Here is a 57,468-nt window from a genome sequence, read left to right as displayed (position 1 = left end):
CCGCTGCGTCTGGCGGTGCCGTGGAAATATGGCTTTAAATCGATCAAATCGATCGTGCGCTTCACCTTCACGGACAAGCGTCCCGTCTCCATGTGGCAGGCGATCCAGCCCAAGGAGTACGGATTCTGGGCCAATGTGAACCCGGAAGTGGCCCATCCGCGCTGGAGCCAGGCGACCGAGCGCGTCCTGGGCACTGACAGGCGGGTACCGACGCAGCTTTACAATGGCTACGGCGCGTTCGTTGCCGAACTCTATAAAGGGGTCGAAGGGGAGGCCCTGTTCAGGTAACCCGGCCGCTGTGAGCGGCCGGAGCCCTATTCGGCCGCCTCGCGGGCATCCTCGCGTTCGGCGATGAATTTCTCCGCCTCGAGCGCCGCCATGCAGCCCATCCCTGCCGCCGTGACCGCCTGGCGATAGATCTTGTCCTTCACGTCGCCGGCCGCGAACACGCCCGGGATGTCGGTCGCCGTGCTGTCGGGCGCTGTTTTGATATATCCGTCGCCATCCATCGCCACCTTGCCGAGGAAAACGTCGGTCGACGGCTTGTGGCCGATGGCGACGAAGACGCCATCCACTTTCAGTTCCCGGACTTCGCCGGTCTTGACGTTTTTCAGGAGGGCGGCCGTGACGCCGGGCGGGTTGTCCTCGCCCGTGATCTCCTCGAGGACCGTATCCCAGATGACGGTGATCTTAGGGTTCTTGAGCAGCCGTTCCTGTAAAATCTTTTCGGCCCGGAAGCTGTCCCGGCGATGGATGACCGTCACTTTCGCGGCGTGATTGGTGAGGTAGAGGGCTTCCTCGACCGCCGTGTTGCCGCCGCCCACCACGAGCACCTCGCGCTCGCGGAAGAAAAATCCGTCGCAGGTGGCGCAGGCCGAGACGCCAAAACCCATGAACCGGTCTTCACCCTTCACCCCCAGCCATTTCGCCTGGGCGCCGGTGGCGATGATGACCGAATCGGCACTGTAGATCCGCCCACTGTCCCCGGTGGCGCGAAACGGGCGCCCGGTGAAATCCACCTCCGTAATCAGGTCGCTTATCATCTCGGTCCCGACATGCTCGGCCTGGGCTTTCATCTGGTCCATCAGCCAGGGGCCCTGTATGACCTCGGCGAAACCGGGATAGTTCTCCACATCGGTGGTGATCGTCATCTGACCGCCCGGCTGCATCCCGGCGACGAGGCGCGGCTTGAGTGCCGCGCGGGCGGTGTAGATGGCCGCCGTATAGCCGGCCGGGCCGCTGCCAATGATCAGGACCTTGGAATGGAGGGGATCGCTCATGGGCTGGTTCTCTCTCGGTGGCGGTTCGCGCACGGGCCTCGAACTGGCCGGGCCCATCGTCACTTTGATAAGCCCTCGATGCCGGCCCGACAAGCCCGCTCCGGGGCGGGTCAGGCGCGGGCCGGCGCCGAGGATTTTTCGGGCGCGGGGGCGCGGGAGACCGGGCAGGTTTCCTCCCGGGTCACCATGTCGTAGACGAAGATCCATTTGGCGACGCCGGTAAGGATGGCGGAGACGAAGCCCAGCTCGACGATCTGCGCGTCGTCGAAATGGGCGCGTAGTTGATTGTAAAGATCGCCTGTCAGCTCGCCCGACATGTTCTGCAGCATCATCTGATCGGCCAACTCGATAATGGCGAGATCCTTGTCGCTGAATATTGCGGGCGACGGGTCCTGGATCGAATCTATCTGTTCTTGTGTGATACCGGCGGCGAGACAATCCACTGTGTTATTGCGGTTGCAGAAGAAACATCCGTGCTGCTTCGACAGCTTGAGGCGCAGGATCTCCTTGGATCGCACATCGACACGTCCCTTGTAGAAGATCCCCTGGTAGAAATCGTCGAAATACCAGTCCAGCAACTCGGGCGCATTGGCAAAGACCTCGATTACGGTGGCCTCGCCCGTGCGTTCCATGCCGACGTCCCAGAGCTTTTGCAGATGGGCGGGCATGGCCTTGCGGGGGACTCGGGGCAGATGCGGGGTCGGCATGGGGCTCTCCTTCCGGGCTGGTGGCGGTTGCGTCTGCGGAGAGTGATTCAGGGCATGCGGGGGCGCCGCGGTCAAAATATTTCCGCGCTTCTTTCCCCGAAGGGCGTCAGAGCCCGGCCATTTCCCGCACCCGCTGCGCCGCTTCGGCCGTATCGTCGAACCGCGGATAGTCCCAGCGCTGGAAGCTGCCGAGGAACGGCCGGGTGGCACCGGCAGCGGCGAGGCTTTGGTGAAACCGCTCGAATTTCGTCGATCCGCCGGGCAAATCGGCCACATAGACCGGCTTGCCGGTCGCGACCGCTTCCGAGGCCATGGAAACCGAATCCGGGGTCACGACGATGACATCGGCCGCCGCGAGAAAGGCAAAATAGGGATTGGGACCGCGCCCGGCCGCGTCGTCGCCTTGCCTGGTGCCATCCCAGAAAATCAGATTGCCAAATCCCGCGAGCGCATCGGCCAGGGCGGCGACATTCAGCGGTCCCGTCCGGCGCGAGGTGGTGACGAGCAGACTGGCCCTCTGGCGGCTGGCGGCATCGCGCAACCGGGTGCCGAGCGCGGCCATGGCGTCGGGCGTCATTTTATGGCGCCGGTTGGGGCCACCCACCAGCACGGCGACGCGCGGCGCCGGCAATTCCGCGAGGCGTTTCCCGGTCTCGCTGAGAGCGAAACCGGCCGCCTCGCGAGCGAGCTTCTCATCGGTGACGCGGGTAAGTGCGCCGCGCGTCCGGATCACATTCCTTCCCTTGAGCCGGTCGTGCGCCGGCGCGATCACAACATCGAAATGGTGCGGCGCCACCGGCGGCGTCTGGATGAAGACGGTAAAGGGTGGCGTGCCGGCCTCTTTGGCCGCCTTTGCCCGAAGCGCCAGGGCGACGGGCGCCATTTTGCGTCCGGCCGCGATGATCAGGTCGGGCCAGGGCGGGCTCAGGGGATCGGACGCGTGTGCGAGCAGCGTCAATGGATTGGGCCAGAGAAAAAGCGGCAGGTGGCGCCAGGGTGCGGCGATGGCGAGACGTTTGACGGTCACGGGGAGGCCCAGGCGTTCAGCCAGGCCGACGCACTGGTTCTCGGTGCCGGCGAGGCCTTCGCTCAAAATCCAGCAGGTTTTCGGCATCGGCTCTTCTCCCCGCGTCACGATAGCGCTTTCCGGCGGGCGTTTTGGGTAATATTATTTCGCGGTGGACGGAAATCACATCGTCCGGAAAGGATCTCATGCCCAAGCCCGAGACGCGCCCTGCGCCTGTCCGCAAATCGCCGGGGAATCCAGACAAAAGCGGCAAAAAGGGCAAGGTGCGCCTTGACCGGATCGACCGTCGGCTGTTGCACGAGTTGCAGGAAAACGGGCGCATCACCAACGTGGATCTGGCCAAGAGAGCCGGAATCTCGCCGCCCCCCTGCCTCCGACGGGTCCGGGCGCTGGCGCGGGAAGGATTCGTCCGCGGGTTTCATGCCGACATTAATCCCGAGCTTTTGGGCTTTGGTGTGACAGTCTTCGCGCTGGTCGGCCTCGACAGCCAGGCGGAGTCCGATCTCGTGGCCTTTGAGGAGATGGTCGGCCAATGGCCCAATGTCCGGGAATGCTACATGCTGGCGGGGGAGATCGATTTCATCCTGAAGGTGGTTGCGGCCGACTGGGATGCCTATCAGCGCTTCATCACTGAAAAGCTCACCCCCGCGAAGAATGTAGCCCATGTCAAATCGGCGCTCACCATTCGCCAGTCGAAGGCCAAGCCGGGTGTTCCCGTCCTGGCGGAAAAGGGCTGACACGCCGCTGGCTTGTCCCGGCGCCGCTAGCGCGTGATCTCGATGGAAACGACTTCGTAGCTCTTGCTGCCGCCGGGCGTGGTGACGTCGGAAATATCACCGACGGATCGCCCGATCAGCGCCTTCGCGATGGGCGAATCGACCGACAGTCGGCCCTGGCCCGCATCGGCCTCGTGCGGTCCGACGATCTGGTAGGTCACCTCCTTGTCCGCGTCCTCGTCGTAAACGACGACAGTCGTGCCGAAGGTCACCGTTTCGCCCGAGAGTTTCGAGACGTCGATGACTTCTGCCCGGCTGATGACGTCTTCGAGCTCCGCCACGCGGCCCTCGACGAAACTCTGGCGTTCTCGGGCGGCATGATATTCAGCGTTTTCGGAAAGGTCGCCGTGCTCGCGCGCCGACGCGATCGCCTTGATGATCTCGTGGCGTTCCGTGTTTTTCAGGTGGTCGAGTTCCCGGCGCAGACGTTCCAGCCCGCCCGGGGTCATGGGTATCTTTTTCATGGCGCGATTTTCCTACAGGCTGCAGCCGGGTGCAAGCCGTCCCGCGATCCCCCGCAGCCGCTTGAGCTTGTGCTGCCATTTGGGCTGGTAATGACCTAGACCGTTTTAGGGGATGGGCCAGCGGAAAAAAAGGACTGCAACGGGGCGACGTCGAGTTGTCCCTTTTTCAGTGCCCGGATTGCCTCGGCCGCGGCAAGGGCGCCCGCCATCGTGGTGTAATAGGGGATCTTGTGGGTCAGGGCCGTGCGGCGGAGCGAGAAGCTGTCGGCGATTGCCTGCGCGCCCTCGGTGGTGTTGAAGACGAGTTGCACATCGCCGCTGATCATGGCGTCCACGATATGCGGCCGGCCCTCCAGCACCTTGTTCACTTCCGTCACGGTAAGACCGGCCGCTTTCAGGACACGGGCGGTGCCGCGTGTCGCAATCAGATTAAAGCCCAGCTCGGCCAGGTTTTGGGCGAGCACGATGCTCGCAGTCTTGTCGTGGTCGCGCACCGAGACAAAGGCCGTGCCGGATTCCGGCAGGCGCACGCCGCTGCCAAGCTGCGATTTGGCGAACGCGCGGGCGAAGTCCGTATCTATTCCCATCACCTCACCCGTCGATTTCATTTCGGGGCCGAGGATGATGTCCACGCCGGGGAACCGGGCAAACGGGAACACGGCTTCCTTGACGGCGATGTGCTTGCCCGGCACGGGTTGAATATCGAATCCGTCAAGGGTTTCGCCGGCCATGACGCGGGCGGCGATCTTGGCGATGGGCTTGCCGGTGGCCTTGGCGACAAAAGGCACGGTCCGGCTCGCCCGCGGGTTCGCCTCGAGGATGAAGATGTCCCCGCCCTTGACCGCAAACTGTACGTTCATCAGCCCCACCACATTGAGGGCCAGGGCAAGCTTGCGGGTTTGCTCCTCAAGCGCCTCGATGATTGCCGGCGGGAGCGAGTGGGGCGGGAGCGAACAGGCCGAGTCGCCCGAATGGATACCCGCCTCCTCGATATGTTCCATAATGCCGGCGACGAAAACCCGCTCGCCGTCGCTGATGGCGTCGACATCCACCTCGATCGCGTCCTGCAGAAAAGTGTCGATCAGAACCGGATCGTCGCCCGAGACCTTGACCGCTTCCGCCATGTAGGTCTTGAGCCCCGCCTCGTCGTGGACGATTTCCATGGCCCGGCCGCCCAGCACGTAAGACGGGCGGATGACGACCGGATATCCCACTTTATCCGCCTTCGCGATGGCGTCCGCTTCGCTGGAGGCGATCGCGTTTCTGGGCTGCTTGAGGCCGATGCGGGTGAGGAGTCCCTGGAACCGCTCGCGATCTTCGGCCAGGTCAATCGCGTCGGGCGAGGTGCCAAGGATGGGGATGTCGGCGTCTTCCAAGGCCTGCGCCAGTTTGAGAGGCGTCTGGCCGCCGAACTGCACGATCACGCCCCGGAGCGTGCCCCGGCTCTGTTCCAGGCGCGCGAGCTCGATCACGTCCTCTTCCGTCAGCGGCTCGAAATAAAGGCGGTCGGACGTATCGTAATCGGTCGAGACTGTTTCCGGATTGCAGTTGACCATGATGGTCTCGAACCCCGCCTCGCGCAGCGCGAAGACCGCGTGCACGCAGCAATAGTCAAACTCGATTCCCTGGCCGATACGGTTGGGGCCACCGCCCAGAATGATGACCTTGTCGCGTTCGGTCGGGGCCGACTCGCATTCGGCCGGGCTGACGTCATCGCCCTCATAGGCGGAATACATGTACGGGGTCAGGGACGGGAACTCGGCCGCGCAGGTGTCGATACGCTTGTAGACAGGCGTGACGCCGGCCGCATGACGGCGACGGACGACCTCGGCGACGGGTATGCCCGAAAGCTCGGCCAGACGGGCATCTCCGAAGCCCATTTTCTTGAGCCGGCGAAGCCCGGCCGCCGTCGCGGGCAGGCCATCCTGGCGAACCGATTTTTCGAGAGCCACGATATCGGCGATCTGGCCAAGGAACCACGGGTCGATCCGGCAGGCGGCGTGCACCTCGTCAATGTCGAGCCCGGCGCGCAGGGCCTGGGCCGCAACCAGAAGCCGGTCCGGTGTGGGCCGGCCGAGGGCGGCGCGGATCGCATCCTTGCCATCATCACCCGCCGCACCGGGGATCTCGATTTCATTCAAGCCGGTCAGCCCGGTTTCGAGTGATCGCAGCGCTTTCTGCAAAGATTCGGCAAAATTGCGCCCGATCGCCATTGCTTCGCCCACCGATTTCATCGAGGTGGTGAGCAAGGGCTTGGCACCACGGAATTTCTCGAAAGCGAACCGCGGGATCTTGGTGACGACGTAATCGATCGATGGCTCGAAGGAGGCGGGGGTGACCCCGGTGATGTCGTTGTCCAGCTCGTCCAGCGTGTAGCCGACCGCCAGCCGGGCCGCCACCTTGGCGATGGGAAAGCCCGTGGCCTTGCTGGCGAGTGCCGAGGAACGCGAGACGCGCGGGTTCATCTCGATCACGACGAGCCGCCCGCTTGCGGGGTCGACGGCAAACTGGACGTTGGAACCACCGGTATCGACGCCGATCTCGCGCAGCACCGCGATCGAGGCGTTGCGCATGATCTGGTATTCCTTGTCCGTCAGGGTCAGCGCCGGCGCCACAGTTATGCTGTCGCCTGTGTGAATGCCCATCGGGTCAACATTCTCGATCGAGCAGACGATGATGCAGTTGTCCGCCTTGTCGCGGACGACTTCCATCTCGAACTCCTTCCAGCCGAGGACCGATTCCTCCACCAGCACCTCGGTGACCGGCGATGCGTCGAGGCCACCTCGGACGATCTCGCGGTATTCGTCCCGGTTATAGGCGATGCCTCCGCCGGTGCCGCCCAACGTGTAGCTGGGCCGGATGATCGCCGGCAGCCCGATCTGATCGAGCGCCGCCATCGCGTCGTCGAGTGAATGCACGACCCTGGCGCGCGGTGACTCCAGTCCGATACGCGTCATGGCCTCGCGAAAGAGCTGGCGATCCTCGGCCATCTCGATCGCGGTCTGATTTGCACCGATAAGTTCGACGCCGTAGCGATCGAGGGTTCCGTCCTGGTAGAGCGAGAGAGCGGTATTGAGCGCCGTCTGCCCGCCCATCGTGGGCAACAGGGCGTCCGGGCGCTCCTTTTCGATGATCCGGGCGACGATCTCGGGTGTGATGGGCTCCACATAGGTCGCGTCCGCCATGTCAGGATCGGTCATGATCGTGGCCGGGTTGGAATTGACCAGGATGATCCGGTAGCCGTCCTCGCGCAGCGCCTTGCAGGCCTGTGTGCCGGAGTAATCGAATTCGCAGGCCTGGCCGATGATGATGGGGCCGGCGCCGATGATCAGGATCGATTGAATGTCGGTCCGCCTGGGCATCAGGACTGATCCATCGCGCGAATGAAATTTTCGAACAGGTATCGGCTGTCCTGCGGGCCGGGCGAGGCTTCGGGATGGTACTGGACGGAAAACACGGGACGGTCCCTGAGCGCGAGGCCGGCGAGCGTGCCGTCGAAAAGCGAGATGTGGGTGGCGTCCACGCCCTCGGGCAGGCTGTCCCTGGCGACGACGAAGCCATGGTTCTGGCTCGTGATTTCGACCCGGCCGGTGGCGAGGTTCTTGATCGGATGATTGGCGCCGCGATGCCCGTGATGCATTTTCTCGGTTGTCGCCCCCAGTGCCAGGGCCAGCATCTGGTGGCCGAGACAGATACCGAAGACGGGCTTGCCGGTATCGAGCAGCTTGCGTATCTCGGGCACGGCATATTGCCCTGTCGCCGCCGGATCGCCCGGTCCGTTCGAGAGAAAGATGCCGTCCGGCGCGAGCGCCATCACATCCTCGGTCGCCGTCGTGGCCGGCACCACGGTGACGCGACAGCCAAGGGAGGCAAGGCAGCGCAGGATATTGCGTTTTACGCCGTAATCGATCGCCACCACATGGTGCCGGGGCGCTTCCTGCCGGCCATAACCCTCGTTCCAGCGCCACTGTGTCTCGCGCCATTCGTAGGTCTGCCGGGTGGTCACGTCGCGGGCCAGGTCCATACCCTTGAGCCCGGGCCAGGCGCGCGCGATGCCGGTGAGCCTGTCGAGATCGAAGTCGCCGTCCGGCGCGTGGCAGACGACGCCATTGGCCGCCCCTTCGTCCCGGAGCCGGCGGGTGAGCCGGCGGGTGTCGATCCCGGCCAGCCCCACGAGCCCGTGAGAGAGCAGCCACGGGTCGAGATGGCGGAGCGCGCGGTAGTTCGACGGCTCGCGCACATCGGCCCGCACCACCAGCCCGCGCGCCCAGGGGGTCGTCGCCTCAATATCCTCGTCATTGGTGCCGACATTGCCGATATGAGGGAAGGTGAAGGTGATGATCTGGGCGGCGTAGGAGGGGTCGCTCAGAATTTCCTGATAGCCGGTCATGGCGGTGTTGAAACAGAGCTCGCCCACCGCCTCGCCCGGCTTGCCGAAGCCGGTGCCCCAAAAGACCGTCCCGTCTTCGAGAACCAATACCCCCGTCGCGCCCTCAGCCGGGCCCTTACCCGGCCGCGTTTCTGCGGGGGAGTGGGGCATGAAATGGTGTTCCTCGATCGCGGGTTGAGGGAGGGCGAATGACCCTCCGTCGGATTTCGGCGTTTCTAAGCAAAACATATGCCGCCGTCAACCCCGATATGGCAAGAAAAACGCTTTTATTCCAATGTTTTACATAACACCAACGCCATTGCCCCAGACCGGGCTTTGGGATAGGGTCCTCCTCCTCGCCAGGGCACGCCTTGGCATTTTTCCCGGGTTTCCTATGTCAGGCTCATGCGCAAAGAATTGAACGAGGCGCTCAAGACCGCGCTCAAATCCAAGGATTCGCGTTCGGTCTCCACGCTCCGCCTGATCCTCGCCGCGATCAAGGACCGCGACATCGCGGTGCGCAGCGACGGCAATGCCGAGGGCATTTCGGACGAGCAGATTCTCGACCTGTTGCAGAAGATGATCAAGCAGCGCCACGAGAGCATCGCCGCCTACGAGAAGGGCGGGCGCGCCGACCTGGTGGCCCAGGAGCAGGGCGAAATCGAGGTCATCCGCCGATTCCTGCCGGCGCAAATGAGCCAGTCCGAAATTCAGGCGGCGGTGGCCGAGGCGGTTACCGAAACCGGCGCCGGCAGCCTCAAGGATATGGGCAAGGTCATGGGCGTCCTGAAGGAACGCTATGCGGGCCGGATGGATATGGGGGCGGCCAGCGGGGCGGCGAAAAAGGCACTGGGGAGCTGACCGGCCGGATTAACGCGGCCGGACCTTCAGGGGCGTCCGGCGGTTTTGGGGAGGCAGTGGCGGCAGGATGGCATTCCCGCCCGAGTTTCTGGAAGAACTCAAGACGCGAACCCGGCTGTCCGATGTAGTCGGCCGGCACGTGGCCCTGACCAAGAAGGGCCGCGAACTGACGGGGCTGTGCCCGTTTCACCAGGAGAAGACACCCTCTTTCTGGGTCAATGACGAGAAAGGCGTGTTCCACTGTTTCGGCTGCGGGGCATCGGGCGACGCGCTCGAATTCGTCATGCGGACCGAGGGGCTGGCCTTTCGCGATGCCCTCGAAAAACTGGCGCAGGCAGCGGGTCTCGAGGTTCCGGCGGGGAGCCGGGAAGATCAGGAGGCCGGGGAAAAGCGCCAGACCCTGCTGGGGGCGCTCGAGATCGCGACCGCCTATTTCAAGGCGCAGCTTCGCGCGCCCGGGGGGACCGCCGCCGTCGCCTATCTGAAGGCGCGCGGCGTCTCGGGCGAGGTGGCAGCCAGGTTTCACCTGGGCTTCGCCCCGGATCGCCGGGGCGCGCTGTACGAGGAACTCAGGAAAGCGAATGTCCCTGAAAACATCATGATCGAGGCCGGGCTCGTCGGCCGCTCAGATCATGACGGGACACTTTACGATCGCTTCCGCGACCGGATCATCTTTCCCATTACCGACGTGCGCGGCCGGGTCATCGGTTTTGGCGGTCGCACGCTCGGCGACGGCAAGCCCAAATATCTCAACTCCCCCGAAACGCCGCTCTTCCACAAGTCGCGCGTGCTCTACGGGCTCGGCCCCGCGCGCAAGGCGGCTTATGACACGGGCGAGATCATCGTCGCCGAAGGCTATATGGATGTGATCGCGCTGAGCCAGGCGGGATTTCGCGCCGCGGTGGCGCCGCTGGGCACGGCCCTGACCGAGGATCACCTGCGGCTTCTCTGGCGGGGCGCGCCCGAACCGGTCCTGTGTTTCGATGGCGATGCGGCCGGCCAGCGCGCGGCGGCCCGCGCGGCGGAGCGCGCGCTGGCGCTGCTTGCGCCCGGGTATTCCCTGCGCTTCGCCTATCTGCCGGCGGGCGAGGACCCGGACAGTCTGATCCAGACGGCGGGGCCGGCGGCCATGCGCGCCCTTATCACCGAGGCCCGGCCGCTGGTCGATCAGCTCTGGGCCATGGAAACGGCCGACCGCCGCTTCGAGACGCCCGAGCGTCGCGCGCGCCTCGATCAGCGCCTCGAGGAGATCACCCGCCAGATCGCCGATCCGGCCGTGCGGCGTCACTATCGGGACGCGTTCTTCCGCCTTTCGCGGCAGTTTTTCGGCGAAAAAACGCGAAAATCGGGTGGTCTGGCCGGGCGCGGCGGCAAAAAATGGCGCCAGGACCGCGATTTCGGGCTGGATTGGGGCCCCAATGCGGGCGAAGGAACCCGGACCCGGCTGGATGCGGCCCGCCTGCGTCAGCGGATCCTCCTGGCTACCCTGGTCAACCATCTCTCGATCATGGACGAGGTGGCCGAGGAGCTGGGAACGCTTGGCTTCGCCGACGGCCAGCTTGACAGGCTTCGCCAGGAGGTCATAAACGTGGCCAGCCTCCATCCGGATATTGATTCTGAAGGGTTGAAGGACCATCTGAGGACCAGAAACCTGGCGGCCCTGGTTGACCAGCTGCTGGCGCCCGACCTCTACCGACACGCCTTTTTCGCCCGGCCTGAAGCCAGTCCCGAGGAGGCCGTTTCCGGCTTCCGGGACACACTGGCGCGGTATCGGCGCGAGATGTCGGCCGAGGAGCGAGCGGCGATGGAGCGCGACCTGGCCGAGGATATGAGTGAGGAAAGCTGGAGCCGCTTTCTCGCTCAAAAAGAGGAGGAACTGGCCCGTGACGGCAACGAGGACGAGGGCGGCGGTGCTTTCTGACCGCGTCCCGCCCGGCCACGGATTTTCGGGCTCTCGGGCGCCGGCCCGCTAACCGGCCAATCAGGCGGGGCCCAGGCCCCGGCAACCCGTTCATGCGGAGTAACGACGAGCCCATGGCGACGAAAACGAAAAAGAAACCGACGGCGAAAAAGGCGGACGATCAGGACGCCCCGCTCATCGAAGAGGCTGATGCCAACGTGAAGAAGCTCCTCACGCTGGGCAAGGAGCGCGGCTACGTCACCTATGACGAGGTGAACAAGGCGCTGCCCCAGGACAAGACCGCTTCGGAGCAGATCGAGGACACGATGGCCGCCCTTTCCGAGATGGGGATTTCCATCGTGGAAAGCGATTCGGATGCCGAGGACGAGGACGCCGACGCCAAGGACAAGGGCGACGGGGCCGATGACGACGAGGACGGGTCCAAGGCCGGCAACCTGAGTGACGACGATGTGGGACGCACGGACGACCCCGTGCGTATGTACCTTCGTGAGATGGGCAGCGTGGAGTTGCTGTCGCGCGAGGGCGAGATCGAGATCGCCAAGCGGATCGAGGCCGGCCGCGAGAAAATGATCGGTGGCATCTGCGAAAGCCCGCTGACCATGCGCGCCATCATCGCCTGGCGCGACGCGCTCCTCAAGGAAGAGATCCTGCTGCGCGATATCATCGACCTGGATGCCACCTATGGCGGCGCCACGCCGGACAACAGCGCCGGCGGGTCCGGGGACCAGGATGACAGCGACGAGGAGGAGGAGACGGAAGCCGGCGCCGCGGATGATGACAGCGAGGACGATGACGACGACGACGGCGAAGAGGCCAACATGTCGCTCGCCGCGATGGAAGCCGCCCTCAAGCCTGCCGTGCTCGAACAGTTCGATCTCATCGCCAAGACCTATAAGAAGCTGAACAAGCTCCAGACCTCCCGCCTGGCAGCCGCCCGTGGCGGCTCGGCCGCGCCGCGCGGGGCCGACAAGCGTTACGAGACGCTCACCCGCCAGCTTGTCGAGATTCTCGACCAGGTGCATCTCAACAATGCGCGGATCGAGCAGCTCATGGACGAGCTCTACGGCCTCAACCGGGCCATGGTCCAGAAAGAGGGCCATATGCTGCGGCTGGCGGCCGCCTGTGGCGTGGACCGCAAGGAATATCTTGACCGTTATTTCGGCGCCGAGATGGACCCGCGCTGGGTCAGCAAGGCCTCGCGCCTCAAGGCGAAGGGCTGGAAGGCGTTCGCCGAGAAACACGGTGAAGAGGTCAAGACGCTGCGCGCCGAGCTGGCTGAGATGGCCAACGAGGTGGGACTCGATCTGGGCGAGTTCCGGCGCATCGTACGCACCGTGCAGGAAGGTGAGCGCGAGGCCGCCCGTGCCAAGAAGGAAATGGTCGAGGCCAATCTCCGCCTCGTCATTTCGATTGCCAAGAAATACACCAATCGCGGGCTTCAGTTCCTCGATCTGATCCAGGAAGGGAATATCGGCCTGATGAAGGCGGTGGACAAGTTCGAGTACCGCCGCGGCTACAAGTTCTCCACCTACGCGACGTGGTGGATCCGTCAGGCCATTACGCGCTCGATTGCCGATCAGGCCCGGACGATCCGGATTCCCGTCCATATGATCGAGACGATCAACAAGCTGGTGCGGACCAGCCGGCAGATGCTGCACGAGATCGGCCGCGAGCCGACCCCGGAGGAGCTGGCCGAACGGCTCGGCATGCCGCTCGAGAAGGTCCGCAAGGTGATGAAGATCGCCAAGGAGCCGATCAGTCTGGAAACGCCGATCGGGGACGAGGAGGACAGCCATCTCGGCGATTTCATCGAGGACAAGAACGCCGTGCAGCCGCTCGATGCGGCGATCAACGCCAATCTGCGCGAAACCACGACCCGCGTACTGGCCAGCCTGACACCGCGCGAGGAGCGGGTGCTGCGCATGCGCTTCGGCATCGGGATGAATACCGACCACACGCTGGAAGAAGTGGGCCAGCAATTCTCGGTCACGCGGGAACGCATCCGCCAGATCGAGGCCAAGGCACTGCGCAAGCTGAAGCATCCGAGCCGGTCGCGAAAACTTCGCAGCTTCCTCGACACCTGAGGGCGTCTCGCCGCCTTTTGCCTTTCAGGCCGGACGCGCCTTGCTATAGTGCGTCCCGCCGCCTGTCGGCTGTCGGGCCCGTAGTTCAGCTGGTTAGAACACGCCGCTCATAACGGTGTTGTCGCAGGTTCGAGTCCTGCCGGGCCCACCAGCCCCTTGCTCTTCACACGTTCAGCCAGGGCGTCGCGCGACGGCGCTTGGGAGTTGCCCCCGTGGTCCTCCGCGACTTTGTCTGTCGCGGAGGACCGGGGCACGTCAGGTCTAGGGGGCTGAGGAGGACCACCTGACAGGGCCCCATGGGGTAACAGTGGGGAATGCGGCCGGGTGGGATGGCCGGACGCCCCGGGCGCCATCATTTCAGATGCAGCGTCCCCTCCGGGTTGAAGGCATGAAACGCGAAGGCGAAGCTGACGTCGTGGACGACATCCTCGAGCCCGTTTGAGGTTTCGCGTTGCACGATGATGTTGCCGACCTCACGCCCGCGGCTGATGTCGCGTGTATCGAGGACGGAGCGCTGGCCCGCCCGCCAGCTGATGATCAGATCGCCATGCCGGATGGGCCCGTGCTCGCGCACACGCTGCATCGGCCAGGCCTCATCACCGATGACGACGACCCGTGCCAGGGGTTCGATCCCCTCCGGCAGGGACCCGTCGTAAAGCGGCGGACGCGACATCTTGTCGTAACCGACATAGGGGTTGCGGCCGTAGGAGCGGAAAATGTCGTGGCCGGGCGTCGGCACCAGGACCTTGGGGTCCGTTGCGCCTGCCGCCGCTGCGCGCTCCTTGAAAAGGGCGAAGGACTCGAGCCGGGCCGGCAGTTTGGTCAGGGTCGCGTCGGTAAGCTCGCCAACGATTCCCTTGCCCGTGAATTGCTGCCACCAGCTTTCGGTCTCGAGATCGAACATGACCATATCGGAATGACGAAGCTTGCCGGTGGTGTTGAAGGTCAGCACCTGTCCGTCGAGCCGGCGGTCGAAAACCACGGCGGAGTTGCAGAGCGGGCAGTAGGTCACTGCGACGGGCCGGCCCGCGACGATATCGTTGACGATCTCGTGGCGCATGAGAATGCGCAGCGGGTAGGCGCGCCAGTCGCCCTCGATCTGGAGACCGATGACGGGCTCCTGTTCGGTCAATGCGAGAAGCTCGCCCGCCGGCTTGAAATGGGGCTCCATGATCGCCGGGATCCCGCCCCGCGGCGGTCCGCCCGAGATGATTTCGTCAAAATCGACCGCATGCCTGGAGAAATCCGTGTTCGGCCATTCCGAAAACCATTCTCGCGGCCCTTCGCGCGCCGCGAGCGGCAGGGACGTGAGAGTCAGGCCGAAAAAAGCCACAACCAGGAAAAGGTTTAGAAGTCGTGTCATGCGCCGATCAGTTTCCGTCCCGATCCGTTTTTGGCCCGGTGCCCGGCTCCGGTGCCCGGCTCCAGTGCCCGGCTCCAGTGCCCGGCTCCGGTATTCCCGCCGCTCCACCATTGCCCGGAAGGCGGCCCTCTACCGGAGTAATTCGCCGCCGAAGGGTGAAAGGTTACGCGCCTCTTTCGCCCCCGGTTGCTTTGAGGCGAGGGATTTTCGCGCTAGATTTTGCGGGTCCGCCGGAGCCGCATGGGGCTCGGCGCGAAATTGAAAAAAAATCCGCCCGGCCCTGACGGGCGGCAGAGGAAACAGGGAGCGGAAGTAGATGGGTGTATTCTCCAGCCGGCGTGACAGGGACGGGGGGTTCCAGCCCTCACTGATGCACAGGCTGCTGCGCCCCATGGCGTCGGGCAATACCATCAACGGTCTGGGCGAGCCCGCGAAACGGCGGCCCACGCCAATCTACCATCACAAGGCCGTGAAGGTCGTCCACGAGCGGCTGCAGAACTTCTTTTATCTGCGGCTTCTGCCCAACCGTCGTTACTGGCCATCGATGCGCCACCAGGCGCGGCTCGAAAAGAGGCCACCCGCGCCCATCAGCGACGAAAAATCCGACAGCGGGCCGTCGGCCAACGCGACGGCGATCAAGGCGTTCGCACTTGCCAACGGGGCCGACATCGTCGGCATCACGGCGATGCGCGACGAATATGTGTTCGAGGGCTACGACACTTACCCGAATTACCCCTCGATCGTGATGCTCGGCGTCCGGATGGATCACGCCAAGCTGATGCGGATCGTGGATCGTGGTGTCGATTCGATCGGTGGTGCGCACATTATCGATGTTTACAACCATGGCACTCACACCGCACGTCGTCTCGCCGACCACATTCGCGGGATGGGATTCACGGCCGAGGGCAATTGCGGGCCGATGGCGGGCGCGATCAGCCTGATTCCGCCCGCTCTGGCGGCGGGGCTGGGAGAACTCGGCAAACATGGCTCGATCATCAACCGCGAACTGGGCGCTAATTTCCGACTTGCCTATGTGCTGACCGATATGCCGCTGGCCCAGGACGGGGCGGATCACTTTGGCGTCGATGAATTTTGCGCCAGCTGCCAGCTTTGCCGCAGGAACTGTCCGCCCGACGCTATCTATGACGCCAAGCAATGGGTCAGGGGCGAGAAAAAATGGTATGTCGATTTCGACAAATGCGTCGCCTATTTCAATGATTCGCAGGGCTGCGGCATCTGCCTCGCGGTCTGCCCCTGGAGCCGGCCGGGCGTGGGGCCCAAGCTGGCGCAGAAAATGCTGAAAAAACAGGCGCTCGCCGCGGAATGACCCGCGCCTGCCCCGATGCGGTCAAAGGCACCGGTGGCTCAGCGGTAATCCGGGTTGGGGTGGTCGAACCGGCAGCCTGCGTCCCATTCGGCTCGCTGGTTGCCATGGGCGGGGATGCCGCCCGCCCGGCGCAGCAGGCTGGCCATGTGCATCAGATTCCAGCTCATGAAGGTAATGTTGCGCTGGGTGAAGTCGTTCTCGGGCCCGCCCGACCCCGCATCGCCATAGGAGGGGCCCGGCCCCGCCTCGCCGATCCAGCCGGCATCCGCCTGGGGAGGAATGGAATATCCGAGATGCTGCAGGGCGTAGAACAGGGTCATCGCGCAATGCTTGACGCCGTCTTCATTGCCAGTGACCACCGCGCCGGCCACCCGCCCGTAATAGATGTATTGCCCGGCCTCGTTCAGCCGGCCCGATTCGCTGTAAAGCCGCTCGATCAGCCGACGGCAGACCGAGCTTTCCTCGCCCAGCCAGATCGGCGTGCCGACGACCAGAATATCGGCCGCGAGAACCTTGCGGCTGAGGTCGGGCCAGTCATCGGTGGCAAATCCGTGCTCGCGCATATCGGGGTAAACACCGGGCGCCAGATCGAAATCCACGGGCCGCAACATTTCGACCGCGACGCCGTTGCGTGTCATGATCTCGGCCGAAACCGACATGAGTGTTTCCGTGTGGGACAGCGTGCCGCTGGGCTTGAGGGTGCAGTTGAGGAAAAGCGCCGAAAGACCCGAGAAGTCAAACCCGTGCCCCTCGCATAATGCAGCCTGTTTTTCGTTCAACGTCATTCGGACCTCCGCGGGTGGATATCCTGGGTATCTGGTTCGGCTCCGTCGTCAGGCCTTGGCGGCTTCCATGATATCCAGATAGCCACCCTGCGCGAGCGCCTTGATGCCGGCGTTCACATGTTGCGGGTTTGCCTTCACGCCGCACCCCTCGATCCAGCGATTGAAGAGATTGGCCGCACCGCAGATCATGACAACGTTCATCATGGTATCCTCGCTCCATCCGGCGTCGAGAACCGCCTGAATATCGCCTTTTCCCACAGACGTCGGATCCTCGGTCAGCTTGGCCGCATATTCGAGGATCGGGCGCATTTTTGCCGACGCACCGGCGAGGCCGGAATCTTCGAGGAGATTGCTGATCTCACCCTTGGGATACCCCATTTCCTCCGCCACGCCGGTATGCGCTGCATGGCAGAACTGGCAGCCGTTCAGGCCTGACACATAAGCGAAAATCATCTCGCGTTCGGCCGGTGACAATTCGCCGTTCGGCGCGCGCAGCGCCGCTTCGACGAAATGATGAAGCGGCTCGGCATATTGCGGATAGCGGCGCATGAAATGGATGAGTGAAGCATCGGGCATGGACGGAAAATAGGTCATGGTCGTGGATCCTCTGGTTACGGCAGGGGTTGGCGAGTGATGAGCGGCGCATGGCCGGCCGGCTGACTGATCCGCGCGCGGGTGCGCTCAGGGGGATCAGTGATCCCCCTGATTGCCGACTTTAGGCGGGGATGGCGGCGGCGCCTAGGGGCGGTCGAAATCAGTTCTGGCGGAATTCTTCCGGCAGGAACCACATGGCGTCCTGTTGTTCCTGAAGATTGTGACAATCCACGCAGAACTGGACGTTGTTGTGGCCGTCCCCGTTGGTCGTCCCAACGATGGCGCCATCGGGCATGACCATCGTGTAGCGCCAGTCGAAGGTATCGCCATTGAACCCGGCCTCCATCTTTTCCATCAGGAAAAGCGGGCCGAGCCGCACCTTGCCCGCTTCATCGGCCAGGATGCTGTCCTTGGCCAGGAACGAGCCTTCGGGCATCGTGCCCGACTCTTCGAATTTCCCGTAGTTCTTGGCGGTCGCGTTTGCGTAGTTGTTGACGTAACGCGAGCCGTGAGTCCCGGATTCGTAGGGCACCGTATTGTACTTGGCCCAGCCCTGATAGTCCCGGGCGACCGCAAGCCCGGATTTGGCGTAGCCCGCTTTCAACTCCGGCTTGACGCAATCATAGGCCGCCACCGCTTCGGCCGAGGAGATTTCCGCCCCGCCGGCGCCCGCGCAGGGATTGCACGGATTGCAAGGATTGCCAGCGCCGCAGGGGTTCTTGGCAGCGCAGGGATTCTTGGCGGCGCAGGGATTCTTGGCAGCGCAGGGGTTCTTGGCGGCGCAACCTTTCTTCGCACCGCAGGGGCCGCACCCGCGCTTCGCGGCGCAGGGGTTTTTGGCTGCACAAGGATTGGCCTTGGCCAGACGGGGCACAACGCATTTCTCGCTGGCCGGCGCCATGGCCCCCGCGCACGGGTTGCAGGGGTTGCAGGGGTTGCACGGATTTCCTGCCCCGCAGGGATTCTTGGCGCCACAGGGATTCTTGGCCCCGCAGGGGTTCTTGGCGCCGCAGGGATTTTTGGCGCCGCAGGGATTCTTGGCGCCGCAAGCGGCGCGGGCCCCGCAAGGATTGCCCGCCTTGCACGGATTGGCCCGGCAGCTCGCTGCCTGGCAGCCCCGCTTGCCGCTACCGCGGACAGCACAGGGATTGGCCGCCACCAGCCCGGCCCCGCCAAGCGTCGCGGCAGCTGTGAACAGGCCGACTGAAACGGACCTACTGAGTTTGCGCATTTATCTGGCTCCCCGTTGTCGAATTTCTGGTCATGAAATATCCGGTCACACATTTGCCGCTTTTTGCCGAAAGGCTCGGAAGGCGCCGCGCGAGCGGGCGGCCCGGTCATCCGGCCCCGGAAGTGATCTTCCGTATTGTTCTTCGTCACCGCGCCGGGAAAGGTTACATTGGCGGCTGGCCGCCGGCTGGCACGATGACGGGGTGTCCGGCCGGTTCAAAGAGGGTCGCGCCCGCGCCGGACAGGCGCGGTCGGAATGGGGGTCATGGCGGAATTTAACGATGAATGGCGCGACCTTATGCGCCGTGCCCAGAACGGCGACCGCGCGGCCTACGGGCAACTGCTGGAGGGGGTGCTGCCCTGGCTGCGGCGCTATGTGGGCCGGCGCTGGTCCCGGCCTGACGGACAGGAAGACCTTGTTCAGGAGATCCTGATCTCCCTTCATCGCGCGCGTCGTACCTATGACCCGGCGCGGCCTTTCGAACCCTGGCTCGCCGCCATTGCCCGCCATCGTCTGCTCGATGCAGGGCGCCGCCATCGCCGCGATCCGACCGATCCCGTGGCCGAGGTGCCCGAAACTGAAACCTTTTCCATCTCCCAGGCGAATAGGGAGGCGAGGGAAGAGGATTCGCCCTACGGCGATCCCGGGAAACTGCGCCAGGTAATTGCCACCTTGCCCCGTCGGCAGCGCCAGGCGATCGAGCTGGTCAAGATACGGGAAATGACCTTTGCCGAGGCGTCGCGTGCCAGCGGGGTGAGCATCTCGGCGCTCAAGGTGGCGGTTCACCGAGGGATCAAGACTCTGCGTCTGCGGCTTTCGGCCGGCGACGTCTCGGAGCGGGAGCAATGAGAAGCAAGAGCACGGAATATACGAGCACGGAGAGCCTGATCACGACGCTGGTCGACGATGCCCGCCCCGTGCGTCGGCTGTCGCCCCCGCATGCCCGGCTCCTCGCATGGCTCGCGCTTTCCCTGCCGGCTGTGGCGATCGTGGTCTGGCTGTTCGGTCTGCGTCCCGACCTTGGCGCGCAATTGCAGGATAGCCGATTTCTGTTCGAGGTCGCGGCCGCCCTGATGACGGCGATCTTCGCCGCCACGGCGGCCTTCTGCTCGGTCGTGCCCGGCCGCCCGCGCTACGAACTTTTCATGCCGCTTGTGCCGCTCGCCCTGTGGTTGGCCCTGCTGGGCCGGGGATGCTGGCAGGACTGGGTTTCGCTCGGGCCGGCCGGCCTGGCACTCCATATCGACTTCATGTGTTTTCCGGGCATCGCGCTGGTAGGCCTTGCCCCGGGGGTCCTGATGGGCTGGTTGCTTCACCGGGGGCATGTGTTCGACCCGCCGGTGACGGCCGGACTCGGCATCCTGGCTGTGGCGGCGCTGGGCGCGGCCGGTCTCAGGCTCTTTCACGAGCACGACACGGGCATCATGGTGCTCGTCTGGCAGTTCGGGACCGTGGCGTTGTTTGCTGCAGGCAGCATGGCTCTGGCATCTCTGCACCGGCGATGATGAACTGGGCCGACAATCTTCTCATCCAGCCCTCCCCCGACGAGTCCGCGCCGCCCGCCGCCTGGCTGCGCGAAAGCCTTTTTTGGCACGCCATTCTGGCCAGAACCGGGGACAACATCGTGGGCGAGTTGCTCAAGGGCAATGACGCCTTTTACGAATGGGATCACTACCCGGAAAACGACGTCTATGACGAGCAGACGCACGCCCAGTATTACTACCACGCGCATCCGGTGGAGGATCGGGTCGAGGGCGAGCACGGACACTTTCACACCTTCGTGCGCGACTCGGGCACGATCGAAGGGTTCAAGCCGGTGGCCCACGCCGAGGGGGCGGACGAGGATCTGTGTCACCTTGTCGGGATCTCCATGGACGAGTTCGGCTATCCCTTCCGGCTTTTCACCAGCAACCTCTGGGTGACGGGCGGTCGCTGGTACGGGGCGGATAAGGTGAAGCGCCTGCTGCATCGCTTCGAGATCGCCCATGCGCGGCCTTCCTGGCCGGTCAATCGCTGGATTTCGGCATTGCTTCGGGCTTTCCGGCCGCAGATCCATTCTCTTCTCGAGGAGCGCGACCGCATTGCCGCCGACTGGCGCGCAGCACGGCCCGGGGAAAATATCTGGGAGGACAGGGACCTCAACGTGGTTTCCGAAATCCGCATCGACCTGCAGACGCCACTCGGCGAAGCCCTGCGCAATCAGCGTCAGGGCATTTCCTGACGAAAATCGCCGCCGGCACCCCAATTCGGATTAACGCAGGTCAAGGACGCCTGCCGGCACCCGTGGCACAAGGCAGTGTCAGCCAGCCGCCGCGGGGGCCTTCATGACCGTCAGCACCGCTAAACGGAAACGCCTCGTTACCGTCCTGCTTGAGCGTCACGGGCGGACTTTCTCGGAAGAGTTGGGTCTGGACCTCGGCCGCAACAAGCCATCTCCGCTTTTTCGCTGGCTTTGCGCCGCGCTTCTGATGAGCGCACGGATCTCGGCCGGCCAGGCCATCGCGGCGGCGCGGGCCCTGGCGCACGCCGGCTGGCGCACGCCTCAGGCCATGGCGGCGAGCACGTGGCGCGAGCGGGTCCGCGTGCTCAACCGCGCCGGCTATGCCCGTTATGACGAAAGCACGGCTCGAATGCTGGCCGACAGTACCGCGTGGCTACTGTCGGAATACAAGGGTGACCTGCGCCGCCTGCGCCGGGCGGCCGGCGAGGATCCGGCCGAGGAGCGCCGCCGCCTCAAGGCCTTCAAGGGCATCGGCGATGTGGGGGCAGATATTTTCTTTCGCGAGATGCAGCTTGCCTGGGACGAGCTCTACCCCTTTGCGGACCGGAAGGCATGCGCGGCCGCGCAGCCCCTGGGTCTGCCGGCCCGGCCCCGAGAACTCGCCCGTCTCGTGCCCAAGAAGCAGTTCCCCCGGCTCGTCACGGCCCTCGTACGGGCCGATCTTGCCCGCGATCTGGAGGCGGTCCGGGAGGCCGCGGCGTCCAAATAGATCGGGAAATGCCCGGTTTTTGCGCATCCTCCCGTTCAGGTGCCGAATTGAGAGGCAGCGTCGTCACCGGCCGGAACCAATTCTTGACCCGCACTCCCTTGGCGGCCTTACTTCGCCCTTCGATCTCCCGATCTTCTCAGCACGGCGGGGCTGATTTGCAGTCTCTCCCGCGGAACAGCGAATGGCCGTACAAGACCCGACAGTGTTCGAGCGGACGGTGGGGAAAAGCCATCTCAGGGCCGTGGCCGACGGACCAACGGGCAGGACGGTCTTGGCCCGGCTGCATCAGGCGGGAGCCTGCAAGCTGCGCCTGCCTTCGGCGCGCGACGCGTTTCTGGAAGCGGTTCAGATCAACACGGCTGGCGGCCTCACCGGCGGCGATCGGCTCGCGCATTCGGCCGAAGCCGGGCCGGGCGCCGCGCTATCCCTCTCGAGCCAGGCGGCGGAGCGGATCTACCGGGCCGGGTCGGGGGCCACGAGGGTGGCGGTCCGGCTTGATGTCGCGGCCGGCGCTACCCTTCACTGGCTGCCGCAGGAGACGATCGTGTTTGATGGGGCGGTGCTGCATCGTAATTTGCGGGTCGATCTGGCGCCCGATGCGCACTTCGTCGGGCTTGAGGCTGTCATGCTGGGCCGGGACCGGATGGGCGAGCGTGTAACGCGGGGCGAGTTGCGCGATGACTGGCGTGTTTATTGCAGCGGGAGACTGGTGTTTGCCGACGCCACGCGCCTCAAGGACTGGGACCGGCTGGCCGATCACGCCCTCCTCGGCGACAACCGGGCCTATGCCACCGTCGTGGCCCATGGGGCGATCAGGCAGGCGGACTTGGACGAGGTGCGTGAAATGCTGACGACGGCGGCGGGCAGGGGAGGGGCGAGTGTTGTGGAGGGCACGCTGGTCCTGCGGCTTCTCGCGCCGGATGCGGAAACGCTGCGCGGCGACTTGAGCCGTCTGCTGCCGGTCATCACCGGCCGGCCCCTGCCGCGTGTCTGGAGTCTCTGACTTGGAGGGCCCATGCGCCTGACCCCTCGGGAAAAAGACAAGCTGCTGATCTCGATGGCCGCCCTGGTCGCCCGAAGGCGACTGGAGCGCGGAGTCAGGCTGAACCACCCGGAAACGGTTGCGCTGATCTCGGACTTCGTGATCGAGGGCGCGCGCGACGGCCGCTCCGTCGCCGAACTCATGGACGAGGGCGCGCATGTGGTGACTCGTGATCAGGTCATGGAAGGCGTCGCAGAGATGATCCGCGACGTTCAGGTTGAAGCGACCTTTCCCGACGGGGTCAAGCTGGTCACCGTTCATACACCCGTAAGATGATGAGGTGCCCGATGAGATTGCTTTGCGCTTTGCTGACTGTTCTGCCAACCGCCGCCGTGGCGCATCAGGAAGCCATATCGCATGCCCACCCGCACGGTATTGAAGGGATCTTCATCGCGCTTGTCCTGGCGGTCGGGGCTGCCGTCTTCATCAGGCGCGGGCGCGGTCGATGATCCCGGGCGAAATCCTGCCGGCAGAAGGCGAGGTGGTGCTCAATCCGGGCCGGGCCGTGACCACGCTTCGCGTTGCCAATACCGGGGACAGGCCCGTGCAGGTGGGCTCGCACTATCATTTTGCTGAAACTAATCCCGCCCTTGCCTTCGATCGTGCGGCGGCGCGCGGCCAGCGGCTCGATATTCCGGCCGGTACGGCCGTACGCTTCGAGCCCGGCCAGACGCGCGAGGTTAATCTCGTCCCGTTTGCGGGTGCCCGGCGTGTGTTCGGCTTTCATGGCGATATTTCGGGCGATATTTCGGGGGACCTTTGATGGCGTACCGACTGTCACGGCGCGATTATGCGGCCATGTATGGCCCTGGCACGGGCGACCGTGTGCGCCTCGCCGATACGGATCTCTTCATCGAGATCGAGCACGACGCAGCCCATCCCGGCGAGGAAGTCAAATTTGGCGGCGGGAAGGTCATTCGCGACGGAATGGGTCAGTCGCAGGCATCCCGGGCCGATGGTGCCGTGGATACCGTCATCACCAATGCGGTGATCCTGGACTGGTCCGGCGTTTTCAAGGCGGATGTGGGGTTGCGCGACGGGCGGATCGTCGCGCTCGGCAAGGCGGGCAATCCCGATATCCAGGACAATGTCGATATCGTTATCGGCCCCGGCACGGAGGCCATCGCGGGGGAGGGAAAGATTCTCACGGCCGGTGGAATCGACTGTCACATCCATTTCATCGCGCCGCAGCAGATCGAGGAAGCGCTGATGTCGGGCGTGACCACCATGCTGGGTGGCGGCACCGGCCCGGCCACGGGGACCAACGCGACCACTTGCACGCCGGGACCCTGGCATATCGGGCGTATGTTGCAGGCGGCCGACAGTTTTCCGATGAATCTGGGCTTCGCCGGCAAGGGCAATGCGAGCCTTCCCGGGCCGCTTGAAGAGCAGGTGCGCGCCGGGGCCCTGGCGCTCAAACTTCATGAGGACTGGGGGACCACACCGGCGGCAATTGACAACTGCCTGTCCGTCGCCGACGACCACGACATCCAGGTGATGATTCACACCGATACGCTGAACGAGTCCGGATTCGTCGAGGTGACGATCGACGCATTCAAGGGTCGGACCATCCACACTTTTCACACCGAGGGCGCCGGCGGCGGCCATGCACCCGATATCATCCGCGTGTGCGGCCAGCCCAATGTGCTGCCCAGCTCGACCAACCCGACCCGGCCCTATACGGTGAATACCATCGAGGAGCATCTCGACATGCTGATGGTGTGTCACCATCTCGATCCGTCAATACCGGAAGATATCGCCTTCGCCGAAAGCCGCATCCGTAAGGAAACCATCGCGGCCGAAGACATCCTCCACGATCTCGGGGCGTTTTCCATCATCGCATCCGATTCCCAGGCGATGGGGCGGGTCGGTGAAGTTCTTATCCGCACCTGGCAAACGGCGGACAAGATGAAGCGTCAGCGCGGCCCGCTGCCGGAGGACTCGGCCGGAAACGATAATTTTCGCGCCCGACGCTATATCGCCAAATACACCATCAATCCGGCCATTGCCCAAGGTATCGCCCACGAGGTGGGATCGGTCGAGGTAGGAAAGCGGGCCGATCTCGTGCTTTGGGATCCCGTCTTCTTCGGGGTCAAACCGGACCTGATCCTGATCGGCGGCATGATCGCGGCCGCGCCCATGGGTGACCCCAATGCTTCCATCCCGACACCAGGGCCGGTTCATTACCGTCCCATGTTCGGCAGTTTCGGCCGGGCGCGGACGGCGACGGGCGTGAGTTTCGTTTCCGCCGCCGCCGCGGCCGATGGGATTGGCAGCCGGCTGGGCCTGGCCAAGACCGTGGTCCCGGTTCGCGACCTGCGCCGGTTGTCCAAGGCCGATATGAAGCTCAACGACGCCCTGCCGGTGATCGAGGTGGATCCCGAAACCTACGAGGTGCGCGCCGATGGTGTTCTGCTGACCTGCCCGCCGGCTGAAGTTCTGCCGATGGCGCAGCGGTATTTTCTGTACTAGGTGGTGGAATGATCGCACGTAAAATCGATCGTGGCGGAACGGGCGGCCCGCCGGCAACTACAGTCACGCTGGACTATGACGGTCGGTTCCTGCGCCGGAAATCGCTCACCCTCGACAATGGCTCGCAATGCCTCGTCGATCTGGCCGAAACGGTCAGCCTGGCGGCAGGCGATCACCTCATCACGGAGGATGGCGCGGCGATCTTGGTGCGTGCTGCGCCCGAGCGCGTGACCCTGGTCCGCGCCGACAGCCCCGAAGCGCTTGCGCGTCTCGCCTGGCACATCGGCAATCGTCACACGCCATGTCAGATAGGCGCAGATTTCCTTGTTCTTCGGGAGGATCATGTTCTGGATGGTCTCTTGCGACGTCTCGGCGCGCGCCTTGAACATGCCGACGCGCCCTTCACGCCCGAAGGCGGCGCCTACGGGCTGGGGCGTATACACGGGCACGATCATGGGCACGATCATGGGCACGATCACGGGCATGGCCATGCCGTCACCGACTGATCCCGTGGCACTTCTGACGCTTGTTTCCTGGCTGTCCCCGTCCTGCCCGGTCGGCGCCTACAGCTATTCCCACGGAATAGAGTGGCTGGTCGAAAGCGGGGATATCGGCGATGGCGACAGTCTCTACCAATTTCTCGCCGATTGCCTGGCAGCGGGGGCCGGCTGGTCGGATGCGGTACTGTTCGCTGCCGCCTGGCGCGCGCCGGCCAGCGACGAGATCTCATCTCTGGCTGCCGCCCTCTGCCCAAGTTCGGAACGCCGGCTCGAAACCATGGCCCAGGGCGCCGCATTCGCGCGGGTCGTCAGCGACGCCTGGGGGATCGAACTCGGTCCCGCCGCCTACCCGGTGGCAGTGGCGCGCGCGGCGCGGATCGTGGGGGCCGGGCTGGAGGAGAGCCTCTCGCTATACCTTCATGCCTGGGCCCAGAATCTCGTCTCCGCTGCGGTGCGACTCGTGCCGCTCGGCCAGACCGATGGCCAGCGCGTCATTGCCCGGTTGGCGCCACTGGTGGCCGGGATCGCGGATCGTGCGATCGCGGCTGACCCCGACGATCTGGGCGGTGTCGCCTTTGGTGCTGATATCGCGTCGATGCGTCACGAAACACAGCACACGAGGTTGTTCCGCTCATGAGTATGGCAGGCATGAAATCTCCCCACGGTCCCTTGCGCGTCGGTATCGGCGGCCCGGTTGGCTCGGGCAAGACAGCGCTGACGCTGGCGCTGTGTCGCGAATTTCGCGACAATCTGTCGGTTGCGGCCATTACCAACGACATTTACACGCGCGAGGATGCCGAGTTCCTGTTGCGTCACACGGCCTTGCCGGCGGATCGGATCGTCGGGATCGAGACTGGCGGCTGTCCGCATACCGCGATCCGCGAGGATGCGTCGATCAACCTGGCTGCCGTTGAAGACATGAAGCTGCGGGTTCCGGACCTCGACCTCATTCTGATTGAATCGGGTGGAGACAATCTGGCGGCGACGTTCTCGCCCGAACTGGCGGATCTGACGATCTACGTTATCGACGTCTCGGCCGGAGACAAGATTCCGCGCAAGGGCGGGCCGGGCATCACGCGATCCGATCTGCTCGTTATCAACAAGACGGATCTTGCCCCGCTGGTAGGCGCGTCACTCGAAGTGATGGACCGGGATTCCGCCCGGATGCGCGGCGACCGGCCGTATCTTTTTGCCCAGATCAGGAATGATGAGGGCGTCCACAAAGTGGCCGCCTTCATCCGGGAGCAGGGCGGGCTTGGCTAATCGTTGTCGGCGCTCTTCCAGAACTCGCCGTCGACGTCCCAGCTTTCGTGGACCGGATGTTCGGTGCCGGCGTTCTCCACCCAGGCCTCTTCCGCCGTTTCGTCCCATTCCCCTTCCGGGCCCGGCCGGCAATGGCGCTCGGCCAGAATGTAGGAGCGCGACGATTCCCGCCGGCGTTCGATCAGTTCCAGTTCGCCGCTCTTGCCCCGGACGAGGCAACTGACCTGGATCCACAGCGTCATCTCGACCCGGCTGATGAAGCAGTCATCACTCAACCACTCGAGGTCGAGCGGGAACCCTGCCTCCCAGTAGATATCCGTAAACTCCCAGCAATTCCTGACCGGGTTCCAGACACCCGCGCCGCCGCGCACTCGCTGGCGTTCCATGGGATCAGGCATAGGTTTGTCCTCCTCGCTCCAGGATGGGTGCCAGAAGCGGGGGGCGGGCGGGTGTGCCAGTCCGCCCCCCGCGGGCCCGGTGTGCTAGTCCCAGAGGCCGCCGATCAGCCCGCCGATGCCGCCCGCGACGGCGCCGATCTTCGCGCCCAGTACCGCGCCGCCGGCCGTGCCGGCACCGGGAAAGACTAAGGTGCCGATGATGCCGCCGACGATCGCGCCGGCGACCACGCCGGCCCCGGTGCCGGCCGCGACGCCCGCGGCCCGGCTGCCCGTGCGCGCCGTCACCTCGTCCTCGACCTTGGCGCCGGCGATGGCGCCGACGACGCCGGCCACCGCGGCCGGTGCGGCCGCGACGGCGCCCGCCTCGCTCGCCGTCAGCAAGGTGCCCTGGATAAGTTCCGGCACAGCGGCGGATATCTGGACCGAATGAGTTGCACCGTAAGAGACGCCGTATAACGAACCCAGCGTGCCGCCCGCCGTGGCGACAGCCGCGTTCTTGCTTCTCGGCCGGCTGCCCGGCCGTTCTTCGGGTGGGACCTCAGCCATGATTTGTTTCCCCCTGACTCAATGATTGTCTGATGTGAGGATGCGCTCCCGGGGCACCCGTGCTGCGAGCACCCCTTGACGGGACAAGTCTAGATGTAAAATTGTGACGGGGTAAGGACCCGCCGGAGGGTACCGGGGCGAGCCCCGAAATTCTCCGGAAACCTGCCGCCGGCGGGGCCAGGCCGGCCAGCGCCGGGGGCGGGCCAGGCCGGGCCGGTGCCCGTGCTTTACCCTAGTCTTTTTCCCGCTCCGGACGTAAGTCTTGGCCCATGACGCGCCGCCTCGCCAAACCCAGGATTACCAGATTCCGGCTGCCCATCGGGCGGGTGATCGGCGGCAAGTATGTCGTCGAGGAGTTTCTCGGACGCGGGTACGAGGGGGAGGTTTACCGCGTTTCGGAGATCAGAACGGGTCTGCCGCGCGCGGCAAAGCTTTTCTTTCCGCATCGCAACCTGAAGGACCGGGAGGCCCGCAGCTACGCGATCAAGCTCGAACGGCTGCGCCACTGTCCCATTGTCATTCAGTATCACCATGCCGAGACGGTGCTGTTCCAGGGCGTACCGGTGACCTGCCTGATCAGCGAATATGTCGACGGCATGCTGCTGCAGAACTTCATCACCGCTCATCCGGGCCGGCGGCTGCCGAGCTTCAAGGCGCTTCACCTTCTGCACGGACTCGTTTCGGGAATCGAGCAGATTCACCTGAGCGGCGAATATCATGGCGATCTCCACACCGAAAACATCATGGTGCATCCGCGCGGCATTTTCTTCGATCTCAAGGTGGTGGATTTCTTCAACTATGGGCGCTCGAACCCGGACAGGCGGCTCGAGGATCTGTTCCAGCTCGTCACGCTTCTCTATGAAATGACCGGCGGGCGGCGCCACTACCGCAATCAGCCGCCCGAAATCAAGGCCATCTGCCGGGGCCTGCGCCGGGACCTGATCTGCCGCCGCTTTCCGAGCACAAGCCATTTACGCGACCATCTCGAGTATTTCGACTGGACGCCGTGAGCGCGGCCCGCCGGGCGCCCCTTTCAGTCCCCAGTCCGGATCTCTAGACTGCCGGACCAGGCGCGATGGACGGACAAAAGGGAGGAGACCATGGCCGAAGAATCCCGCAGTCGTGTTATCCCCGAATGGAACAGCCCGGATCTGGAATACGTCGAGCCGACCCAGGTCGTTCGCAGTTTCGGATACGATATTTTCTCGGGCCCTTACGACGAGGAAGCGGTCCGCCACGATCAGAAGACGATTGAATGCGTGCTCGATGTGGACGGGCCCGTCAACGAGACCAAGACCGCCTATGACAGTCCCGAAGCGGCGGCCCGCGACATCAAGGAAAAGGCCAGGGCGCTTGGTGCGACGCTGGTGGGCATCACCGGACTGGACCCGTTTCACGTCTATAAGGGCCATGATGTACCGCATGCCAATGTGGTCATGATCGCGGTTCCCATGGAATATGACGAGATTCGCTTTGGCGCGACGCCCCGCCATGTGCGCGAAGTGCTCCGGGTCTATGCCGAGGCCGGTGCCATCGCCACCCGGCTCGGCGCTTATATTCGCGAACAGGGCTACCCGGCCCGTGCTCACAGCTTGCGGTTCGAACAGATCAACATGCTGCCTCACGCCCGGGCCGCCGGTCTGGGCGAGCTGGGCAAGCACGGCTCGTTGATCAACCGGGAGCTCGGCTGTTCGTTTCGCGTGGCGGCGGTCACCACGGATTTGCCGGCGGCGCGAGACTCGGTCGAAAATCACGGTGTCGAGGACCTTTGCGCCAATTGCAACATGTGTGTCACCTATTGCCCGGGCGACGCCATTTCCCACCAGAAGGAAGAGGTGCGCGGCATTACGAAATGGGTTGTCGATACGGCGGCGTGCGCGCCCTATTGGGGCAGCTACAATGCTTGCGGAATCTGTCTCGAGGTTTGCCCGTTCAATGCCCGCGGGTTTGATGGGCGCTACAAGAAAACCTTTGTGGAGACGATCAAGGGGATCGATCTCGGGGAATGGCGCGAGGAGTTGAAGGCGGGGCTTCAGGAGCCCTGGGCCTATGTCGAGAAACCGGAGAGCCGGGAAGAGGGCTGGCGCAACTATGTCGAGGGCAAGGGTGAGGCCGGCTTCATGATCCAGGGCCTGCCGAGGGAGGGGCTGGCGGCGGCGGTCTACGAACGGCGCCGGGCGATGAAAATCGACCCGCAGCACCACTTGCCCCTTGGGCGCGACGAGCCGCCCGGGCGGGCGGCGCGCGGCGCCGGGTAGGGCAGAAATGCTGCCCGAGTCGCCCCGTTCCGGCCGGTGCGGAAAAAACGGCATAATCCCAAATAATTATACCCGATCTCGATGCCCGGGCGGTCGAGGGCGACCCGGGCGTCCCTACCCGGGCGCCCGTACGCGCCTGCCCTGAGCGCGACGATCGTCTGAATCCGCTTGCGTTTATCTGGCTTCCCGGTATACGTGACAGGTTAGGTCTCGAACGCCCACGGGTTATACACCGGGTCATACCGACCAGGTTCGTTGCTCTAGGACAGTGTTGAGGCTAATTCGCCGCCTTCGGTGCCGATCCGGGGGTGGCCAGATCATCACTTGTTAAGGAGACGACGATGGCAGTCGGTACAGTTAAATGGTTTAACCGGACCAAGGGTTATGGATTCATTCAGCCGGAGGACGGCTCGGCCGATGCATTCGTGCATATTTCGGCGGTTGAGCAGGCCGGCCTCGACGACCTGCGCGAAGGCCAGAAAGTTCAATACGAACTCCAGATGGGCCGCAACGGCAAACAGGCCGCTGAAAAGCTGTCCTTGATGGACTAAGCGCCGCGGTTCCGGCTTGATCCAGTCGCCCGCCTCATCACGGAGGCGGGCGATTTTTTATTCCGGCAAGCGTGGGACGTCAGAACTCGTAGGCGACCGAGACGATCGTCTTGGTGTCCAGCTTCTCCGTTCCGGCCGGCACGTTGGAATCATGGTCGGCCTTGAAGCTCAGCTTGAGACGCAGCGCCTGATTGATCCGCGTGGATAACGCCGTCTCGGCCGTGGAGGTCGTTCGCTCCTCGCCGGTCACCGCCTCGAGACGGTTGGTAAACGTCGCCGTTGGCGTGATGTCCCATTTGAAAGTGCTCTCGGCGCGCCCGATCACCTCGGTCTCGGTCTTGCCCGTCCCCGCAACCTTTGAAAACCGGTAACCAGGCCCGGCGCGAAGCTCCCATGATACAGGCTTGGGCAGGATCACCGCATAGCCAATGCCGGGATTGGCGGTCACCCGATAATCGAACCCGCTAAACCTGTCATCCTCGTATTCCACCGCGGCAAAGCCGAAGAATCTTTCCGTCAACCGATAGTCCGATTCGAGCCGGACCGTCAGTTCGTTTTCGGTCAGATCGTTGTCCTCCGTCGAAAGGAAAAATTCGACAAGCCCCTGATGGCGCCACCGTTTCTTGTCGTAGGTGAGCGACAGTCTGGTCGAAAGATCCTGTTCCTCCGTGTTGCCGGTCGACTGGCTGGCGCCCAGTTCGATAGCGCCCGACCAGGGGGAAGCGGAAGTCGCTTCGTCCTGCGGGGCGTCCGGGGTGGCGGGCGCGGGCGCGGGCGCGGACGTCCGGATCGGTCCCGATTGCGGTGATGCGGGGGCCGGCGGCGCGGCCGGCGGCTGAGAACCTGGCGGGGAGGCGCCGCCCGGGTATCCGCTCGAGGGCAGGAGCGGTGCCTGGGCCAGGGCGGGCGAGGCGGCGAGAAAGAACAGGAGCGCTGACCCCCGCTTCCGGCCGCGGGGCGGCTGAAATACGGAATGGCGGCGCCCCGGACGCGGAAGGCTCGGGACGATCATGGCCGCTACCATACAAACCCCGATTCCACGCGTCCATACGAGCGCGCCGCTCCGATCGCGATCTTGGCGCCGGGCCGGCCGCCGCGCGCAAAAAATCCGGGGCCGGACATGCCGGCCCCGGATCCAGTTGCGGGAAAAAAGAAATCGGGCGTCGGTGTTACTTGCCCATGGATTCGATGAAGGCCTGGATTTCCCTTTTCAGGTTCTCGGCCTCAATGGAGAGCTGATCGGATTCTGTCGTCACCTGCGCGGCGGCCGTTCCCGTCTCCGATGCGGCCTGGGTGACGCCGCTGATGTTGTTGGAGACTTCCTGAACGCCGGTCGATGCTTCCTGAGCATTCCGGGCAATCTCCTGGGTCGCGGCATTCTGCTCCTCGATGGCCGAGGCAATGGAGGTCGACGCCTCGCGGTTCGCGATGCTCGTCTCCTTGATCTGCCCGATGGCGGTGACCACCTGCTCTGTGGTGCCCTGAATCTCCGCGATCTGCGACTCGATTTCTTCCGTCGCCTTGGCGGTCTGGTTGGCCAGGCTCTTCACCTCGCTGGCCACGACGGCGAAGCCCTTACCGGCTTCGCCGGCACGGGCGGCCTCGATCGTCGCATTCAGCGCCAGCAGATTGGTCTGTCCGGCGATGTCGCGAATCAGGTCCACGATCTCGCCGATCTTCTGGGCCGCGCTCGCCAGGCTTTGCACGGTGGTGTTGGAATGCTCCGCCGCTTCCGTCGCTTCGAGTGATGTCTTGCTCGATTCGTTCACGAGGCGGCTGATCTCCTCGATGGATTTCGAGAGCTCCTCGGCCGCCGCCGCCACGGTCTCGACGTTGGCGGATGCCTGCTCGCTCGCGGCTGCCACACTGGCCGCCTGCTTGTTGGTCTCTTCGGCGTTGGCCGACATGCCGGTGGCGAGGCTCTTGAGATTGCCGGTTGCCTTTGCGACCGATTCCACCACGTCGCTGACCCGGCTCGCCAGATTGACCTGGCTCGTCACGACGGTCCAGGTCAGCATCGGGCCGATGTAATTGCCGTTCTGGTCGATGATGGCGGTGACCAGGAGATCGAGAGATTCCTCGCCCAGCTTAATCGTCGCCCTGTGGGGCAGGTTCTTCGGATCGGCCAGCAGCTTGCGCTGGTGTTCCGGGTGCTTGTGGAAGATATCGATGCTCTGCCCCATGAGCTCGTCCGCCTTGCAGGGCAGGAGGCGTTCGATGCTGCGGAGCGTCTCGATGCTCGTCCGATTAAGATAATTGATCTTGAAATCAACCGGATCGCACATGATCACGTTGATCGGCATGTTCTGGACCATGTCCTTCAGCTGACTGACGTCCCTGTCCGCCTTGACCTTTTCGGTCACGACATTCCAGGTCAGCATCGGGCCGATATAATCGCCCTCATCATTCAGGATCGGTGTCACCAGAAGATCGAGATATTCGTCGCCGAGCTGAATGACTGCCGAATGCGGCAGATTCTTCGGGTCGGCCAGCAGCTTGCGCTGGTGTTCCGGGTGCTTGTGGAAGATATCGATGCTCTGCCCCATGAGCTCGTCCGCCTTGCAGGGCAGGAGATGCTCGAGCTTCTGCAGGGTCCGGATACTGGCGGGGTTGGCATAGATGATCCGAAAATCATCCAGGTCGCACATGACCACATTGATCGGCATGCCATCGACCATCTGCTGAAGGCGATCGCGCTCAGCCCGCAAATTCGCTGGCTGGGCGCCGGCCTGCGCAACGTCTTGCAGGCGTTCCTTCTGCCCCTCTGCCTCACGCGAGACATCCGAGCGCGATTTCATTTTCAACATTCCTGTTTTCCCCAATTAGGTGATGGGCCCGGCGCACGCCGCCGTATGCGGCTGAAGCCAGCGCCCGTCGGGCGGAGCGGTCCTTCGGAACCCCGCCTTCGTTCCAACGTGGGACAGAGTGTCAGGGATTTTCCTTAATACCCGGTAAAATTGCAGACGATCGCAGGCCGTTCCGCCCCGATTCGGCACAGGCATATCTTCTTATCCCTAGGAATTTGTGCATTTTTCAAAACACGACAAATGTTGTCGACTTTTGATTACCATTTTCCGGGATTTTACATTTTTGAAATATATTCGCGTATTACGCGTAGTTACCAATGATCGGTCGGATATCCTTTTTCTGCGTACAGGCCGGTCTTGTTGGGGCCCGCGACAATTCGCCGGACCGGCATTGGAACAGGAACAATTTCGGAAATCCCATGGCTTGCTCGCCAGAATATGAAATCCGGTCACGCGCCAGCTACGTATATCCCCCGATATGCGTAACATCGTGCAACCAGGTGATCCGTCAAATGGCCGGCAGGCTCGGTCGGCAACGGGACAGGATCCGGCGACGGACTTTCCCGGGCGTCGCGGATGCGAGACGCCTCGAGGAAAGATCATGAACGGGGGCCCGCCAGTCGACATACGGAGCGATCTGCCCTGTGCCACCTGCGCGGTCAACCGCGTGCATGGCTATTGCCCGGCAGCCGGCCAGCCCGAAGGGCACCCGGCCTGGGTATCGATCCGGCAGTTCGGGCCGCGGGAAACCGTCCTGCGCGAAGGGCAGCCGGGCGCCAGCCTGATGCTGCTGGTATCGGGCTGGGCTGTCGCGTACACGCGCGGCATGGATGGCCGCCGGCGCGTCATCGACACGCGGCTGCCCGGCGAATCGATCAGCTATCACACGCTGTTCACGGAAAAGGCCGAATTCACGGTGAGGACGCTGACCGCGGCGACTGTCTGCGAGTTCGATAACCGGGGCCTTCGCGCCGCGCTCGCCGACGACAGGAGCGGCGGCGACTCGATCGGCCGCCTGGTCGGATCGGTATTTCGGCGAATGCTGTGGCGGATCGATCTGGCCGGCATGCAATTCGCCAAGGGGGCGCTGGCCTCCCTCATTCTCGATCTTTATCTTCGTCTTCGCTAGGTGGGCCAGGTGCGGGACGAGGAATTTTTCTGCCCGCTTACCCACGAGCTGATCGGCGAAATTCTCGGCCTGACCAAGGTCCATGTCAGCCGGACGCTGAAGGCCCTCCGGGACGAGGGGTGTCTCGATTACACGGCCCGCCGGGTTCGGATTCACGACCTCGACCGTCTCATGGCACTCAGCGGGGTCAGGCTGGACCTGGCGGAGGCGCCCGAACTTCCCTGAGCTCCGCGCGCGGACGGGCGGATTGAAACGGTCTTATCCGTGCCAGGGCGCGCCCTGGCGGTTCCGAGGGTTTCTCTCCAAATCCGGCCGGCGTCAGTCGCCGCGCAAGGCCACGCGCCCGGCGCTCGGTCCCGAGGCCGTCCTCCGGGCCGCGCTTCCGAGATAAGCCCTCGCCAGCGGGGCAGCCGATGGGTTAGAACGCGGGGCCAAAAGACCGCACAACCCAATCGGAGTATTTACGTGGCGTCCCACCAGTATATTTACGTGATGAAGGGCCTGTCGAAGACCTATCCGGGGGGTCGGCAGGTTCTCAAGGACATCTGGCTCTCTTTCCTGCCGGGGGCCAAGATCGGCGTGCTGGGCCTGAACGGCGCGGGGAAATCCACACTGTTGAAGATCATGGCCGGCATCGAGACCGAGTTCTCGGGCGAGGCCTGGGCGGCCGATGGCGTGCGGGTGGGCTATCTGTCGCAGGAGCCCGATCTCGATCCCGAAAAGACGGTGGAAGAGAATGTCCTCGAGGGTGTTGCCGAGGCCAAGGCGCTCCTCGACAGGTTCGAGGCGGTGAGCGCGCGTTTCGCGGAGGAAATGAGCGACGACGAGATGCAGGCGCTGATCGAGGAACAGGCCGAGATTCAGGAGAAGATCGAGGCGGCGAACGTGTGGGATCTTCAGCGCCAGGTCGATATTGCAATGGATGCGCTTCGCTGCCCGCCGCCGGATGCGGACGTGACGAAGCTTTCGGGCGGCGAACGCCGCCGGGTCGCACTCTGCCGCCTTCTGCTGCAAAAGCCGGATATGCTGTTGCTGGACGAGCCGACCAACCATCTGGACGCGGAATCAGTGGCTTGGCTGGAGCGTTTTCTCGACGAATATGAGGGGACGGTCGTGGCCGTCACCCATGACCGCTATTTTCTGGATAACGTGGCGGGCTGGATTCTGGAGCTGGATCGGGGCGAGGGGATCCCGTTCGAAGGCAATTACTCGGCCTGGGTGGAGCAGAAGCAGAAACGTCTGGCACAGGAAGAGAAGGAGGAAAGCGCCCGGCAACGCACCCTCGCGCGGGAGCTGGAATGGATTCGCCAGACACCGCAGGCCCGGCGCGCCAAGAGCAAGGCGCGCATCAACGCCTATGAGGAGTTGGTCGCGAAAAGCAAGGAAAAGAGCGGTGGGCCGGCGCAGATCCGCATTCCGCCGGGGCCGCGTCTGGGTGACAAGGTGATCGAGGCCGAGCATCTGCGCAAGGGCTTCGGGAACCAGCTTCTGATCGACGACCTGAGCTTCCGCCTGCCGCCCGGCGGCATCGTCGGCGTGATCGGGCCCAACGGTGCCGGCAAGACGACGCTGTTCCGGATGATCGTGGGCCAGGAGAAGCCGGATTCCGGTACCCTCAGGATCGGCGAGACGGTCCGACTGGGCTATGTCGATCAGAGCCGCGATACGCTCAAGGATTCTGCCACGGTGTGGGAGGAAATCTCTGGCGGTGACGACGAAATTGAACTCGGTGATCGCACGGTGCAAAGCCGCGCCTATTGCGGTGCCTTCAACTTCCGTGGCGCTGATCAGCAAAAGAAGGTGGGCCAGCTTTCGGGCGGGGAGCGCAACCGGGTGCATCTCGCCAAAATGCTGAAAGAAGGGGCGAATGTCCTGCTCCTGGACGAGCCCACCAACGATCTCGATGTGGACACGCTGAGAGCGCTGGAGCTGGCGCTCGGTGATTTCCCGGGCTGCGCCGTCATCATCAGCCATGACCGCTGGTTTCTCGACCGGATCGCCACCCATATCCTCGCTTTCGAGGGCGACAGCCTGGTCGAATGGTTCGAGGGGAATTACGAGGATTACGAGGCCGATCGCCGCCGGAGACTGGGGGCGGAAGCGGACCAGCCGCACCGCATCAAGTACCGGCCGCTGGCGCGAAACTGACCCGTCCCGCCGGGATTTCAGGCTCAAAAAAACCCGGCCACGAGCCGGGTTTTTCGATGGTGCCGTTTCCCCCGCGGGGAGGCGCCGGTCAGGTATTCAGCTCGGCGATCTTCTCGCGCAGCGCCTCCAGCAGCCCGTCCACGCCCTTGCCGCGCCGCTGGATAACGGTCGCGAACTCCGATCTCTGGGTGACGGCCATGCTGATGCCCTCGATCGTTACGTCATAGACGCGGTAATCCTGGCTGTCCTTGGGAATGCCGACCCGCCAGTCCACCTTGATGGGCGGGGCCTCGGGGCGGACGATTTCGGAGATCACAATAGCCTGCGTGTCGCTTGCCTGGCGTGCCTCCCGGACCTGCAGGGTCTCGCCCGTATAGTCCTTGAAGCGCTTGGCATAGGTGCGAACGATGAATTCCTCGAACAGGTCGAGGAATTCCCGACGCTGCTGTTCTGACGCCTGCCGCCAGTATTTGCCGAGCACGAAACGGCCGATGGCCGGAACGTAAAAGGTCTCGCGGAAGATCTTGCGAAAGCGCTCCTCGATCTGGTCGCGTGACAGGGTCTCGTCCTTGAGCGTCTCGACGGCCTGATCGCCGATCCCGCGGACGAACGTGTCCGCGCCTTCCGGGAAGGCGGCGGATGCGGGCGCGGCCAGCGGGGCTGCGATGATGATAAGCAGGAATGCGCGCTTCAGGGAGCGCATGAATGTCGTCATGGGTGGGCTACTCCGCCAGCAGGGATAGGGTCTGCGAGGTCGCTTCCGATGTCTGCGACCGTTCGGGCGTGCCGGTCGAAGAGGAAGGCGTCTCTTTCCCCTTGTCATCGTCTGTCGCGCCGCCCGGCGCGTCAACCGCCGGTTCGTCGATCTCGTCGAATTCTTCGAAAACCGAGGGATCATAGCTGGGTCGCCCGCCCGGGGAGAAAACGGCCGCGGGTTCTTCGGGCTCGGCGCCGTTCAGAATTTCGTTGCGCCGCGACTGGCGGTAGAGCGAGCGCAGTGTCGCGTAATAATCAAGGGAGGAGCGCTCGATATCCTCGAGGATGCCCAGAGTCTCCGAGCGCGAATCGACCGCATTGGCCACAAAGATCGACGGGCTCACGGCTGTCGCCCCGGTATAGGCCATGGGGTCCGAGAACCCGTCCACGATCCGGCCGACGGCATCGCGCGGATTGGACGGACCAAGAAGGGGCAGAACCAGATAGGGTCCCTCGTCGACCCCCCAGACCGCCAGAGTCTGGCCGAAATCCTCGTCATGGCGGTGGATACCGCGGGTCGCCGCCACGTCGACCATGCCGCCGACGCCTTCGATCGTGTTGGTCACGAGGCGCTGTGCCGTGACTCCGGCCCGGCCCCAGTTCCATTGCAGCACGTCATTGACGAGGACCACGACCGAGCCGGCGTTGTTCAGCATGTTGGAGACCGATTTGCGCGCCAGTTCGGGGACATTGTCACGGTAGGCGGTGGCCGCCGGCTTGAGCACGTATTCATCGGCCTTCATGTTGAAGGTGTGCATCGAGCGGTTGAAGCCTTCGTATGGGTCATGCGCGCCGTTGACGTCCGCGATTTCCGCTTCGGGAGTCGAGGCGCAAGCGCTCAGCACCAGGGCGAGCAGCGGCACAATGGCGGCTCGATGGCCGGCGCGCCGGTGCGACGGCGTGGCGGTGGTCTCGAAAACTTGGCGAGAGGTCAGAATACGCATGAACGACGGGTCTCCCAATACGCGCGCCGGCCTGCTTGTCGGGGTAATTTCACCGCTCCCCATGCGGCGCGCAATCTCCGTATCATAGGGCCAAAAAAAACACCAGTCACAACGGCTTGCACTTAACCGGCCGGTTTGACTGACAGATTTTTCCGGGCGTGGCAAAAACGAAACAGCCAAGGAATTTGATCCACATTCAGGACGAAAATCGGGGGGCCGCGGCAAGTCCCGCCCCGCCCGGCGCGCTTCCGGCGCCTGTGGCTTGGCCCGATATGGACGTCCGATCCCGGCGGCGCCATTCGTCCGGCGAGGGCCGTCAGGCCCCGGCAACATGCCCCCTCGCACCCGAAGGGGATAATCATCCGGAGGGGATAATCGCCTCAAAAAGTGTTTGTTAACGATATAAGGATATGTTTATCTCCTTAAATCGCGTAGAGGGCGCGGTGATCGAATCAGGGGATCAAGGGCCCATGGCCGCCGAACACGACGGATTTCCTCTAACGATGGAAGAACTGCTGGCCGGGCTGCGGGCGGCGGCCGAATCAACGCGGCTGCGGGTGCTCGCGCTTTGCGCCCGGGCTGAATTGTCGGTGACGGAACTGGTGACGATACTCGGCCAGAGCCAGCCGCGCGTGTCCCGCCATCTCAAGGTACTGGCCGAGAGCGGGCTTCTCGAACGTCTGCCGGAGGGCAACTGGGTCTTCTTCCGTCTCGCCGACCAGCACCCGCTGGGCGCGACGCTGCGCGCGCTTCTGGTCGATCTGTCGGCGCGCGAGCCGGTTCTGGCCCTGGATCAGCAGCGCCTCGAATCGGTCAAGCGAAGCCGGGCGGCGCGGGCGGCCGATTATTTCTCGGCCAACGCCGCGCGCTGGGACGAAATCCGCTCCCTCCATGTCGATGAGGCACAGGTCGAAAATGCGGTAATCGCCATCATCAGGGATGAAATGCCACCGGATGGGATCGAGGAATATCTCGATATCGGGACGGGCACGGGACGGTTTCTGGAATTGCTGTCGCAGCATGTCGATCGCGCCAACGGGATAGACCTGTCGCGTGACATGCTTTCCATCGCGCGGACGAATGTGGAGCGGGCCGGGCTGGTCAATTGCCATGTGCGCTATGGCGATATGTACCATCTGCCCTGGCCGGCCGACAGCTTCGACCTCCTGACCATCCATCAGGTTCTGCATTTTGCCGATGCACCGGGCGAGGTGATCGCGGAGGCGGCCCGTGTCCTGCGCCCTGGCGGTCGCCTGGTAGTGGTCGATTTTGCCCCCCATACGCTGGAATATCTGCGCCAGGACCACGCCCACAGGCGACTCGGCTTCAGTGACCGGGAACTGGCGCAATGGTGCACCGCCGCGGGTCTCAAAGCGCTCCGTTTCCACCATCTCGCGGGCGACCCGCTGACGGTCACCATCCTCGGCGCGGCGCGGCCGGACCGGCGGCTGCCGATGGCCTCAAAGACGCCGGCGACGGCCGATTTCGAGGGCAGTCGCGCATGAGCGCCCCGGACGTGTCATTTGAATTCTTCCCGCCAAAGACGGTGAAGATGGAAGAGGCGCTCTGGCGTGCCATTGAACAGCTGGCGCCCCTCTCGCCACGCTTCGTTTCCGTCACCTATGGCGCGGGCGGCAGCACGCGCGAGCGCACGCATGCGACCGTGACACGCATCCTTCGCGACACCCGGCTGACCCCGGCGGCGCATCTGACTTGCGTCGGCGCCACCCGTGCCGAGGTGGATGAAGTCGCGCGCGCCTATTGGGAGAGTGGCGTGCGCCATATCGTGGCGCTGCGCGGAGACCCGCCGCCGGACGCGGCCCGCTATATCCCCCACCCCGGCGGATATGCCTATGCGGTCGATCTGGTCCGGGGACTGCGCGAGGTCGCCGATTTTGAAATCAGCGTGGCCGCCTATCCTGAAACCCATCCCGAGGCGCCAAGCGCGGCGGCGGACCTCGACAATCTCAAGCGCAAGCTGGATGCGGGCGCAAAGCGCGCGATCACGCAGTTTTTCTTTGAGCCGGATTGTTTCCTGCGCTTTCGCGACCGGGCCCGGCGCCACGGCATCGATGTGCCGCTGGTGCCCGGAGTTCTGCCTGTGACCAATTTCGAACAGGTGCGGAAATTTGCCGATATGTGCGGGGCGACCATCCCCCGATCGCTGGTGCGCCGTTTCGACGGGCTGGATGACGACCCTGAGACACGCCAGTTGATTGCCGCCCGCACCGCCATAGAGCTTTGCCAGAAACTCCAGGCGGAAGGCGTAAACGAATTCCATTTCTACACCCTCAACCGCGCGGAGTTGACAGTCGCCATCTGTCACGCCCTGGGCCTTCGCGCCCTGGCGCCCGCTCCGAAGTCAATTCAGGAAGGAAGCCAAGCGTGAACGACACCAGCCACCCCGGGCGTGAAGAAAGATTGCAGGTTCTCGCAGCGGCGCTGAAGCAGCGTATTCTCGTGCTCGATGGCGCGATGGGAACGATGATTCAGAGCCACGGCCTGTCGGAGGTGGAATTCCGGGGTGCGCGGTTCGCCGATTGGGGCCAGCCCCTTCAGGGGAACAATGATCTTCTGAATCTGACCGGGCCCGAGGTTATCCTTGGGATCCACGAGGCCTTCCTCGAGGCGGGCGCCGACATCATCGAAACCAACACCTTCAACGCCAACCGGATTTCACAGGCCGATTACGGCATGTCCGAGCTTGCGGTCGAGCTCAACCGCGAAGGCGCGCGCCTGGCGCGGCAGGCGGCCGATGCCATGACCGCCAGGACACCGGATCGCCCGCGTTTCGTCGCCGGGGCCCTCGGGCCCACCAACCGAACAGCCTCGATCTCGCCTGACGTGAACGATCCCGGCAAACGTAATATTAGTTTCGACGAATTGCGCCAGGCTTATGGCGAAGCTGTCCGCGGGCTGATCGAGGGCGGTGTCGATATCCTGCTGATCGAGACGGTTTTCGACACGCTCAACTGCAAGGCTGCAATTTTCGCCATCGACGAGGTTTTCGAGGCTGATGGGGTTCGTCTGCCAGTGATGGTCTCCGGCACCGTCACCGACATGTCCGGGCGCACACTGACCGGCCAGACGGTGGATGCATTCTGGTACTCGGTGCGCCACGCGCGGCCGATGTCAATCGGGCTCAACTGCTCCTTCGGTGCCGAGCAATTGCGTCCTCATATTGTGACCCTCGCCCGCGTCGCCGATACCTATGTGCATGCCTATCCCAATGCCGGCCTGCCCAACGAAATGGGCGAATACGACGAGAGCCCCGACGAGACCGCGGCTTTTCTTGCGGATTGGGCGAAATCGGGCCTGGTCAATATTCTGGGTGGGTGCTGCGGCACCACACCCGCCCACATTCGCGCCATCGCAGCGGCGGTCGAAGGGCAGGCACCTCGCGCCGTCCCGGACCTGCCGGTGGCACTGCGGCTTTCCGGGCTCGAGCCGGTGGAGGTGCCAGCATGAGCGAGGCGATGAACCAGGCATCCGCGCAAGCGCGTTTCGTCACCATAGGCGAGCGCACAAACGTTACGGGATCGGCGCGCTTTCGCAAGCTGATCCAGGAGGACGATTACGATTCGGCCCTTTCCGTCGCCAAGAGCCAGGTAGAGAACGGCGCCCAGATTCTGGACGTCAACATGGATGAAGGCCTTCTCGATTCCGAGGCGGCGATGACGAAATTTCTCAACCTGATCGCGGGTGAGCCTGAAATCAGCCGCATTCCCATCATGATCGATTCCTCCAAATGGTCGGTCATCGAGGCGGGGCTGAAATGCGTCCAGGGCAAGGGCATCGTCAATTCGATCAGCCTCAAGGAGGGCGAGGAAAGCTTCGTCGACCAGGCGAGGCTGGTCCGGCGCTACGGTGCGGCGGCGGTGGTCATGGCCTTCGACGAGAAGGGACAGGCAGACACCGCAGACCGGAAGTTCGAGATCTGCGCCCGCGCCTACCGACTGCTGACGGAAAAGGTCGGTTTCCCGCCCGAGGACATCATCTTCGACCCCAATATTTTCGCGGTCGCAACCGGTATCGAGGCCCACAACAACTATGCCGTCGAATTCATCGAGGCGTGCCGACGCATCCGGGCCGAACTGCCGCACGCTCACGTATCTGGCGGCGTGTCCAACATCTCCTTTTCGTTCCGGGGCAATGACCGGGTGCGCGAGGCCATGCATTCGGCCTTCCTCTACCATGCCATCCGGAGCGGCATGGATATGGGGATCGTCAATGCCGGCCAGCTCGCGGTCTATGAGGACATTCCAGAAGACCTTCTGGAGCGGGTCGAGGATGTGCTGCTCAACCGGCGTGAGGATGCGACCGAGCGGTTACTGGAGACGGCCGAGAGTTTCCGCGGTAAGGGGTCGGAGAGATCCGCCGCCGATCTTTCGTGGCGCCAATCGGATGTCACCGAGCGGCTCCGTCACGCGTTGGTCAAGGGCATCACCGATTTCATTATCGAGGACACAGAGGAGGCGCGGCAGAAATACGGCCGGCCTATCGAGGTGATCGAGGGCCCCCTCATGGACGGGATGAATGTCGTGGGCGACCTGTTCGGCGCCGGCAAGATGTTCCTGCCCCAGGTGGTGAAATCCGCCCGGGTGATGAAGCAGGCCGTCGGCCACCTCATCCCCTATCTCGAAGCCGAGAAGGCGGCCAGTGGCGATACCAGCACGAACGGCCGGATATTGCTGGCCACGGTCAAGGGCGACGTGCACGACATCGGGAAGAACATCGTGGGCGTGGTCCTCCAGTGCAACAGCTATGAGGTGATCGATCTGGGCGTCATGGTGCCGGCCGAGAAAATTCTCGAGGCAGCCCGGAAGGAAAAGGTCGATCTGATCGGGCTTTCGGGCCTCATAACGCCGTCGCTGGATGAGATGGTGCACGTGGCGGCCGAATTGCAGCGTGAGGGATTCGACCAGCCGCTCCTGATCGGCGGGGCCACCACGTCGCGCGTGCATACGGCGGTGAAGATCGATCTTAAATACGACCGGCCCGTCGTCCACGTGCTGGATGCGTCTCGCGCGGTCGGTGTCTGCGCCAGTCTGCTCAGCAAGGAGGGCGATGGCGCCGACGCCTTTGCCCGAAAGATCGGGGCCGAGTACGCCGCAGTGCGCACCGAACGAGAAAAGTCGAAGACAGCGCGGACGCTCCCGCTCGAGGAGGCGCGCCGGGCCAGGGTCGCGATCGATTGGTCAGATTACGCCCCGCCGAAACCGAACGTCTCGGGCCTCACCGATTTCGCCGATTATCCGCTCGGCGAGCTTGTCGAGCGTATCGACTGGACGCCGTTTTTCCGGACCTGGGAACTGGCGGGCGCCTACCCCAAGATTCTCGATGACCCGGTGGTCGGTGAAGTGGCGCGCGGCCTTTTCAACGATGCGGAAAAGATGCTGCACCGGATCGTCGACGAGAAATGGCTTCGCGCCAGCGGCGTCATCGGCTTCTGGCCAGCGAACGGGGTGGGTGACGATATCGCGCTCTATAGTGATGAGACGCGGGAGACCGTGCTTGCCACCCTTCACTGCCTGCGCCAGCAGATCGCGAAGGAGGACGGTCGCAGCAACCCGTGCCTGGCCGACTACATCGCGCCCGTCGAGACGCGGCTGGCCGACTATATCGGCGGGTTCGCGGTGACGACGGGACTTGGCCTCGATGAGGTGGTGGCCGGGTACGAGAAATCGCAGGACGATTATAACGCGATCCTGGCCAAGGCCCTGGCCGATCGGCTGGCGGAGGCCTTTGCCGAACGGCTGCATGAGCGTGTGCGCAAGGAATTCTGGGGCTACGCGCCGGACGAGGATTTGGATAACGCGGCGCTCATTCGCGAGGCGTATCGCGGTATCCGCCCGGCTCCCGGCTACCCGGCCTGTCCCGACCATACGGAAAAGGACACCCTGTTCCGCCTCCTCGAGGCGACGGAACGCACCGGCATTCGGTTGACGGAAAGCTACGCCATGCTGCCGACGGCAGCCGTGAGCGGCCTTTATTTCGCCCATCCTGAGGCGCGGTATTTCGGCGTCGGTCGGGTCGAGCGCGACCAGGTTGCCGATTACGCCCGGCGCAAGGGCATGGACATCAAGACGGTGGAGCGCTGGCTGGGTCCGGTCCTGGGCTACGACCCGGACCGCCAGGACGCCGCCTGAGCGGTGCCCCTGAGCGGTGCCCCTGAGCGGTGCCATTGTTTTGCCGCCCGGCTCAGCCTATCTTGGGACGCATGAAAGCCTCTGGCACGAGATACTGGGCCCTCCTGCTGGCCCTGGTGATGACCCTTCCCGCAATCACCGCCCATGCCGAATGTCTCGACGCGCCCGCCGCGGGCGTCGATTGGGAACGCTGCTATTTCGATGGCAATGATCTCCGCGGCGCGACACTCAGCAACGCCAATCTGCGTGATGCGACCTTCTCGCGCGCCGATTTGTCGGAGGCCGATTTCTCGGGCGCGAACGCCTTCCGGGTCAAATTCATATCTGCGAAACTCGAAAACGCCGTTTTCGACGGCGCCCGGCTGGACGAGGCCGATTTCACCAAGGCTGATCTCAGGGGGGCCTCCTTTCGCGGCGCGCGGCTTCGGCGCGCACGGCTGTTCGATGCCGATCTGCGCGGAGCCGACCTGACCGGCGCCAACATCCGCAACGCCGATCTGCTGGGCGCTTACCTGGCCGGGGCGACATGGATCGACGGCCAGCGGATCTGCGCCGAGGGCTCTCGCGGCCAGTGCGGCTGACCGGCCTGCCCCGGTCCCGCCGGCGCCCGGTCCGGCGCAATCTCCTAAAAAATTAGGCGAATCCGTTGGTTAGCGGATTGTTAACGGGTTCGGGCCCAAGCTGACCGGCGGTGGGAGGCTATCTGGCCGATAAGGAGCTGATGGCGGGTAGAACGGGCAGACGCAGTCATGCGCATCGCGATTTCGAACAACATACAACCTGGCGAGGCCGCGAAGGCCGCCGGTGCGGCCCTCAGCGAGATGGAAGCGCTGTCGATTGCGCCGACGCCGGTAAACTATGCTGTCTGGTTTCAGTACAAGCTCGGCGAGCCGGCGGCGCTGGTCCAGGATATGATTGCCCTGGTCAACAGCAAGCGCCCGATCTCGGCGGAAGACCACCTGGCCCTGTATGAGCGTCATCTCGATAGCGAGCCGCTCAGCGACTCCGTCGTCGATGCGGCCGATAGGGTGGACGATTCGATTGCTCACGTCATGGAGCTTTTGCGCAGTGCTGCCGGCGACGCGCGATCCTTCAGCCAGACGCTGAAATCATCCGAGGAATCCCTTGCCGGTGATCTCACCCTCGAGGCGGTCAGAAACGTGGTGGAGAACCTGTCGCGCGAGACTGCAACGCTGCGCGAGCGTAACGAAGAGCTTTCGGGCAAGCTGCAGAATGCTTCCACGGAGGTCCTGCATCTCAAGGAAAATCTGGAGGAGGCACGCGAGGAAGCCCTGCTGGACGGGCTGACCGGCGTCGCCAATCGCAAGGCGTTTGACGCCAATCTGCGTCAGGCGACGCGCGCGGCCGAAGAAGAGGGTGCGCCGCTCAGCCTGCTTATGGTCGACATCGATCACTTCAAACGGTTCAACGACACCTTCGGTCATGCGATGGGTGACCAGGTTCTCAAGCTGGTCGGTCACATTCTGCACCAATCCCTCAAGGGCCAGGACAAGGCGGCGCGTTACGGCGGTGAAGAATTCGCTGTCATCCTGCCTCGCACGCGGCTCGGTGACGCGGCACGTGTCGCCGAATCGCTGCGCAAGACGCTGTGTTCCAAAAAAATCATGCGCAAAAGCACGGGCGAGGAACTGGCCCGGATCACCATGTCCGTCGGTGTCGCCCAGTATCGGCTCAAGGACACCATCGAGGGGTTCCTCGGACGGGCCGATCGGGCGCTTTACCAGGCCAAGAATTCGGGGCGCAACAAGGTCGTCAAGGAATCCTCGGTCGAGGCCACGGACGCCGATCATCGCATCGCGAGTTAGCGAGAACCCGGCCGGTGCCCCAACCGGGGCTTGTTCTTTCGTCCCAAGTGGGGTTCGGTAACAGGGAGCTTCCTGTCCTTCCCGCTGCCGGGGCCCGAACCGATGGCCAAGCCTTCCACGCCCCCTCTCGAGCGTTTCGCCCGCCAACTGGCTCTCGGCCTCAGGCAGAACCAGGTCGTTTTCTGGCTTCTCGCCGTGGCGGCCGGCGTGCTGGTGACCCTGGTGGTCATCGGCTTTCGCGAGACGATCCTCCTGGTACAGACAGGGTTTTTCGGCATATCCAGCGAGCGCTTCCATTCGGCGGCAGCCTCGCTCGCCTGGTGGCACCTCGCCCTGGCGCCTGTGCTGGGCGGTCTCGTCGTCGGGCTTCTGATCCGCTGGCTTCTGCCCGATGGCCGCCCGCAGGGCATTGCCGATGTGATCGAACTGGCGGCCGTCCAGGGCGCCAAGGGTTCGCTGCGCACCGGGCTCGCGGGCGCGCTGACCAGCGCCGTGACGCTGGGGGCCGGCGCCTCGGCCGGGCGGGAAGGGCCGGCCATTCATCTCGGCGCTCATCTCGGCGGCTGGCTCGGCGCGCGGCTTGGCCTCAATCGGCGGATGACCCTGACACTCCTGGCCAGCGGCGTCGCGGCTGCCGTCGCAGCCTCCTTCAACGCCCCGATCGCCGGCATTCTGTTCGCGCTGGAAGTCGTGGTCGGCCGTTACGCCATGAGCGCCTTCGGCCCCGTCGTGCTTGCGGCCGTCAGCGCCACGATCGTGGCCCGCCTGCAATATGGGGATTTTCCCGCCTTCGTTATTCCGAGCTATGCGATCGGCTCGCTCTGGAATTTCGCCCTGTTCATGGGGCTCGGCCTGGCGGCCGGCCTGGTTTCAGTCGCGCTCGCACGCGCGATCTTTTTCGCCCGCGACCTGTCCGAGAAGACGCCGCTGCCGGTCTGGGCGCGCCCGGCGCTGGGCGGACTTGGCGTCGGGCTGATCGCCATCTGGTTGCCCCAGATCATGGGCGTCGGGTACGAGGCGACGGACCTCGCCCTGCAGGAATCCTTCACACTCGGCCTGCTGCTGGCCCTGCTTGTTGCCAAGATTGTCGCAACCGGCCTGACACTCGGTTTCGGCTTTGCCGGCGGGGTTTTCAGTCCCTCGCTTTTCCTGGGCGCGATGCTGGGCGGTGCCTTCGGGCTGGTGAGTCAGGCGGTCCTGCCCGGCCTGGGGACAACCCACGGGCTCTACGCTCTCGTCGGCATGGGCGCGGTTGCCGCCGCCGTGATGGGAGCGCCGATTTCAACCATTCTCATCATGTTCGAACTGACGGGCGATTACTCGCTCACGCTCGCCGTCATGGTGGCGGTCGTGGTGAGCGTGTTCGTGAATGACCGGTTGCTGGGGGGGTCGTTCTTCTTCTGCCAGATGAAAGAACGCGGCATCGATCCCCGCGACGGGCGGGAAAGCGAGAAGCTTCGCGGCGTGAAAGTGGCCGATCTGATTGTGACCGTGGCCGATCGGGTGGGGTCGGAAGCCGGCCTGAAGGAGATGGAGACGGCGCTCAAGGCCAGTCGCTACGGACAGTTGCTCGTCGTCGATCGCGATGGCCTCCTCACCGGAACGATAGGGCGCGAACAGATCCACGACCTTGAAGAAGATGTGGCGGGCGAATCGTCCGAAGATGGCGGCAAGGCCAGGGATATCGCCCGCCGGCACCCGACTGTGCTGGTGCCCGGCGAGACGCTCAAGGATGCGATGGAGCTATTTCAATCGGGCGAGGAGGGCCTCGTTCCGGTCGTGGAGAGCCGTGAAAACATGCGCTTCCTCGGGATCATCCGCGAGCTCGACGTCGTCCGGCGCCATAACCGGGCCCTGCTCGAGGTCCGGGCGGAGGAGCGGGGCGAAGCCTGAGGGCGCGGCAGTCCGCTGTTGCTTTTGGCCCCGTGGCGGCCGATCCGGGCCAGCGAGCGCCACCGCATATGGGGGCTCCCATTCGTCCGGCCATCGATATACTGTGGGCTCATGTCCAACTCCTCTTCATCCAACCCGCCCTCCCTCTTCGGGACGGGGGCCGCCGGCGCGCCCGCGCAAGAAGGGTCCGAAGCCTCGTATCTGGCCGACCTCAACCGGCCCCAGCGCGAGGCGGTTTCGGCGATGGATGGTCCCGTTCTGGTCCTGGCCGGGGCCGGGACCGGCAAGACCCGCGTCCTCACGACCCGACTCGCCCACATTCTCCGCAGCGGGCGCGCCGCGCCCCATCAGGTGCTGGCCGTGACCTTCACCAACAAGGCGGCGCGCGAGATGAAGGCGCGGGTCGAGAAGCTGATCGGATGTCCGGCGGACAATCTGTGGCTTGGCACCTTCCACGCCCTGTGCGTCCGGATTCTGCGACGCCATGCCGAGGCGGTGGGACTCAAATCCAACTTCACGATTCTTGATCCGGACGATCAGACGCGTCTTCTGAAACAACTGATTCAGGCGGCCGATATTGACGAGAAGCGCTGGCCGGCCCGGGGGCTCCGCGCCATCATCGAGCGCTGGAAGGACAAGGGCCTCACGCCAGACCGGGTGTCGCCGGCCGATCTGGGCGATTTCGCGATGGGCCGCTCCCTCGAGCTGTACCGCCAGTACCAGGACCGCCTGAAAACGCTCAATGCCGTCGATTTCGGCGATCTGCTGTTGCACTGTCTCACCCTTTTCACCGAACACGGTGACATTCTGGAGCGCTACCAGAAGCTGTTCCGCTACATTCTCGTGGACGAATACCAGGACACCAACGTGGCCCAGTACCTCTGGCTTCGGCTTCTGGCCAGATCCCATCAGAACATCTGCTGCGTGGGGGATGACGACCAGTCCATCTACCGGTGGCGTGGCGCCGAAGTCGGCAACATCCTTCGCTTCGAGGACGATTTTCCCGGCGCGCGCGTCGTGCGGCTCGAACAGAATTACCGCTCCACCCCCCATATTCTGGGCGCCGCCTCGGGTCTCATCGCGCAAAATGACGGCCGGCTCGGCAAAACTCTCTGGACCGAACGCAAGGAGGGCGACCCTGTCGTCGTCAAGGGTGTCTGGGATGGCGAGGAGGAGGCGCGCGTCATCTCGGATGAGATCGAGAGTCTCCGGACGGCGGGGCATGCGCTCAACGATATGGCGATCCTGGTGCGCGCCGGGTTCCAGACCCGCGAGTTCGAGGAAAGGTTCATCACCATCGGCCTGCCCTACCGGGTGGTTGGCGGTCTGCGCTTTTACGAGCGCCAGGAAATCCGTGATGCCATCGCCTATTTCCGCGCGGTCATAAGCCCGGACGACGATCTCGCCTATGAGAGGATCATCAACCTGCCCAAGCGCGGGATCGGGGATGCGACTGTGCAGACGGTCCACCGCCTGGCGCGGGCGGAGAACATCTCGTTTTCCATGGCGGCCGGCCGGCTTCTGGAAACCGACGAGTTGAAGCCCAGATCGCGGACCGCGGTCGCCCGCTTCCTTGACTCCCTCTCGCGCTGGCGGGCCCAGTTGCCCAGTTTGCTCCATGCCGAACTGGCGGAGATCATTCTCGATGAATCGGGCTATACCGATATGTGGGCTCGGGACAAATCGCCCCAGGCGCCGGGCCGACTGGAAAACCTCAAGGAACTCATCCATGCGCTCGAGGAATTCGAGACGCTGCCGGCCTTCCTGGAGCATGTCAGCCTCGTGATGGAGAACAGCGAGAACCAGGCCGGCGACATGGTCAATGTGATGACGCTGCACGCCGCCAAGGGGCTCGAGTTCGATACTGTCTTTCTGCCCGGCTGGGAGGAGGGACTTTTCCCTCATCAGCGCGCGCTGGACGAGGGCGGCGTGGCGGCGCTGGAGGAAGAGCGCCGGCTTGCTTATGTCGGCCTCACCCGCGCGCGCAAACAGGCAGCGATTTCCTTCGCCGCGAATCGCCGGATCTATGACCAGTGGCAATCAAGCCTGCCGTCGCGCTTCATCGACGAGCTGCCGGGCGAGCATGTCCGCTTCCTGAGCGATCAGGGCCTCTACGGTGGGCCGGCATCACCCGTTGGCGCGCTGGCGGAGGATACGGACGGCTTCGATTATGCGCCCGCGTCGGGGCCGGGACGTTATCATGCCCATCTCGGCGCAAGCCAGTCGCCCGGCCAGCTTGCCCGCGCACGCCGGGCCGCGCGGGACGACGCCCGGCAGAAAGCGTTCGTGGGCGACGAACGCGGCATCGGTGTCGGCCAGACAGTATTTCACCAGAAATTCGGCTATGGCCGGGTGCGTTCGGCCGATGGCGACAAGCTCGAAATCGATTTCGAGAAAGCGGGCATCAAGAAAGTGATGGGCAGCTTTGTGGAACCCGCCTGAAGCGGGGACGGCGGCGCACCGGACCTGGCGGGTGGGCGTGACCTGCCCCGAGGTGGCGGCGGTCGGCGTCACCGAGATCCTGGAGAGGCTCGATGGGGATGGCGGCGCGGCCATCTCGGCCTTCGAAACCGGCGCCGATGGGGCGTGGCGCATCGAGGGGTATTTCGCAAGCCCCCCGGATCGGGCACGTCTCGTGGCCGATCTTTCAGCACTCACCCTCGCCCTGGATGTCGCCCTGGCGCCGGCGGAAGTCACAATCGTCGAGCCCGAGGACTGGCTCGCGGTGACGCGCCGCGCGTTTCCGGCGCAGCCCGTCGGGCAGTTCTTCATTCGTGCCTCATTCGACGAGACCCCCGTCCCGGCGGGTCGGATCGGCCTTTGTCTCGACGCGGCGACGGCCTTCGGCTCCGGCGAGCACCCCACGACCCGCTCCTGTCTTCTCGCCCTCGACGACCTGGCGGCGGCGCTGCCGGCAGCGCCACGGATTCTGGATCTCGGCTGCGGTTCCGGTATTCTCGCCATCGCCGCTGCCCGGCTCTGGCCGGCGGCGCGGGTGCTGGCCATCGATATCGATCCCGAGGCGGTACGGGTGACCATGGAAAACGCCCGGCAAAACGGGGTTGGCGCGCAAATCGAGGTTCTCGTGGCGGACGGGTTCGACGGGATCGCCCAGGCAGGGCCGTTCGATCTGATCCTCGCCAACATTCTCGCCACCCCGCTGAAACGCCTGTCCGGTCCGGCCGCGGCCGCTCTCTCGCCCGGCGGGCGCATCGTGCTGTCGGGCATTCTCAACCCGCAGGCCGACGACGTGGCGGCCGCCTATCGCCAGGCCGGGCTGGACGAAAGCGCCCGCATCCGGCGTGACGGCTGGAGCGCCCTCCGCCTGGAAAGGCCCGGCCGCTGATCCCGCTTTCGGGGGGCGGGGCCAAAGGATCATGGCGGGCCTTGTAACCTCATCCGGCTCTCCTTAGCTTGATCGGGCTCGGGCACGCCCGGGCTTTCGTCGGAACAGGGATTGGTCGCGTGACAGAGATCCGGGGTCAGACAGAGCTGGAACACCTGATGCACCGGGCGGGGGTCGATCTCAGTCAGGAGGAGCTTGACGCGCTGATCGACGGGATCGATGCCGCGGCCGACGGATTCGATAGCGAGTCCTGGGTGAATCTTGTGGTCGAGACGCCGCCCAGGGCGCTTCGCGAGGCCCTTCTCGGGTATCGCCGGACCAGAAACCCGGCCCGCCTGGAGATACCGCCCGCGCCCGCAGGGCGGCTTGCGGCGCTGCGCGCGGTGCTCAAGGCGGACGGGCTCGACGGGATGATGGTGCCGCGCGCGGATGCTCATCAGGGCGAGTTCGTGGCCCGGCAGTCCGAACGGCTTGCCTGGCTGACCGGCTTCACCGGCTCGGCCGGGCTGGCGGTCATCCTCGCTGACCGGGCGGCGCTGTTCGTCGATGGCCGTTACACGCTGCAGGCCCGGCAGCAGGTGGATACGAACCTGATCGTGCCGGTCCATCTGGCCGACCAGCCGGTCGAGGCCTGGCTCGCGGAAAATCTCGCTCGCGATATTCGCCTCGGATTCGACCCCTGGCTTCATACGCCGCGTCAGATCGACCGGATGGAACGCGTGGCACTCGACAAGGGCGCTTCCCTCGTTCCGGTGGAGCGCAATCCGGTGGATCAGGTTTGGTCTGATCGTCCGCCAGCCCCGCTGGGCCCCGTCGTGCCCCATGACCTTGCCTATGCCGGGCAAAGCTCGGCTGACAAGCGCGCCCTGATCGCCCGTCAGTTGAGCGCACGGGGCGAAGCGGCGGCGGTGTTGACCCAGCCCGATTCCATCGCCTGGCTGTTCAATCTCCGCGGCCAGGACGTGCCCCATTCACCGCTGGCGCTGAGTTTCGCGGTGCTGCGTGACGATGGCGGCGCCGAGCTGTTCATGGACCCGCGCAAGGTCACCTATCGCGCCCGGCAAAGCCTTGATCCCGACGTGCGGCTCAATCCGCCGGACGCTTTCGGTCCGGCCCTCGACAATCTGTCCGGCCGGCGCGTGCGCATCGATCCGGCGAGCGCGGCGGTCTGGGTCTTTCGCCGGCTGGAGGCGGCGGGGGCGGAAATCAGCAAGGGCGATGATCCCTGCCAGTTGCCCAAAGCCTGCAAGAACCCGACCGAGGTCGCCGGGACTCGTCAGGCCCATATCCGCGACGGAATGGCGCTGACGCGGTTTCTCGCCTGGCTCGATCTGGCGGCGCCGGAGACGGTTACGGAACTGGAAGCGGCCGGCAGGCTGGAAGCTTTCCGGCGCGAGGACGGGCTGATTCGCGATCTCAGTTTCGAGACCATCTCGGGCGCCGGACCCCATGGCGCGGTCGTGCATTATCGCGCGACGCCGGAAACGGACCGCGTGCTCGATCGCGATTCGCTTTTTCTCGTCGATTCGGGGGCGCAGTATCCCGACGGCACCACCGATGTGACGCGGACCGTTGCCATCGGGACACCCAGCGCCGAGATGCGCGACCGTTTCACCCGCGTGCTGAAGGGCCATATCGCGCTCGCGCGGGCGCGCTTTCCCAAGGGCACGACCGGTTCCCATCTGGATGTGCTGGCGCGGCAGTATCTCTGGCAGGCGGGTCTCGATTACGACCACGGCACCGGTCACGGTGTCGGGAGCTATCTCGGCGTGCACGAAGGACCGCAACGCATCTCCAAGATGCCCAATGCGATCGCGCTCGAGGCCGGGATGATCGTGTCCAACGAGCCGGGCTATTACAAGGAAGGCAGCTACGGAATCCGGATCGAGAATCTTGTGGTCGTGACGCCGCTCGAGGCTGCCGGGGAGGGGGCGCGCGAGCTGCTGGGATTTGAAACCCTCACCCTGGCGCCGATCGACCGGCGCCTGATCGAGCCGTCGCAGATGACCGGGGAAGAGATCGACTGGATGGACGCGTATCACGCGCGGGTGCGGGAGACGCTGGCCCCCCTCATCGCCGACAGGGCGACGCGCGATTGGCTGGCCGGCGCGACGGCCCCCCTCGACGCGCCGCCGGACCAGGCCTAGGCCTCGCCCGCGAGGCGCCGCCACTCCTCTTCATTCAGGATTGTGACGCCAAGTTCGCGCGCCTTGCGCTCTTTCGAGCCCGCATCGGCGCCAACGACCACGTAATCGGTTTTTTTGGATACCGAGTTCGAGACCCGTGCCCCCAGCGCCTCGGCCCGCGCCTTGGCCTCGCTTCGCCCCATGGTATCGAGCGCGCCGGTAAAAACGATGGTTTTACCCGAGACGGGGGTGTCCATCGCCGGGCCTTCCGCGGCCTCGATCGTAAGTTCTTCTTCCAGCCGGTCGAGAATGTCACGGTTGTGGGCCTCGGCGAAGAATCCAAGTATATCCTCCGCCATGTCCTCACCGATGCCGTAGATATTGGTCAGTTCGGCATACGCGTCCGACTCGTGATCCTGGGCTGCGGCCATGGCGCGGCGCCAGGTCGGGATGTCATGGTAATGACGGGCCAGCAGCCTGGCCGTCGCCTGACCGACCTGCCGGATGCCGAGGGCGTAAATGAGGCGCTCGAAAGGAATGGTGCGCCGATCCTCGATAGCGGCGAGGAGGTTCTCGACCGATTTCTCGCCCCACCCTTCCCGCGACCTCAGCTCATCCGCATGATCGCGCAAATGGAAGATATCCACGGGCGATTTCAGCAGCCCTTCGGCCGTGAACGCCTCGACATGTCTGGCGCCGAGCCCCTCGATATCGAACGCGTCGCGTGACACGAAATGGCGCAGCCGCTCCACCAGCTGGGCCGGGCAGACGAGCCCGCCCGTGCACCGGCGCACGGCCTCGCCCGGCTCGCGTATGGCCTGGCTCTGACAGGCCGGGCAGGTATCGGGAAAAACATAGGGCTTGAGCCCCTTGGGCCGTTTTTCCACGATGACGCGCACGACCTGGGGGATCACATCTCCCGCGCGCTGGATCACGACATAATCACCCTCGCGAATATCCTTGCGGGCAATCTCGTCCTCGTTGTGCAGCGTTGCACGGGAGACAACCACGCCGCCCACGGTCACGGGTTCGAGCTGCGCCACCGGCGTGAGCGCCCCCGTGCGCCCGACCTGAATGGTGATTTCCCGGATCCTTGTTTCCGCCTGTTCTGCTGGAAACTTGTGCGCGATCGCCCAACGTGGCGCGCGGCTGACCATGCCCAACCGGTCCTGATAATCCAGCCGATCCACCTTGTAGACGACCCCGTCGATATCGTAATTGAGTTCCCCACGCCGGGCGGCAATTCGCGCATAGACGTCGAGCATCGCGCCTACGTCCCGGCAATGCTCGGCCAGCGGGTTCACCGGGAAGCCCCAACCCTTGAGCTGGCCGAGGAAATCCCAGTAGGTCGCCGGCAAATCGGCGCTGATTTCGCCCCAGGCATAGGCGAAAAACTGCAACGGGCGGCGGGTCGTGACCGCCGGGTCAAGCTGGCGCACCGACCCGGCGGCCGCGTTGCGCGGGTTGGCGAAAGGTGGCTCGTCGTTCTGGCGGCGGGACTCGTTCAGGCGGGCGAAATCATCCTTGGCCATAAACACCTCGCCCCGCACCTCGACAACGGGCGGCACCGCTCCACCCGTCAGCCGGCCGGGTATATCCTTCACCGTCGCCAGGTTCCGGGTGATGTTCTCGCCCTCGGTCCCGTCGCCTCGTGTCGCGCCGAGGGTGAAATGGCCCTTCTCGTAACGTAGCGCCACCGACAGCCCGTCGATTTTGGGCTCGGCCACGAAAGCGGGGGTCTCGTCGCCAAGCTTGAGATAGCGTTTCACCCGATCGACAAACCGGGTCACGTCCTCCTCGTCGAAGGCGTTGTCGAGCGACAGCATGGGGCGCGCGTGACGGACCTTTTCAAACCCCTTCGCGGGCGGTGCGCCGACGCGCAGACTGGGACTGTCCTCGCGACGGAGCTCGGGGAAGCGCTCCTCGATCGCGGCATTGCGCTGGCGAAGCGCATCATAGGCCGCATCCGAAATGACCGGCGCATCGGACTGATAATAGGCCTCGTCATGGGCTGCGATCTCCCGGGCGAGGCGCGCGAGTTCTTCGCTGGCCTCCGTCTTGGAGAGCGTGTCGGCCGGTTTTTCGGCCAGGGGCGCATCTTTTTGCCGCGCTGCCATGGCGTCAGGAAACAGCCGGCCGGTCATGCGGCTGGAGAAGCTGATCCGCCGCCTGGCGCGCTGCATCCGTGATATTCGCCCCCGAAATCATGCGCGCGATTTCCTCGCGCCGCTGAGCCAGCGACAGGGTTTCCACCGTCGTCAGGCTTCCGTCCCCGTCCTCGCCCTTGCTGACGCGGCCATGGTAGTGACCCTGGGCAGCCACCTGAGGGGAATGGGTGATGACAAGGACCTGCAGGGTCTCGGCCAGTCTGGCAAGCCGGCTGCCGACGGCGGCGGCCGTGGCCCCGCCGACGCCGCTATCCACTTCGTCGAAAACGAGTGTCGGGGCCGACCCGGCGCCGGCGAGCACTACCTTGAGGGCGAGCATGATGCGCGACAGTTCGCCGCCCGACGCGATCCTCGCGAGGTCGCCGAAGGGTGTGTCCGGGTTGGTGGCGATCTCGAACCGGATGCGGTCGATCCCATGCTCGCTCCAGGCCGTTTCCTCGAGCGCATCGAACCGCACCCGGAACCGGGCTTTCTCAAGCTTGAGGTCCGCCAGTTCAGCGACCACACGGCGTTCGAGCGACCGGGCGCTCTTGTTGCGCCGGGCGCGAAGTTCCTCCGCCTCGGTCAGGAAATCGGCGCGCCCTGCCGCTTCGGCTTCCCTGAGGGCAGCGATATTGGCGTCGCTGTCCTCGAGCATCTCGAGACTCTCGCGCAGGCGCGCCAGGACGTCCGGCAGTTCGTCGGCGGCCACTTTATGACGCCGGGCCTGATCCTTGAGGGCGAAGAGGCGCTCCTCGATCTCCTCGAGATCACGCGCGGGCGCCTCGAAATCCGCGCCGACATGGTCCATCTGCGAAAGCGCCTCCTCTGCCTCCAGCGTCGCGCGCTCGACGGCGGCGAGCGCCTCGTCGAGCCGCCCGCCCGCCTTGGGCGTGGCCTTTTCGAGGAGGGCGCCGGCGATCTTCAGGCGATCGAGGATACCGTCATCCGCACCCAGCAATCCGCGGCCCCGCTCCAGCGTATCGGCCAGCTGCTCGCGGTTCTGCAATAGCGCTCGCTCGGCCGCCAGTTCCCTGTCTTCCCCGGGGCGCGGCGCCAGTTTCTCGAGCTGGGCCAGCTCGGCACGAAGAAACTCCTCTTCCGTCCGGGCTTTTTCCAGCTCAGCCTCGCTCTCCTCGCGCCGGAGCGCGGCCTGGCGCCAGCGCCGGAACGCGTCGCGCACCGCCCGCCCGGCCGCTTCGAGCCCCGCATGGGTGTCCAGCGCGGCGCGATGGGTCGCCGGGTCGAGCAGGCCGCGCTCCGCGAACTGGGCCTGGACTTCGACCAGCGTATCGCCGATTTCCTTGAGCAGGCCGACACTGACCGGCTGATCATTGACGAAGGCGCGGCTCCGCCCGTCGCGGGTGAGGACACGGCGAAGGATCAGT

At 64.5% G+C, this 57,468-nt stretch carries 49 protein-coding genes, 1 tRNA gene and 1 pseudogene (2 of these 51 running past the window's edge); 33 read left to right on the top strand and 18 right to left on the bottom strand.

Features of this window, described 5'->3' with window-relative positions:
• Positions 1-288, top strand: the 3' portion of a protein-coding gene (gene msrP, locus RLQ26_03610) for a protein-methionine-sulfoxide reductase catalytic subunit MsrP (GenBank protein MEQ9087807.1). It extends 690 nt beyond the left edge of the window; the window shows 288 of its 978 coding nt (coding positions 691-978); the start codon falls outside the window, past its left edge; its stop codon occupies positions 286-288.
• Between the two features lie 26 nt (positions 289-314).
• Here msrP and trxB read toward each other — a convergent pair whose 3' ends face one another.
• The 3 genes from trxB to RLQ26_03595 form a co-directional block, all read right to left on the bottom strand.
• Positions 315-1,280, bottom strand: a complete 966-nt coding sequence (gene trxB / locus RLQ26_03605) for a thioredoxin-disulfide reductase (GenBank protein ID MEQ9087806.1) — start codon at positions 1,278-1,280, stop codon at positions 315-317.
• Between the two features lie 110 nt (positions 1,281-1,390).
• On the bottom strand, positions 1,391-1,987 hold the full coding sequence (locus RLQ26_03600) for a carboxymuconolactone decarboxylase family protein (protein MEQ9087805.1): 597 nt from the start codon (positions 1,985-1,987) through the stop codon (positions 1,391-1,393).
• Between the two features lie 106 nt (positions 1,988-2,093).
• On the bottom strand, positions 2,094-3,101 hold the full coding sequence (locus RLQ26_03595) for a mitochondrial fission ELM1 family protein (GenBank protein ID MEQ9087804.1): 1,008 nt from the start codon (positions 3,099-3,101) through the stop codon (positions 2,094-2,096).
• A gap of 98 nt (positions 3,102-3,199) precedes the next feature.
• Between RLQ26_03595 and RLQ26_03590 the strand changes: the two genes are divergently transcribed.
• Positions 3,200-3,751, top strand: coding sequence for an Lrp/AsnC family transcriptional regulator (locus tag RLQ26_03590; GenBank protein ID MEQ9087803.1), 552 nt, complete (start codon positions 3,200-3,202; stop codon positions 3,749-3,751).
• Between the two features lie 26 nt (positions 3,752-3,777).
• Here RLQ26_03590 and greA read toward each other — a convergent pair whose 3' ends face one another.
• The 3 genes from greA to carA all read right to left on the bottom strand — a co-directional run bounded on the left by greA (position 3,778) and on the right by carA (position 8,794).
• Entirely contained in the window at positions 3,778-4,254 is a 477-nt protein-coding gene (gene greA, locus RLQ26_03585; GenBank protein MEQ9087802.1) for a transcription elongation factor GreA, read from the bottom strand.
• Positions 4,255-4,349: 95 nt separating this feature from the next.
• Positions 4,350-7,616, bottom strand: a complete 3,267-nt coding sequence (gene carB, locus RLQ26_03580; protein ID MEQ9087801.1) for a carbamoyl-phosphate synthase large subunit — start codon at positions 7,614-7,616, stop codon at positions 4,350-4,352.
• A complete protein-coding gene (gene carA, locus RLQ26_03575; GenBank protein ID MEQ9087800.1) occupies positions 7,616-8,794 on the bottom strand; it encodes a glutamine-hydrolyzing carbamoyl-phosphate synthase small subunit in 1,179 nt (392 codons plus the stop codon). Before carA ends, carB begins: the two co-directional genes overlap by 1 nt.
• A gap of 234 nt (positions 8,795-9,028) precedes the next feature.
• Between carA and RLQ26_03570 the strand changes: the two genes are divergently transcribed.
• From RLQ26_03570 to RLQ26_03555, 4 genes are all read left to right on the top strand, one after another.
• Positions 9,029-9,484, top strand: a complete 456-nt coding sequence (locus tag RLQ26_03570; protein ID MEQ9087799.1) for a GatB/YqeY domain-containing protein — start codon at positions 9,029-9,031, stop codon at positions 9,482-9,484.
• Positions 9,485-9,551: 67 nt separating this feature from the next.
• On the top strand, positions 9,552-11,405 hold the full coding sequence (gene dnaG, locus RLQ26_03565) for a DNA primase (protein MEQ9087798.1): 1,854 nt from the start codon (positions 9,552-9,554) through the stop codon (positions 11,403-11,405).
• Positions 11,406-11,518: 113 nt separating this feature from the next.
• The gene (gene rpoD, locus RLQ26_03560; GenBank protein MEQ9087797.1) at positions 11,519-13,489 is read left to right on the top strand and encodes an RNA polymerase sigma factor RpoD; all 1,971 of its coding nucleotides are present in this window, start codon (positions 11,519-11,521) and stop codon (positions 13,487-13,489) included.
• A gap of 74 nt (positions 13,490-13,563) precedes the next feature.
• Positions 13,564-13,640: transfer RNA gene (locus tag RLQ26_03555), tRNA-Ile, on the top strand.
• 201 nt (positions 13,641-13,841) lie between these two features.
• On the opposite strand, the gene RLQ26_03550 is transcribed toward RLQ26_03555, so the two are convergent.
• Positions 13,842-14,852: a DUF3179 domain-containing protein gene (locus RLQ26_03550; GenBank protein ID MEQ9087796.1), complete on the bottom strand. Its 1,011-nt coding sequence runs from the start codon at positions 14,850-14,852 to the stop codon at positions 13,842-13,844.
• Positions 14,853-15,168: 316 nt separating this feature from the next.
• On the opposite strand from RLQ26_03550, the gene RLQ26_03545 reads away from it, so the two are divergent.
• Positions 15,169-16,179, top strand: a complete 1,011-nt coding sequence (locus RLQ26_03545) for a 4Fe-4S dicluster domain-containing protein (protein MEQ9087795.1) — start codon at positions 15,169-15,171, stop codon at positions 16,177-16,179.
• A gap of 38 nt (positions 16,180-16,217) precedes the next feature.
• Here RLQ26_03545 and RLQ26_03540 read toward each other — a convergent pair whose 3' ends face one another.
• The 3 genes from RLQ26_03540 to RLQ26_03530 all read right to left on the bottom strand — a co-directional run bounded on the left by RLQ26_03540 (position 16,218) and on the right by RLQ26_03530 (position 18,459).
• Positions 16,218-16,964, bottom strand: coding sequence for an NAD(P)H-dependent oxidoreductase (locus RLQ26_03540; GenBank protein MEQ9087794.1), 747 nt, complete (start codon positions 16,962-16,964; stop codon positions 16,218-16,220).
• A gap of 48 nt (positions 16,965-17,012) precedes the next feature.
• Positions 17,013-17,558, bottom strand: a complete 546-nt coding sequence (locus tag RLQ26_03535) for a carboxymuconolactone decarboxylase family protein (GenBank protein MEQ9087793.1) — start codon at positions 17,556-17,558, stop codon at positions 17,013-17,015.
• 160 nt (positions 17,559-17,718) lie between these two features.
• Positions 17,719-18,459, bottom strand: a complete 741-nt coding sequence (locus tag RLQ26_03530; protein ID MEQ9087792.1) for a cytochrome P460 family protein — start codon at positions 18,457-18,459, stop codon at positions 17,719-17,721.
• Positions 18,460-19,053: 594 nt separating this feature from the next.
• Here RLQ26_03530 and RLQ26_03525 point away from each other — a divergent pair.
• From RLQ26_03525 to ureG, 11 genes are all read left to right on the top strand, one after another.
• A complete protein-coding gene (locus RLQ26_03525; GenBank protein ID MEQ9087791.1) occupies positions 19,054-19,638 on the top strand; it encodes a sigma-70 family RNA polymerase sigma factor in 585 nt (194 codons plus the stop codon).
• The gene (locus RLQ26_03520; GenBank protein MEQ9087790.1) at positions 19,635-20,294 is read left to right on the top strand and encodes an NrsF family protein; all 660 of its coding nucleotides are present in this window, start codon (positions 19,635-19,637) and stop codon (positions 20,292-20,294) included. The genes RLQ26_03525 and RLQ26_03520 overlap by 4 nt, the downstream gene beginning before the upstream one ends.
• Entirely contained in the window at positions 20,291-21,010 is a 720-nt protein-coding gene (locus tag RLQ26_03515) for a hypothetical protein (GenBank protein MEQ9087789.1), read from the top strand. Before RLQ26_03520 ends, RLQ26_03515 begins: the two co-directional genes overlap by 4 nt.
• Positions 21,011-21,113: 103 nt before the next feature.
• Positions 21,114-21,779, top strand: a complete 666-nt coding sequence (locus tag RLQ26_03510) for a hypothetical protein (protein MEQ9087788.1) — start codon at positions 21,114-21,116, stop codon at positions 21,777-21,779.
• 181 nt (positions 21,780-21,960) lie between these two features.
• On the top strand, positions 21,961-22,782 hold the full coding sequence (locus RLQ26_03505; protein ID MEQ9087787.1) for an urease accessory protein UreD: 822 nt from the start codon (positions 21,961-21,963) through the stop codon (positions 22,780-22,782).
• Between the two features lie 12 nt (positions 22,783-22,794).
• A complete protein-coding gene (locus tag RLQ26_03500) occupies positions 22,795-23,097 on the top strand; it encodes an urease subunit gamma (GenBank protein MEQ9087786.1) in 303 nt (100 codons plus the stop codon).
• 169 nt (positions 23,098-23,266) lie between these two features.
• On the top strand, positions 23,267-23,584 hold the full coding sequence (locus RLQ26_03495; protein MEQ9087785.1) for an urease subunit beta: 318 nt from the start codon (positions 23,267-23,269) through the stop codon (positions 23,582-23,584).
• Complete coding sequence (gene ureC / locus RLQ26_03490; protein MEQ9087784.1) at positions 23,584-25,293, top strand: urease subunit alpha; 1,710 nt, start codon at positions 23,584-23,586, stop codon at positions 25,291-25,293. Before RLQ26_03495 ends, ureC begins: the two co-directional genes overlap by 1 nt.
• 8 nt (positions 25,294-25,301) lie before the next feature.
• Complete coding sequence (locus RLQ26_03485) at positions 25,302-25,799, top strand: urease accessory protein UreE (protein MEQ9087783.1); 498 nt, start codon at positions 25,302-25,304, stop codon at positions 25,797-25,799.
• Positions 25,747-26,430 carry an urease accessory protein UreF gene (locus RLQ26_03480; GenBank protein MEQ9087782.1) on the top strand — a complete coding sequence of 228 codons (684 nt, stop codon included), beginning with the start codon at positions 25,747-25,749 and terminating at the stop codon, positions 26,428-26,430. The genes RLQ26_03485 and RLQ26_03480 overlap by 53 nt, the downstream gene beginning before the upstream one ends.
• Before the next feature lie 11 nt (positions 26,431-26,441).
• On the top strand, positions 26,442-27,056 hold the full coding sequence (gene ureG, locus RLQ26_03475) for an urease accessory protein UreG (GenBank protein ID MEQ9087781.1): 615 nt from the start codon (positions 26,442-26,444) through the stop codon (positions 27,054-27,056).
• Here ureG and RLQ26_03470 read toward each other — a convergent pair.
• Positions 27,053-27,454 carry a hypothetical protein gene (locus RLQ26_03470; GenBank protein MEQ9087780.1) on the bottom strand — a complete coding sequence of 134 codons (402 nt, stop codon included), beginning with the start codon at positions 27,452-27,454 and terminating at the stop codon, positions 27,053-27,055. The two genes, ureG and RLQ26_03470, sit on opposite strands and share 4 nt — an antisense overlap.
• A gap of 84 nt (positions 27,455-27,538) precedes the next feature.
• The gene (locus RLQ26_03465; GenBank protein MEQ9087779.1) at positions 27,539-28,000 is read right to left on the bottom strand and encodes a hypothetical protein; all 462 of its coding nucleotides are present in this window, start codon (positions 27,998-28,000) and stop codon (positions 27,539-27,541) included.
• Between the two features lie 269 nt (positions 28,001-28,269).
• Between RLQ26_03465 and RLQ26_03460 the strand changes: the two genes are divergently transcribed.
• The 3 genes from RLQ26_03460 (at position 28,270) to RLQ26_03450 (ending at position 30,809) form a co-directional block, all read left to right on the top strand.
• Complete coding sequence (locus RLQ26_03460; protein MEQ9087778.1) at positions 28,270-29,010, top strand: protein kinase; 741 nt, start codon at positions 28,270-28,272, stop codon at positions 29,008-29,010.
• Positions 29,011-29,100: 90 nt separating this feature from the next.
• Positions 29,101-30,258 (top strand): 4Fe-4S dicluster domain-containing protein, encoded by a 1,158-nt coding sequence (locus RLQ26_03455; GenBank protein MEQ9087777.1) that lies wholly within the window; start codon positions 29,101-29,103, stop codon positions 30,256-30,258.
• A gap of 341 nt (positions 30,259-30,599) precedes the next feature.
• On the top strand, positions 30,600-30,809 hold the full coding sequence (locus RLQ26_03450; GenBank protein MEQ9087776.1) for a cold-shock protein: 210 nt from the start codon (positions 30,600-30,602) through the stop codon (positions 30,807-30,809).
• A 79-nt stretch (positions 30,810-30,888) separates the two neighbouring features.
• Here the strand turns inward: RLQ26_03450 and RLQ26_03445 are convergent, their stop codons facing one another.
• Together RLQ26_03445 and RLQ26_03440 are read right to left on the bottom strand one after the other, a co-directional pair.
• Positions 30,889-31,833, bottom strand: a complete 945-nt coding sequence (locus RLQ26_03445; GenBank protein MEQ9087775.1) for a DUF481 domain-containing protein — start codon at positions 31,831-31,833, stop codon at positions 30,889-30,891.
• A 145-nt stretch (positions 31,834-31,978) separates the two neighbouring features.
• Complete coding sequence (locus tag RLQ26_03440; protein MEQ9087774.1) at positions 31,979-33,616, bottom strand: methyl-accepting chemotaxis protein; 1,638 nt, start codon at positions 33,614-33,616, stop codon at positions 31,979-31,981.
• A gap of 601 nt (positions 33,617-34,217) precedes the next feature.
• On the opposite strand from RLQ26_03440, the gene RLQ26_03435 reads away from it, so the two are divergent.
• The 3 genes from RLQ26_03435 to ettA all read left to right on the top strand — a co-directional run bounded on the left by RLQ26_03435 (position 34,218) and on the right by ettA (position 36,893).
• Positions 34,218-34,745, top strand: a complete 528-nt coding sequence (locus RLQ26_03435) for a Crp/Fnr family transcriptional regulator (protein ID MEQ9087773.1) — start codon at positions 34,218-34,220, stop codon at positions 34,743-34,745.
• A gap of 9 nt (positions 34,746-34,754) precedes the next feature.
• Complete coding sequence (locus RLQ26_03430) at positions 34,755-34,970, top strand: helix-turn-helix domain-containing protein (protein MEQ9087772.1); 216 nt, start codon at positions 34,755-34,757, stop codon at positions 34,968-34,970.
• A 240-nt stretch (positions 34,971-35,210) separates the two neighbouring features.
• The gene (gene ettA, locus RLQ26_03425; protein ID MEQ9087771.1) at positions 35,211-36,893 is read left to right on the top strand and encodes an energy-dependent translational throttle protein EttA; all 1,683 of its coding nucleotides are present in this window, start codon (positions 35,211-35,213) and stop codon (positions 36,891-36,893) included.
• Between the two features lie 88 nt (positions 36,894-36,981).
• On the opposite strand, the gene RLQ26_03420 is transcribed toward ettA, so the two are convergent.
• Positions 36,982-37,608, bottom strand: coding sequence for an ABC transporter substrate-binding protein (locus tag RLQ26_03420; protein ID MEQ9087770.1), 627 nt, complete (start codon positions 37,606-37,608; stop codon positions 36,982-36,984).
• A gap of 7 nt (positions 37,609-37,615) precedes the next feature.
• A complete protein-coding gene (locus tag RLQ26_03415) occupies positions 37,616-38,593 on the bottom strand; it encodes a VacJ family lipoprotein (protein ID MEQ9087769.1) in 978 nt (325 codons plus the stop codon).
• A 470-nt stretch (positions 38,594-39,063) separates the two neighbouring features.
• On the opposite strand from RLQ26_03415, the gene RLQ26_03410 reads away from it, so the two are divergent.
• The 9 genes and pseudogenes from RLQ26_03410 (at position 39,064) to RLQ26_03370 (ending at position 53,954) form a co-directional block, all read left to right on the top strand.
• Positions 39,064-40,098, top strand: coding sequence for a metalloregulator ArsR/SmtB family transcription factor (locus RLQ26_03410; protein ID MEQ9087768.1), 1,035 nt, complete (start codon positions 39,064-39,066; stop codon positions 40,096-40,098).
• Complete coding sequence (metF, locus tag RLQ26_03405; protein ID MEQ9087767.1) at positions 40,095-40,982, top strand: methylenetetrahydrofolate reductase; 888 nt, start codon at positions 40,095-40,097, stop codon at positions 40,980-40,982. The genes RLQ26_03410 and metF overlap by 4 nt, the downstream gene beginning before the upstream one ends.
• A pseudogene (metH, locus tag RLQ26_03400) lies at positions 40,979-44,742 on the top strand (methionine synthase). The gene metF and the pseudogene metH overlap by 4 nt, the downstream one beginning before the upstream one ends.
• Before the next feature lie 71 nt (positions 44,743-44,813).
• Positions 44,814-45,323 carry a pentapeptide repeat-containing protein gene (locus tag RLQ26_03395; protein MEQ9087766.1) on the top strand — a complete coding sequence of 170 codons (510 nt, stop codon included), beginning with the start codon at positions 44,814-44,816 and terminating at the stop codon, positions 45,321-45,323.
• A 168-nt stretch (positions 45,324-45,491) separates the two neighbouring features.
• A complete protein-coding gene (locus RLQ26_03390) occupies positions 45,492-46,568 on the top strand; it encodes a diguanylate cyclase (GenBank protein ID MEQ9087765.1) in 1,077 nt (358 codons plus the stop codon).
• Between the two features lie 102 nt (positions 46,569-46,670).
• Complete coding sequence (locus tag RLQ26_03385) at positions 46,671-48,461, top strand: chloride channel protein (GenBank protein MEQ9087764.1); 1,791 nt, start codon at positions 46,671-46,673, stop codon at positions 48,459-48,461.
• A 111-nt stretch (positions 48,462-48,572) separates the two neighbouring features.
• A complete protein-coding gene (locus RLQ26_03380; GenBank protein ID MEQ9087763.1) occupies positions 48,573-50,903 on the top strand; it encodes a UvrD-helicase domain-containing protein in 2,331 nt (776 codons plus the stop codon).
• Positions 50,887-51,807: a 50S ribosomal protein L11 methyltransferase gene (locus RLQ26_03375; GenBank protein ID MEQ9087762.1), complete on the top strand. Its 921-nt coding sequence runs from the start codon at positions 50,887-50,889 to the stop codon at positions 51,805-51,807. Before RLQ26_03380 ends, RLQ26_03375 begins: the two co-directional genes overlap by 17 nt.
• 119 nt (positions 51,808-51,926) lie before the next feature.
• Complete coding sequence (locus RLQ26_03370; GenBank protein MEQ9087761.1) at positions 51,927-53,954, top strand: aminopeptidase P family protein; 2,028 nt, start codon at positions 51,927-51,929, stop codon at positions 53,952-53,954.
• Here the strand turns inward: RLQ26_03370 and ligA are convergent.
• Together ligA and recN are read right to left on the bottom strand one after the other, a co-directional pair.
• Positions 53,951-56,050: an NAD-dependent DNA ligase LigA gene (ligA, locus tag RLQ26_03365; GenBank protein ID MEQ9087760.1), complete on the bottom strand. Its 2,100-nt coding sequence runs from the start codon at positions 56,048-56,050 to the stop codon at positions 53,951-53,953. The two genes, RLQ26_03370 and ligA, sit on opposite strands and share 4 nt — an antisense overlap.
• Positions 56,051-56,054: 4 nt before the next feature.
• Positions 56,055-57,468, bottom strand: partial view of a DNA repair protein RecN gene (gene recN / locus RLQ26_03360; protein ID MEQ9087759.1) — the 3' portion only. 239 nt of this gene lie beyond the right edge of the window; 1,414 of the gene's 1,653 nt are visible here — the last part of the coding sequence; its start codon lies beyond the right edge, outside the window — the gene reads right to left on this strand; its stop codon occupies positions 56,055-56,057.

The organism is Alphaproteobacteria bacterium (genome assembly GCA_040220875.1).
Classification (GTDB): Bacteria; Pseudomonadota; Alphaproteobacteria; order JAVJVX01; family JAVJVX01; genus JAVJVX01.
Note: the sequence above shows the minus strand (reverse complement) of the source record. Positions and strands in the feature narration are given on the sequence as shown.

Excerpts from the sequence above, each read along its gene's own strand:
- trxB (MEQ9087806.1), bottom strand. The coding sequence starts at position 1,280 with ATGAGCGATCCCCTCCATTCCAAGGTCCTGATCATTGGCAGCGGCCCG.
- RLQ26_03600 (MEQ9087805.1), bottom strand. The coding sequence starts at position 1,987 with ATGCCGACCCCGCATCTGCCCCGAGTCCCCCGCAAGGCCATGCCCGCC.
- RLQ26_03595 (MEQ9087804.1), bottom strand. The coding sequence starts at position 3,101 with ATGCCGAAAACCTGCTGGATTTTGAGCGAAGGCCTCGCCGGCACCGAG.
- RLQ26_03590 (MEQ9087803.1), top strand. The coding sequence starts at position 3,200 with ATGCCCAAGCCCGAGACGCGCCCTGCGCCTGTCCGCAAATCGCCGGGG.
- greA (MEQ9087802.1), bottom strand. The coding sequence starts at position 4,254 with ATGAAAAAGATACCCATGACCCCGGGCGGGCTGGAACGTCTGCGCCGG.
- carB (MEQ9087801.1), bottom strand. The coding sequence starts at position 7,616 with ATGCCCAGGCGGACCGACATTCAATCGATCCTGATCATCGGCGCCGGC.
- carA (MEQ9087800.1), bottom strand. The coding sequence starts at position 8,794 with ATGCCCCACTCCCCCGCAGAAACGCGGCCGGGTAAGGGCCCGGCTGAG.
- RLQ26_03570 (MEQ9087799.1), top strand. The coding sequence starts at position 9,029 with ATGCGCAAAGAATTGAACGAGGCGCTCAAGACCGCGCTCAAATCCAAG.
- dnaG (MEQ9087798.1), top strand. The coding sequence starts at position 9,552 with ATGGCATTCCCGCCCGAGTTTCTGGAAGAACTCAAGACGCGAACCCGG.
- rpoD (MEQ9087797.1), top strand. The coding sequence starts at position 11,519 with ATGGCGACGAAAACGAAAAAGAAACCGACGGCGAAAAAGGCGGACGAT.
- RLQ26_03550 (MEQ9087796.1), bottom strand. The coding sequence starts at position 14,852 with ATGACACGACTTCTAAACCTTTTCCTGGTTGTGGCTTTTTTCGGCCTG.
- RLQ26_03545 (MEQ9087795.1), top strand. The coding sequence starts at position 15,169 with ATGGGTGTATTCTCCAGCCGGCGTGACAGGGACGGGGGGTTCCAGCCC.
- RLQ26_03540 (MEQ9087794.1), bottom strand. The coding sequence starts at position 16,964 with ATGACGTTGAACGAAAAACAGGCTGCATTATGCGAGGGGCACGGGTTT.
- RLQ26_03535 (MEQ9087793.1), bottom strand. The coding sequence starts at position 17,558 with ATGACCTATTTTCCGTCCATGCCCGATGCTTCACTCATCCATTTCATG.
- RLQ26_03530 (MEQ9087792.1), bottom strand. The coding sequence starts at position 18,459 with ATGGCGCCGGCCAGCGAGAAATGCGTTGTGCCCCGTCTGGCCAAGGCC.
- RLQ26_03525 (MEQ9087791.1), top strand. The coding sequence starts at position 19,054 with ATGGCGGAATTTAACGATGAATGGCGCGACCTTATGCGCCGTGCCCAG.
- RLQ26_03520 (MEQ9087790.1), top strand. The coding sequence starts at position 19,635 with ATGAGAAGCAAGAGCACGGAATATACGAGCACGGAGAGCCTGATCACG.
- RLQ26_03515 (MEQ9087789.1), top strand. The coding sequence starts at position 20,291 with ATGATGAACTGGGCCGACAATCTTCTCATCCAGCCCTCCCCCGACGAG.
- RLQ26_03510 (MEQ9087788.1), top strand. The coding sequence starts at position 21,114 with ATGACCGTCAGCACCGCTAAACGGAAACGCCTCGTTACCGTCCTGCTT.
- RLQ26_03505 (MEQ9087787.1), top strand. The coding sequence starts at position 21,961 with ATGGCCGTACAAGACCCGACAGTGTTCGAGCGGACGGTGGGGAAAAGC.
- RLQ26_03500 (MEQ9087786.1), top strand. The coding sequence starts at position 22,795 with ATGCGCCTGACCCCTCGGGAAAAAGACAAGCTGCTGATCTCGATGGCC.
- RLQ26_03495 (MEQ9087785.1), top strand. The coding sequence starts at position 23,267 with ATGATCCCGGGCGAAATCCTGCCGGCAGAAGGCGAGGTGGTGCTCAAT.
- ureC (MEQ9087784.1), top strand. The coding sequence starts at position 23,584 with ATGGCGTACCGACTGTCACGGCGCGATTATGCGGCCATGTATGGCCCT.
- RLQ26_03485 (MEQ9087783.1), top strand. The coding sequence starts at position 25,302 with ATGATCGCACGTAAAATCGATCGTGGCGGAACGGGCGGCCCGCCGGCA.
- RLQ26_03480 (MEQ9087782.1), top strand. The coding sequence starts at position 25,747 with ATGGGCACGATCATGGGCACGATCACGGGCATGGCCATGCCGTCACCG.
- ureG (MEQ9087781.1), top strand. The coding sequence starts at position 26,442 with ATGAAATCTCCCCACGGTCCCTTGCGCGTCGGTATCGGCGGCCCGGTT.
- RLQ26_03470 (MEQ9087780.1), bottom strand. The coding sequence starts at position 27,454 with ATGCCTGATCCCATGGAACGCCAGCGAGTGCGCGGCGGCGCGGGTGTC.
- RLQ26_03465 (MEQ9087779.1), bottom strand. The coding sequence starts at position 28,000 with ATGGCTGAGGTCCCACCCGAAGAACGGCCGGGCAGCCGGCCGAGAAGC.
- RLQ26_03460 (MEQ9087778.1), top strand. The coding sequence starts at position 28,270 with ATGACGCGCCGCCTCGCCAAACCCAGGATTACCAGATTCCGGCTGCCC.
- RLQ26_03455 (MEQ9087777.1), top strand. The coding sequence starts at position 29,101 with ATGGCCGAAGAATCCCGCAGTCGTGTTATCCCCGAATGGAACAGCCCG.
- RLQ26_03450 (MEQ9087776.1), top strand. The coding sequence starts at position 30,600 with ATGGCAGTCGGTACAGTTAAATGGTTTAACCGGACCAAGGGTTATGGA.
- RLQ26_03445 (MEQ9087775.1), bottom strand. The coding sequence starts at position 31,833 with ATGGTAGCGGCCATGATCGTCCCGAGCCTTCCGCGTCCGGGGCGCCGC.
- RLQ26_03440 (MEQ9087774.1), bottom strand. The coding sequence starts at position 33,616 with ATGTTGAAAATGAAATCGCGCTCGGATGTCTCGCGTGAGGCAGAGGGG.
- RLQ26_03435 (MEQ9087773.1), top strand. The coding sequence starts at position 34,218 with ATGAACGGGGGCCCGCCAGTCGACATACGGAGCGATCTGCCCTGTGCC.
- RLQ26_03420 (MEQ9087770.1), bottom strand. The coding sequence starts at position 37,608 with ATGACGACATTCATGCGCTCCCTGAAGCGCGCATTCCTGCTTATCATC.
- RLQ26_03415 (MEQ9087769.1), bottom strand. The coding sequence starts at position 38,593 with ATGCGTATTCTGACCTCTCGCCAAGTTTTCGAGACCACCGCCACGCCG.
- RLQ26_03410 (MEQ9087768.1), top strand. The coding sequence starts at position 39,064 with ATGGCCGCCGAACACGACGGATTTCCTCTAACGATGGAAGAACTGCTG.
- metF (MEQ9087767.1), top strand. The coding sequence starts at position 40,095 with ATGAGCGCCCCGGACGTGTCATTTGAATTCTTCCCGCCAAAGACGGTG.
- RLQ26_03395 (MEQ9087766.1), top strand. The coding sequence starts at position 44,814 with ATGAAAGCCTCTGGCACGAGATACTGGGCCCTCCTGCTGGCCCTGGTG.
- RLQ26_03390 (MEQ9087765.1), top strand. The coding sequence starts at position 45,492 with ATGCGCATCGCGATTTCGAACAACATACAACCTGGCGAGGCCGCGAAG.
- RLQ26_03385 (MEQ9087764.1), top strand. The coding sequence starts at position 46,671 with ATGGCCAAGCCTTCCACGCCCCCTCTCGAGCGTTTCGCCCGCCAACTG.
- RLQ26_03380 (MEQ9087763.1), top strand. The coding sequence starts at position 48,573 with ATGTCCAACTCCTCTTCATCCAACCCGCCCTCCCTCTTCGGGACGGGG.
- ligA (MEQ9087760.1), bottom strand. The coding sequence starts at position 56,050 with ATGGCAGCGCGGCAAAAAGATGCGCCCCTGGCCGAAAAACCGGCCGAC.